Genomic DNA, 40530 nt, shown 5'->3' with positions numbered 1-40530 from the left:
GCTCAAAGTAAAACAGAAAGGGGAGGGCTGACGCCTCCCATGTCATTGCAATAAATGACTATAGTTTTACCAGCTATAATACAGGGCGAGTTAAGACTGTGGGTCGCAAAAATGGTGTCAACAGCCCTAGAGATCAAAAGGGATGCCCCGCACAAAAGTTAGACAAATGTCACAATCGACTCTAGAACAAGAGATTTTACTGAATCGAATTACCAATCGCATCCGCAACTCTTTAGAATTGCAAGAGATTTTGACGACAACCACCCGAGAAATCCGCAGTTTTTTAGGGAGCGATCGGGTAAAAGTTTATCGCTTTGAGGCCGACGGTAGCGGCGAGGTCATTGCTGAGTCCATCAACGGCGACAACTTGTCATCTTTGCTCGGTTTGCGCTTTCCACCAGGCGACATTCCCAATAGTGCCCGGGAAATGTTTCTCAAAGCGCGGCAGCGAGTGATTGTAGATGTGGAATTGAAGCATCAAACAATTAATCGCTTAGATTGTGTCGAAACCGGCAAAACTTTACCAGTTGAAGATATTAGCTATGGTCCTGTAGACCCCTGTCACGCTGAATATCTGAAGGCTATGGGGGCCCGTTCTTCTCTGACAATGCCGATTTTGCATCAAAATCAGCTTTGGGGGCTGTTGGCCTGTCACCACAGCCAACCGAAACGGTTTAGCGCTAGAGAATTGAAAATGGTGCAGTTGCTTGTGGATCAACTTTCAATTGCGATCGCCCAATCCTTTCTGCTGAGTCAAGCTCGACAGCAAGCGCGCGACGAAGCCGTTGTCAACCAAATTACCAGTTTGCTGCATTCTCCTCTGGAAGTAAACGAAATTCGGCAAGCAGTTCTCCAACAAACAGTCAAGCATTTGGATGGTTCGGGAGGGCGACTGTACATTGCAGCCGAGTTTGGCGATATGCCGGCTTTACTTTATACCTGCGGTCAGCAGCCCGCGGATCTCAACCTTGAACTCAGCCCGTTTTGGCAGCAAATCATGGGGTTGGCAAACCAAGACGATCGAGCAAAAACTCCTGATACCAGCCAATTAGGTGTTTATGAAAATGTATATTCCCAGCATTACACTTCAATTGACAAAAATATTTCCAGTTTAATCGTACCCCACTTGTACGCGATTTCCGATATTTCTAAAGAACCTCAACTCAAATCTTTATCTGCAAATTTTCTGGATGCTTCCATTCGCTCGTTTTTGGCAATACCGCTGCAATACGGCCAACAGTGCATCGGCTGTCTCACCATTTTTCGCAGCCCTATAGAAACCGAAATTGTGTGGGCGGGCCGTTGCAGTGACGACACCCGGAGCGATCGTCCCCGACAGTCCTTTGCCGCTTGGAAAGAAATCAAAACCGGCGAGACAAAAAAGTGGAGCAGCGAGGAACAGAAGCTAGCAAAATCTTTAGGAACTCACCTGTACATGGCTGCAATGCAGAGGCGCGTCGAGGCGATGATCCGACATCAAGCTTCTCACGACCAATTAACGGGTTTAGCTAATAAATTGCTATTTAATGAAAGGCTGTCTTTAGCTTTAGCTAGCGCTCACCAAAACGCAGAAATGCTGGCGGTGATTTTTCTAGATTTGGATAGATTTAAAAATGTTAACGATACTCTCGGACACCCAGTGGGCGACTTGTTGCTGCAAGGTGTCTCTCGGCGTTTGACTAAGTGTTTGCGCGCGGGGGATTCGATTGCCCGTTGGGGCGGGGATGAATTTACGGTACTGCTGTACAATATCAACAGCCCTGAGGAAGCAGCTAAGATTTGCCAGCAAATTATCCAGAGTTTAAGCGCTCCTTTTGATTTTGATGGTCGAGAACTTTATACTAAGGCGAGCTTGGGAATTGCTTTGGCTCCTTACGACGGAGAAGATGCAGAAACTTTGCTGAAAAATGCTGATGCTGCGATGTACAAAGCTAAACAGAAAGGTCGGAATAATTATCAGTTTTATACGCGGGCGATCGGCAGTAAAGTCTCCGAGGATCTTAACTTAGAAAATCATCTTTACAAAGCTCTGAAAAAATCCGAGTTTGTGCTGCACTATCAACCGCAAATAAACTTAAATACCAGCCAAATAGTCGGCATGGAAGCTCTGATTCGCTGGCAGCATCCCGAACGCGGTTTGATTTCTCCCGATCGATTTATTCCCTTAGCTGAGGAAACAGGATTAATCTGCCAAATGGACGAATGGGTGATGCGGACAGCTTGCTTGCAAAATCGAGCGTGGCAGTTACTGGGATTGCCGCCGATGCGGATATCTGTGAATCTATCAGCCCGGCAGTTTCTGCAACCTAACATGGTACAAACCATCGCTGAAATTTTATCAGAGACCAAGTTAAATCCCGAGTATTTAGAAATAGAAATTACCGAGAGCCTGGCGATGACCGATGTGAGTTTTACGGTGTCGGTATTGCAGCAGTTGCAGGAAATGGGAATTAAAATTTCTCTGGACGATTTTGGCACCGGTTATTCTTCGCTGTGGTCTCTGAAAAGCTTTCCGCTCAATAATTTAAAAATAGACAAATCCTTCGTGGCCGATTTAGTGAACGGCAGCAGCGGTGCTACTATTGTGAAACTGGCGATCTCCTTGGGACAGGGCCTGAATTTACAAGTGATTGCTGAGGGAGTGGAAACAGCAGAACAGTTGGCATTTTTGCAGTCGCATCAGTGCGATATGGGTCAGGGTTACTTGTTTAGCAAACCAATACCGGCGGCGGCTATAACCCAATTGTGTCGGGAAAATCAACCAGGGAAAATAAGTAGTTTAAATTAACAATCAGGAAGCGGAACACACAAGACTTTTTGTTTTGAGTTGTAAATTATAGCGGAAGGAAGAAGGAAGAAGGAAGAAGGAAGAAGGAAGAAGGAAGAAGGAAGAAGGAAGAAGGAAGAAGGAAAAAGCAGTAATAGCAAGGGTTTCAGCGATTAAGAATGTCCTAACCATCTTGGCGGTTGCTATAGATAAAAACCTGTCAAATAACCCTTATAACTTTGTAGTGAGGACATCCGGTCTCGAAGTTTAGGCGAATTCAGAAAAACCTAAAGTCCTTACTACAAACTGTTTTTTTTGTAGCGAGGACTTAAGTCCTCATATTTTTGAATTGCAAATCAGTGCTTTCGAGACCCGATATCAATTCCGGCTGCGCCGGAATGATATCAAATCCTTGCTTCAAAAGTCGGAAGTAAATTCGAATCAAGCTGCCAACCAATAATTCGCGCAATTTTCATTGTTTTGACTCACAGTCAACAGTCAATCGATTTTAGATTTTAGATTTTAGATTTGAGATTGAACTTCGAGGTCGAGCCTCGCTATGCGATATAAGCGAGGAAGAGCCTCAATTGCGGACGAAAATTGGAGGCACAGCCTCCTTTCTCTGCCTTATCAGGTAGAGCCTGGATGTCAAACAACACAGTCAACAGTCAACTCTCAACAGTCATCAGTCATCAGTCAACAGTCAACAGCCATCAGTCAACAGTCAACAATGCGGACGGTGTAGCCGGAATTGATAGGACAGCTTACTGCCAAACAAACACTTTTGCTTCGTATTCGGGCAAGTCGATCATAATATTGTTATCGCCGGATTCAATATCATAATTCCCGGTCCATTCGTGCCAAGTTCCGTTTTCGGGGAAGTGGGGAACGCTGTAACCAGCTAGATAATTTTCCGACCAATTCGCCACTACTACAACTCTCGAACCTTCATCGTTCCAGCGAGTGTAAGCAAAAACTTTCGACTCGGGGTCTTCGTGGAAAAACTCGATGTTTTCTGTGTAAAGTGCTTGGTTATTTTTTCGCAGGTGAATCAAGCCTTTGTAGTATTCCCACAAACCTTTATTCATGTCATTTCCTAGCAGCGTCCAGTCAATTTTAGCTTGCTCGATTGTTTTGGCTTTGTATTCGCCAAATTCTTCGCCCATCCAAATCAGCGGCACGCCAACTGCTGTCATTAACACCACCGCGCCCAACTTCGCTCGCTTGAATGCTGCTTCATCCAAAATCCCGCACGAACCCAATTCGGCAAAAAGACGATCGTGGTCGTGATTGGTCAGATAATTCACTACATTCGTAGCACCCAAGTAACCTTGCCGCTTGCAGTCAATCACATCTTTTAGCTGTTCTAAATCAAAAAAGTCGCCGCACAGTTGTGGAACGATGCAGTGATAGAAACTGTCGTGCCAGCAGCCGTCCATCGGCCCGTCTAGATTCGTGATGCTGGGATTGTCGGGAATGTATTCGGCAACGGTATAAAACGGTTTGGGGCCGGCGGCATTTTTGGCTTCTTGAACTACCCAGTGCATAAAATCGTAGTTGGCAATTTGTCGCGCCGCGTCGAAACGAATGCCGTCGAGATGATATTCTTGAATCCAGAAGCGGACTGTATCGCCAGCAAATCTGCGTGCGGGGAAAGTTCCTAAGTTTTCGTCGTAGAATTCGTAGTTAAATTCTGGACCCCAATTGTTGTCTGGATCGCGGGGTTCGTGGTGATACCAATAATCGTGATCGATTTGAGTGAGGGGGCTCGATGCTTCCGAGTGGTTGTAAATCCCGTCGATGATGACGCGAATGCCGCGGCCGTGACACTCGTCTATCAGGTTTTTGAGTTCTTCTGTGGTTCCGTAGCTGGACTCGGCAGCGAAGAAATAGCGGGGGTTGTAGCCCCAACTGTAGTCGCCTGGGTATTCTTTGAGGGGCATGAGTTCGATCGCGTTGATGCCGAGTTCGACTAGGTAATCGAGTTTTTCGACGACGTGCTTGTATTTGCCGCGGGCCAGGGGATCGGCTTCGCCGCCGGAAAAGTCGGCAACGTGCATTTCATAAATCACTAATTCCCGATCGGCCGGCAGCGGTTTGTCGTCGTGTTTCCAGACGTAGGTATCGATAATGCGCGAGCCGTCTTTGATCCGAACAAGGCCGTTTTGAGTGGGATCGTCGATGTCAGTCGCGTAGGGATCGACCACATCTACCCACTGATCCGGTTCCACAAACCAGCTTTTCGACTGAACGCGAAATTTGTATTGATAAACGCCATCCTCCAACTCAACTTGCGTGCGAAAATAACCTTCTTCGTCTTTTTCCATCGGGATGTCTTCCCAATTAGAAAAAGAGCCAATCAAGGCAGCTCCTTTGTTGTAGGGAGCAAATAACTTGAATTCAATTGGAGCGGCCATAGTACCTCTTTCTAGGATATTTCAGTAGCAGTTGATGCTTTTAATCTCGCAAATTTAAGCGAACTCAGGCATCACTCTGCAGATATAATTTCTTTAAGGCTTAACTATTCCTACAAGAATGGTAATCTTGCCCAGCCGCTGTATTTTATGAAGTGAAATGGCGCAATATCGGCAGTGCGATCGGAATTTCTCTAACTTGTTATTGCTCAACCATAACTTTTAGTAACAGGACAAGTATTTGGCATCTATCTTAAGGTTGATTTGTTTATAAAAAAGTTATTTAAAATATCTGCACTGGGATAGATGCAAGCTTAAACTATAGCATTTTTTTAAATAAAACAATTCGCCTGCGGGTGCTTATGGCGCACCCTACATGAGCGGCGGTAAGGTGCGCACTGCGCACCCTACTTTTAACTTGATTTTGCCTGATGATAAGGCTTCATCCAACCAAGCCAGAACGCAGGGCGAGAACGGCCGCTTGAGTGCGGTCATCAGCGCACAGCTTGTTGAGAATATTGCGGACGTGAGTCTTGACTGTACCGACAGTAATGTAGAGCTTTTCGGCGATTGCAGCATTGCTGTAACCCTGCACGATGAGTTCCAAAACCTCTAATTCCCGCTCGGTTAAAGGGTAAGTCTCTATGATGTGACTGAACTCGGGTTCGGCAGCCTTAATTGTGACTCTTTTGCCCTCAGCCTTCGGTTCTTCCGGTGCCGACTCTTTAGTGCGAGCTTGTTTGAGGACGATGCGGGCGATCGCCGGATCGATCCAAGAGTTACCTTCGTGAGTTACTTTTACTACATCCAACAACTGATCGAAGCTGATATCTTTCATACAGTAAGAGTCAGCTCCGGCGGCAAAAGCTGCTAGAACTTCTTCTTCATTGTCCTGAAAAGTCAAAATCAAAATTTTCGTATCCGGATCGGACTCCGGTACCACTGATTTTTTGAACTTTTGTGTCAGTTCAATGCCGTCAAAATCCGGCAAGCCAATGTCTACAATTGCCACGTCAGGTTTTGAAGACTGAAGCAGTTTCAATCCGTCTGTAGCGTTAGCGGCATCGCCGACAACTTCTATGGTGTCACGCTGTTGTAAAGCTGTGCGGATGCCGACTCTTGTCAGATCGTGGTCTTCTATCAAAGCAACGCGAATTTTACTCATCTTTTTTCCAATAGTCCAGTAAACTTTAAAAATATCGTCAATTGACTCAGCCTAACTGAGTAAATTTGAGAATGTCTCCTGATTTAGGGTTTGACAGCCCGCACATCATTTTTAAGCATACTCATGCAGCCGCCAAGAAAGCAAGTTAATTTTCAAGTTATTTGGCGGCGATCGCCTGCACGAGTCGGAACGGGACAGGTAAGCTCTCAATGTTTCAACAGTTTAACTGAATTATGCCATTGTCCGCCCCTTGATAGAGGTAAAGATACCACTACCCCGATAGATTTAAAGTATAAAAAATTTTGATGCACTTGGGTCGTCAAAATCAATAAAGCTAGCAGCACGAGTCTTTAGCCGGTGTTAGGGCTCAAGTTCAATGCTTATTGATAAAACCTGTTATGACTCACTACCACGGCAATAACTCTTTTCGCTCGGAGTTTTCCGACGCGGAAATATTACACAAAGTATGTGAAATAACACCCCCCCTACAGCAAGTTGGCGACGGCGAAACTCAGGACGATCGCGTGTGGTCGGTAATTCCTGACATAGTTTGGAAAGCAAATGCCGACGGCTGGGCGACTTATTTATGTAAGCGCTGGGAGGAGTATACGGGGGTAGCAGCAACAGCAGGTTTGGGTTTCGGCTATTTGGCGCGCGTCCACCCTGAAGACCGCGCTCGTCTTTTGGCGCCACCGCGCACTTCAGAGTTCCCGCCGGAAAGTTACGAAATTCTATTTCGTCTGCAGACGCGAGAGGGCTCTTACCGCTGGAACCTGGCAAGAGGAGCGCCCGCTAACCCCGACAGTCACGAAGTTTTGGAGTGGGTGGGAACCTACATAGATATGGAAACGATCAAACAAACTCAAACCTCGCCCCAAGCAGAACCAGAATTTGGGCGCCATCAAGGGCGCTCGGAAGCTAACTTGAGAGCAGAAAATTTGTGCCAAGCCCGGACGGTAATGCACGCTGGGCAGGATTTGCAGGCGCTCGATCGATTTATAAATGTGTTGAGCCAGCGCGCGGGTAACTTGTGCGAGGTGTTGCAAGCGATCGCGGACGCGACTGTGGAGGCGATCGCAGGAGCTGAATTTTGTCTAGTTGCTCTCCAGGAGTACGATTGCAGGGGCCTGAAACTCAGCGCTGTCGGGGGCGCGGAAAACTTTGCCGGCCAAACCCCGCACGTGCAAAACAAGCTGCTGTGGAAAGCATTTGCGACGGGAGAGTCTGTACTGTGGCGGTCGAACTGCGGTGACGGCTGGCTGCCGGCGGCGGCCTGTGCTGCGGCGATCGAGTCGGGGGAAAGCGGGCGTTTGGGCGTGTTGGCGATAGGCAACGGGAAAGACAGCACTGCTATTGACGCCCAAACTCAGCAACTGCTGGCGGTGATGGGAAAACAAGCTGCGATCGCGATTAACAGCGCGCGGGCGATCGAAAAATTAAAAAAGCAGGAACAGCTTTTAGAGTTGCAAAACGAGCTGCTAATTCGCCAGCAGGAAGAACTGGAAAAGCAGGGCCGGCGCATTCAACAGCAAAAATTGCAACTGCTAGAAGCAGCAAAGTTAAAATCGCACTTTTTGGACACCATGTCCCACGAATTGCTAACTCCCATGAATGGGATTATCGGCTTTTCCCAATTGCTGCTGCGCCAGCACAAACAACTGCTGACCGGCCAGCAAACAGAGATGGTGGGGCGCATTTTACGTAACGGCAAAAACCTGCTAGTGCTGATTAAGGATATCCTCGACCTCTCCAAAATCGAGAACGGCCGCACAGAATTAGAAACTGAAGAATTTGATTTAGGGCATTTAGTAATGGATGTCGCCCTCGAATTCACAAATCAAGCCACCGACAAGAATGTGGCAATGCTTGTCAGCGTGTGCTTGGAGAATCAGCTTATAGTTAATGACAAATTGCGCCTGCGGCAAGTGTTGGTCAATCTCATTTCCAACGCGGTTAAATTCACGCATCGGGGCAGCATTTCCATTGAGGCGCGGGAATTAAATGGCGATCGGCTAATTATCACCGTTCGGGATACAGGAATCGGCATCTGTCCAACCGAACAACACCACATTTTCGACAAATTCCATCAAGCCGACCAAAGCATAACCCGGCAATATCCAGGCACCGGTTTAGGGCTAGCGATTAGTGCCTCTTTAGTCAAAATGATGAACGGCACAATTACGGTCGAAAGTCAACCCAAAAAAGGTTCGACATTTCGGATAGACTTGCCGCGAAAAATTAACCCTGAAAAACTGCAGTCCTGACTGCAAATATTTTTATATATTTATTTATCAGAAGGGGCGGTTAAAACCGCTCCTACAAAAACTTTCGTCCCTCTCGCTTGACACGCTCAGCAGTTTGCGATCGCACTCGGAATCAAGAAACCGGGTTTTTTACCTTGGGTGCGGGCTGTAACCAGGTCTTTTTGTTAAAAAACCTGGTTTCTGGTCACCCGTGAGTCCAGGACCACAAAGCATAAACAGGACTAAGGCTAAAAAATGGTTTGATATCGTTTCCGGTTGCATCGGAATAATAAAATCGAGTCAACAGTTAACACTCAACCATTCAGTTTTTCGACCCGCCCGTCAACAGTCAACAGTCAACAGTCAACATCATTCCGGTGTAACCGGAAATGATATGACGTGTTACTTATAGCGGTAAGGCGATCTGGGGTAGTGCACCCTACATATAGAGGTTTTGCGTAAGTCCTTTATTCTTGAGTCCCTCTCTGCTAGGACGAAAGTTTGACTCTCATCAGCGGTTTGAACCGCCGAGTCTTATCTAAAGACTAGAAGTTTTCCCTACTTCGTCCTGAGTAGCAATTGGTTTAACATCGGTGTAGCCCATATTATTAGCTACGTCGCGCAGCACCGAAATTTGCTGTTCAAACTCAAGACCTTCAATTTGACCCAACACGCCATTGACAGCCTCTGTTGCCTCATATCCTTCGGGGATATCGACAATTCTTTCCCCCATACCAATAGCCCAAGCATACCAAACGAGCAACTGATTGTTAGCAGTTAAAGCTCCGTAAGCGTGAGAATAGGGCGTGTCGTCGCGGTTGACAATACCTCGCATTATATTCAGTTGTTGGTCATGGGAAAGCTTGTAAAAATCATCGAGCAGCATGGGAGCTAATTGTGGTTCGGCGGCGGCGGGAGCGGCTGGTGTAATTGAATCTCCCATTTTTTCATAAACAAAGTAGAGCAGCGCCAGTTTTTCATCTGTACCCAACCCGTTGATTGTCTGAAGGATGTTTTGAGTCTCATTGGAGAGAGAGTGAGGATTAGTGGCGGCGGGTGAGTTCATAAATCAAATTCCTTAAAAATGTTTCCAGAATATATAAATATCAAGATTTGTAAGTGCAAGTCACCATCCCCGAGAGGTAATACGATTTGAGATTTGAGATTTGAGATTTGAGATTCAACAATAGGGAATGGCTGAATATGTATGGGTTGGGAGCTTGCCTAAAGTTGCATTATTTTCAGAAAATGGTGTAATCTTGAGCCGCTATCCTAGAATAAATCATCCTTAAGATAGAAGCCAAAGATACATCTGCGGGTAGATGAAAAGGTGTGGAATTTAAGTAAAGATTGAGAAAGTGAATTGTTAAATAAAACTAGCAAGGAGTCGGCTATGTCGGAAATAAATACAGAACCAAAAGACACTCAAAGCTTTGATGCGGATCAGATCGTTGAAAGCGCGGAAGCTGGAGAACAAAAGTTGCCGACCGTTGATGTATCAGCAGACTACGAAGCTTCAAAAGAATTCAGCGTTAGTGATATCGATCGCACGGGTGCCGGCGCGGAAGCTGCCGCCGCTGCAACTGCACCTAAATTTGATATTCCCGCTCCTACAGATATCCCAATGCCTGCAGATTCAAGCGGCAATCCCGATGCTTTTCGTTCGATGGCTCAGGATCTTAACCCCGCAGGTACACCGGGCGAAGTTACCGACGATTTGATCCAGAAAGCGATCGATCTTGGTACTCCCGGCACTTAATTTAGAAATTCTCCCTCATCGATACAAAACCTCTGTATTGTAGGGTGTTTGTGGCGAACCTTACCCCTATAATTCGCGCGTCAAACCACTTTTTGCATAAGTCCTGAATTCTCAATTGATATCATGTCCGATCGATTGATCGTAATATCCCGGCCGGGCGGGTTTTTGAGATTGGAGATTGTTGGCCGATCTTGTTGGTGAACCCGTCCCTACCTGAGGTCGGGTAATCGACCGGACATGATATGAGTACAGGATAAGCTGCCATACCGTAGGGACACAACATTGTTGTGTCCTTAAAGCGTTAATTGTTGTGTCCTTAAAGCGTTAATTTTAACACTCCCTAATCGCTTAATTTTAAGTCGATCGCCCGACAAATTTTGCCGACAGTGCGATCGCTCATAATTTCAATTACTAAATCCACCCGATCGCCCTCCACCATCGACTTAATAAATAACTCGGGATGCAGCGCTTTCCAGAAATATTCGACAAACCGATTAATTTCGGCTTCTGACATTCCCGACTTCCCCGCCGCCATCATTTCCTGTTCCGCCTGATTGCGCCAGACTTGAGAAATGCGATAATCTTGGGGATACAAAACCATCAACCGATCTAATCGGTTCCACAGCGGCAGATAGTCGTGCAGCTTCGCATTCATATCGCGCGCAAACTGACAGTCGGCCTCTGTGGAAATCGGAAACGGTGCACCCGCCAAAAACTCGTTCAATTTGGCATCAACCACCGGATTGACGCCGACAAACCAACCTTCAAAAAGTACAATATCCGCACCGGAAACAATTTCGGGTTGACTTCTATCTCCTGCACCTCCGCAGGCAGATTTGTCAAACCTGGGAATTTCTATATTATTAATTATATCCGGTTTTAGGGCATCAGATTTGGGACTGTCAACTGCTGCTAATTCGCGAGTTTGAGAAAGGCGCAACTTGTCTAAAACGGAGATTCCCAAGTCAATATCGTGAGTGCCGGGGGGGCCGCGCCAAATTAAACGCGGGTCGGCTTTTTGGAGTTGTTGGCGATCGGCATAAGTTTTGTAAAGATCGTCTAAAGAAAGGCTGACAGTAGAATATCCCAATTTTCCCAGGATCAGCCTTAAAACTTGGCATAAAGTAGTTTTTCCCGTTCCTTGCCCTCCTAAAATTCCTTGAATTAAAGGACGGTTTAAACTTTGTTTTTCAGTCGATAATTGCATGGCCAGCGGCAGCCAAAGATTCCACAAAGTTTCGAGAAAAATATTTGACTTTAGCGGCAAAGTAGGCAGGTCGTCAAGAAGAGAAAAGAATAAATCGGTTTTGCAGCGGACAACATCGGCTGCATTGTCGGGAGTAATGCCAAAAGCGCGCGATCGCACATCCGAGGCAAGTTCCCAAAAAGCCAGGTGCTCGAGGTCGCGAGCGATCGGGCGATCGCCCGCTTGCCACCGGTGTAAAATGTCAACAGGGGTTACAGTCGATCGAGCCATATCCTAAAAACTCTATAAGCGGGGGCGGGTTTTGTACAAATACTATCCGCAACTGACAAATATTTCATCCTAAACCCGCCCCGATTCAAAAAGTTTTTAACTAACAGCCGGGAAGTCCCCGGCGTGTATTTAGAGGGGAGTATCGGAGCGCTAGCGGGAAGTACCCCGAATAAATCACCGCAGGGATGAAAGGCGCGTCGGTCGGAGGTTGGCGAACCCGACAATTAGACTTCGGGAGCATCCTGATTTTTAATGTACTTTCTAAGCGTTGAAATAGTAACACCTCCACAAGATGCAATGAAATAGGAACTACTCCATAGAACATATGAGCGATAAAACTCATTCACTCTTTCAGGAAATTCGCTTCGCTCGTCGGCGGCTTGCCACAGACTTGATATTATTTACGAAATTTGACAAATCCATCTGCGGATAATACTGAAATAGTAAGTGGATATGGTCTTCTTCACCATTAAACTCTATGAGGCGAACCCGACCATTTTTCACGCCCGATCGGCGAATATTTCCTTGAGGAAAGGCCAGCATCTGGGCATTGAACACCTTACGTCTATATTTGGTACACAAAACTAGATGAGCCTTGAGGTCTGAAACGATCGAGCGCTTAATACAAAATCCTTTTTCATATTTCTTTTTATCGGTGTTGCATTTTTGGCATACACCAACTAAACTGTGCAAAGGTCGAAAAAAGAAAGTTTCTGATGCAACTCACATACAAATACCGCCTCACACCCACAAAAGCCCAACTGACAACGATTGCGGCTCATCTAGAACTCTGTCGCCGACAATATAACTACCGACTAGGTGAAAGATTTAGATGGTGGGAATCCACAAGAACACCTATCAACGCCTGCCCTTTAACTGTTTCTATAGTTCCTGTTGAGGAAATCTATCAAAACATTCCCTTAACCAGAACGCAAACTAGGGATGGCAGGAAAAAGGATGACTCAGGCAATCCTTTAACTAGGAAAGGTGATGTTTTCTCAAATATTGAAGGTGGTTATGTACAATGGCAAACTCTACAGTTAGCTGACCTAAAAAACACCAAAAAACTATTTCCTGATTACCAAGTTTTGGATTCCCAAGTTTTGCAGGATGTAGTTAACAGAGTGGAAACTTCCTTTTCAAACTTTACTACGCCCGATAAAAACGGTAATCGTAGAGGTAAACCCAAGTTCAAAGGGTTTCACTACTACAAATCTTTCACTTATCCTCAATTAAATAATCTTGATATTATTAAGAATGAGCAAAATAGAATTTGCATTAACCTCACAAAAATAGGTCAAGTGCCGATGGTTTTCCATCGCCCAATACCGACAGGATTCAAGGTTAAGACTGGAACAGTTATCAGAGAAGCAGATGGGTGGTATATTTCCCTAACGCTAGAAGATAAAACGGTTCCCGTAACGGTTGCAGAAATTCAACCGACTGACGAAAATACTCTTGGTATTGATTTGGGAATCACTAATTACGTTTACCTTTCTAATGGTGAAAGGGTTGAGAATCCTAGATTCTTGAGGAAGTCTGCTGACAAATTAGCAAGACTTCAAGCGAAACTCGCTAATAGAGCTAAGGGTTCTAAACCTTGGAAAATTATCAAGGGCAAGATTTCTAAACTTCACCAATTCGTAGCTAGAGCTAGACTTGATTTTCAGTTTAAAACGGCACATGAGCTATTTGGCAAATGTGCCGTTTTAGTTGTTGAAGATTTGAGTATCAAGAATCTGACCAGACGTGCCAACGTCAAGAGCGATATTGACAATGGCAACTTGGTTTATTTACCAAATGGTCAATCAGCTAAAAGTGGTTTGAATAAATCAATGCTTGATGCTGCTCACGGTCAATTCGCTACTGTCCTCAAATACGTTGCTTGGAAATTGGGTAAAAGCGTTTTATTTGTTGAGCCGAAAGGGACTTCTCAACATTGCTGGAATTGCCTCAATAAAGTATCGAAAGAATTGTCGGATCGATGGCATTATTGTCAATGTGGAGAATCTTTGGATAGAGATGAAAATTCAGCCAAACTTATAAAGAAGATTGGTCTAAATCATGAAAGTGGCGGGGGAACTTCGTCACTCAACAAAGCCTTTGCAAAAAAGGAAAAAGAAGCCTGCGGTCTAACGGTACGACCTTGACCGTCAGGTTCGTTCACGAGCCTAGTTTGAAGGCCTCCACAAATAAATTGTAAGTCAGGCCAATTTTCAGAGCATTGAGCATCTCCACCCAAAAAGAACGGGCTACAGGCCGCGGGGCGCCGTAAACCAGCCAGCTCACGAACTCCGTCAACAACACCAACAGCCCAGCGGCTACAATATCCCAATCAGCAGATTGTCCGGCGATCGTCGAAATAGCTGTTCCTAAAAAAGTGCCGAATAGCAGACTAATTAGCAGGAGGGAAATCCGCCGCCAAGGATTGCTCAGCCAGCCTCGGAATCGATCGCCCAGAACATCAATCAATCTGTTAATTCGGGTATTCTGCATAAAAGTTATACAATTTGAGATTCTAGATTTGAGATTTGAGATTGGGAATGAGTAATGAGTGTTGGGGTTTGGATCGTCTGCCTATAGTTGCATTCTTTTTTTAAACGGGTATTAAAAGTTATACCGATGAGTCAAAAAATGCCGGTTCAGACAAACTCCAAATCTTTACCGGGCTCAGTATGTAGCAATCTAAAATCTAAAATTTAACATCTAAAATGGTATGGAACGATCGCCGACTTATCGCCGAGAACGGTCAAGTAATTAAGTGTAACTGTATCTTGTGGCACAGCAGCCCCGGGTTCTACATTAAAAATAGTTAAGACTAATTGGGCGTGCAGTCTATCCTTTAAGCGTAAAATTTATGAAACTTAACATTTACCAGCTCGTAATTGGAGTGTCGATCGTCCTAATTACAGGAATGTTTCTAGGACGTTTTGAAATCACTATCTCCAACGGTTCAAATTTGCCGAGCGATTTGCCCTCCCCAGCCACCGCACTCCCCCCAACACCCCCCGTTTCCCCAGTCGCGACAGCTTCGGCAGACACCGCTAACGAGCCCAAACCCGACTCAACACCAACCCTCCCAGAATCAGAGGAGGAATTGCTTTCCTCAATCCCTGCAAATACTAAAGCCACCGGCAGTCTGCGCGTCAGCAACCGCAGCGAACACCCAGTGCGAGTGGCCCTGCTGTCGAAACGGCAGGCCGAGAAATCCTACGGCAAACCGGCACACTGGGATTTTGCGCCGGGGGAAGGCGGCGGCAAGGGACTGATGCTATCGCTGCCGGAGGGCAAGTTACAAGTCAAAAAGGGAGATATTTTGGTTGTTTTTGCTCAGGATGGTTCTCGCCGCTACTGGGGACCTTACGTGGCCGGGGAGACAGCCTCGCCCGCTTGGAACAGCACAGCCAGAGAATGGCAATTAATTTTGCAGCCTTGAACCCTTAGCAGGAGGTTCCGAGATTTTGGTCGAGAAAGCCGATCGATCCGGTCTTGTTGAGAATGGTGCCGCTGTGGGAGGTTAAACTCACATAGCGGCACCATTATAAAGAAAAGGCAAGATGCCTGTTCCACAAAGAGTGAATTTTCTTCTGGGATGGGCAGGAGATCCCGCCCATGAAAGCCTTGTTGAGAAGGGTGGAACATCTCAGTTGAACCGGATTCGATCGAATTGGGAGTTTCGAGAATGCGAATCTTTCGGTAGACTCTCTATGCGCGCTAAAATTTAAAATCTAAAATCGCAGGAAGTTTGGGTGAAGGAAGTTATTAAAAATTTGTCAGAGTTTAGGAAGGGCCCGTTAGCGAAAGCGTTGCGATCCGAAGGAAAGCCCTCCAAGAGGATCGCGCCAAAGCTGCTGTCGCTGTTGTGGCTGTTCGCGATCGCCTGGGTAGGTTTCTTGTGGAATCTCGGCAATATCGGTTTAGTTGACGAAACCGAACCGTTGTTTGCCGAAGCGGCCCGTCAAATGACGGTGACAGGGGATTGGATCACTCCTTATTTCAACGGCGAAACCAGGTTTGACAAACCGCCGTTGATTTACTGGCTGATGGCGGTGGCTTACCGCACTCTGGGCGTTAACGAATGGGCCGTGCGTCTTCCCTCGGCTTTGTGCGCGATAGGTCTGACTTGCCTGGGATTTTATACCCTCTCGAAGGAAGAAGGAAGAAGGAAGGAGGAAGAAGGAAGAGGGGATGAAGAAGAAGGAAAATTCTTCCCCACTCAAAACTCAAAACTCAAAACTCCCCGTCTTCCGCTCTTTTTTTCTACTCCTTGGATTGGTGCGGCCCTAATAGCTTTAAATCCCCAAACTATTGCCTGGGGACGGACTGGCGTTTCAGATATGCTATTAGTCGGCTGTATGTGTTCGGCACTGCTGGCATTTTTCCTCGGTTACACTCTAGATGAACAGAGAGAACAAGCAGAATTTTCCACTGTTTCCGCTTCCAGATTTCCTAATAAGTGGTATCTGACTTTTTACGTACTAATTGCCTTAGCAATTCTGGCTAAGGGGCCTGTGGGAATTGTCGTGCCAGCGCTGATTGTTGGCAGCTTCGGGCTTTATTTGGGAAATTTTCGGCAACTTTGGCGCGAAATGCGTCCGGTGTCGGGAATCTTGATTATTCTGGCGATCGCCCTGCCTTGGTACATTTTGGTTATTTTAGCCAACGGTCAAACTTATATTGACAGTTTTTTCGGCTATCACAATTTCCAGCGTTTTACTGGAGTAGTCAACAAGCACTCGGCGCCTTGGTATTTTTACTTTTTTGTAGTGCTAGTTGGTTTTGCACCTTGGTCGATTTATTTGCCGGTGGCGATCGCCCGCACCCGTTTTTGGCAGCGCAGTTACTGGCGCCGTCAACCGCGAGCGGCTCAGTTGAGTTTATTTGCCCTATTTTGGTTCGGCTGCATCTTTGGCTTTTTTACGATCGCCGTGACCAAATTGCCCAGTTATGTATTGCCTTTAATCCCCGCCGCTGCGATTTTGGTAACGCTGCTGTGGAGCGATATTATTGCAGGCAACGAACCCGAAAACAGGCGGGCAAAGTTAGAAAAAAAACTGAATTCTTTACCGCGAGGGCTGTTAGTTACATACATTTTTAATGTGATATTTTTATTAATTGTAGCCGGAGCAACTTTCTACTGCTACAACTGGCTGGGAGATGACCCGGCAATGCCCAATTTTCCCCAAGCAATTCAGCAGTCGGGATTGCTGATTGTCGGCGGTGCGATTTGGATAACTGCAGCGGTGGCGATCGCACTTTTACTTTGGAAGCGGCAACAGCGCTGGATTTTGGTTGCTAACTTCATCGGGTTAGTAGCATTTATCATCTTTGGTCTTACTCCAGCCTACAAAGTGGTCGATATCAACCGCCAGTTACCTCTGAGACAGTTAGCGCAGGTTGCCGTTCAACAAAAACTGCCGGGGGAAGAGTTTATTATGGTTGGTTTCTGGAAACCAAGTCTGGTTTTTTATACCCAAGGACCGGTGACTTACTACCGAGCTGTCACCAAGGCGATCGACTACATTAAGCAATCTAAAAACCCAACTTCTCCCTCTATTTTGGTACTGGGATATCCAGACAAATTTGTGGAATTAGGATTGCAGCCAAATCAATATCAATTGTTGGACAGTCGGGGCGCTTACCAACTCGCCAGGGTTCCGAGACAAGCGTTTCGATAGTGCATTGTAGTGCGGCTGCGGTGAGCCGACCTATTAGGAAGAATTCATGGAATTCACTGGAAAATTTGAAACTCACATTACCGTTTGCCTCAAGGACTTGGACAGAGTAGAGGCGCTTGAACAATGGGGCATTAATCATGGTCTAAAACTTCTCCATATAGTTCTAGACCGTGGGGTTACTGTATCTCAACTAATGTTGACGCGGCATGGGCAAGGTAGCCTGACAAACGAGTTAAAGACTGCATTTGATTCAAGCCAATCTCTAAATGCTGAAGGCTTCACGGTGACACGCATCAAAATTGAGGTGCCACAGTGGAACCAGAGTGTTCCGCAGTCTAATGCCGAAGCACTAAACCATCCATGCGATCGCTACTTTGAGCATCATATCAAACTGTTGCTTGAACCTTCTGCTGATATTCTGCCTCTGATTGACCTGGCCCAAAGACATTGTGCTCATCTCTCTCGTAATCTCTTCCAGACTCGGAGTGACCAATATCACGAGCGATTTGTCACTCAGCGTTGTATCTCTGTTGGTCGTGTTGAAGCTCAACAACAACTTCAAAGTCTCTTAAAAGCGATTGCTACTTTGAGATATTTAGCGATCGATGTCGAAGCAGAATTTGTTGTCTATGATAGTAATCTTGACCTTGACGCAGGTTGGATTCAAGGGAAAAAATCACCAATTTTACACCTATAATTATCAAGCAGAATATAAAATCGGAGGAGAGGATGTATAATAGGGAAAAAACCACCAATTTCACAGGGATAACTATCAAGCATAATATAAAGGAGGATTAATGAAATACGATCCGAAGACATACATTATTGTTTCAGAACAAGGTCAGAAAATTGAACGGCCAACAGTTTTCGAGCCTGCACTAATTCCCCAGAAGCATCTTCGGGGAGCATTTCGTCTGGGAGAGCCAATATTTGAAGATCCAGAAATTAGAACTCAATGGCTGAATATTCGTCGGCAAGTTATGGATTATCTGCTGCAAATTATTAGTTGTTCAATCTGGAAAGATCGCCTTGTTTTACGAGGTAGTTTATTACTGAAAGCATGGTTGGGAGATGTGGCGAGAGAACCCGGTGATATAGATTGGGTTTTTAGACCTCACGATATTAGCGTCAATTCCCCTTTATCTAGAGAATTGTTCAATGGATTAATTCAGATAGTTTCAGATCATCCTCATGTAGGTAATGCGATTATTGACGTTGACAAAATCTCCATAACTGAGATTTGGACTTATGAACGTGCATCAGGTAGGCGCATTATTTTTCCTTGGAAAGCAGACGGTTTTCCTTCAGGAGATTTGCATATGGATGTGGTTTTTAATGAAGAACTGTTGTGCCAGCCAATTCAGGTATATATCCCTTCCTCAATTGCTGAAAATAGTTTAGTGTGGGCAGCTTCTAAAGAACTGTCATTGGCATGGAAATTGCTTTGGTTAGAAACCGATACTTATCCACAAGGCAAAGATTTGTATGATGCAACACTCTTAGCGGAGCAAACTTCATTGTCCTTTGACATTCTTTATAAAGTTCTTCATTCAAGTGAAGATTGGAAGAATCAGGCTGCAGGGCAACCAAACTTTTCTTGGAAATCTGGATTTCCTTGGACAGAATCACCGGGTTCAGCATATCTAGATTGGGACAATTTTAAGCTAGAGTATCCTGGGGTTGAAGGGGAGGCAAAGGATTGGCAAGCTCGGCTTTCACGGGCCTTAGCACCGACATTTGCCAACCTTGATGATTGAACCTTTAGATAACTGGTTAGAGAATCAAGGAATTAGATAGATATCATAGAAGTCAGAAAGGGAGCGATCGCTCATAATTAAGGGAGTGTCTACAGCCACCCAACATCATCGAGAAAAGCGTATTTAGAAAAGGGGAAGATTAGGATTCCAATCAATGAAGCCCAAAAGCAGTTGCAGCAGTCGATCGCTCCCATGAGTCAGTCACTTCAACCGATCGCGATCGCAGGACAGACTAGCAATGCAGTGTTATTATCTGAATCTGACGGGGCATCTGTGCAGGAGACACTGTTTCTTCTATCAGTCCCAGGGATGCGATAATCGATTCGGTTCGGAATGGCAACGCCGATCGAGGATTGCGATCGCCCTTTGGAGTGGTGAGGAGGGCCGACCATACGTGCCATAATCAGCCATATTATCTGGTACGCCATCGCCTAAATATATGGATGCGCTAATCGGCAAAACTTTACAGGGTGGAAAGTACACCCTCGAACAAGAATTGGGAAGAGGCGGCTTTGGAATAACTTTCAGGGCAAATCACCGCTATTTAGGACAGCCTGTAGTCATAAAAACCCTCAACGAATCTCTGCGACAGCAACCCAATTTTGCTGAGTTCGATCGCAAATTTCAAGACGAAGCGAGGCGGTTGGCTTCCTGCGTCCATCCGAATATTGTCCGCGTCAGCGATTTCTTTGTGGAAGACGGACAGCCTTACATGGTGATGGACTACATAGCCGGTCAGAATTTGGGCGATGTAGTCGGTTCAAATAATCCGCTGCCAGAAAATCTCGCAATTCTCTACATCACGCAAATAGGGGCTGCTTTAAAAGTGGTGCATCAAAAGGGTTTGCTGCACCGAGATGTCAAGCCGCAAAACATTATTTTGCGCCAAGGTACTCACGAAGTTGTGCTGATTGATTTTGGCATAGCCCGCGAGTTTACTCCTGGTGCAACCCAAAGTCACACTAATATGGTGTCCGACGGCTACGCGCCCCCCGAACAGTATTTTGCCCAAGGAAAATATACGCCCGCAACAGATGTTTACGGTCTGGCGGCGACGCTTTACACTTTACTGACAGCACAGGTGCCGGTGGCTGCAATTTTGCGCACCAGCCAGCCGATGCCTTCACCCCGGGACTTGCAGCCTCAGCTAAGTGCCGCGGTCAGTTCGGGGGTGATGCGGGGGATGACGGTAGAGGCTCAAAATCGCCCTGCTAGCGTGGATGAGTGGCTGTCGCTGCTGCGGGGGCAGCCTCACGGTGCAGCGTCGCCGAGCACCGGGCCGACGGTGGCGGTGATTCCGGGACACGGGCCTCAGTCGCCTGCGGGTTCCAGAACAGCGCCTGCTGTGGTGCCTTCTGGGTCCGGCAACCGCAAGGTTTGGTCGATTTTGGGGCTCGCGGCGATCGCACTTATTGTGGCAGGTTTGGTCGGGATTGCGAGGGTTTTCCTCAACAGGCCGTCTTCGGAACCCGCACCGGTAGCCCAGGACGATCGCACATCAGCCCCAGCAGATCCAGAGGCGCGATCGATCCCCGCACCAATTCCCGCGCCCGCACCAACGCCTTTCTCGCCGACTCGCAGAGAAACTCCGCCGCCTGCTGCGGAAACTCCAACCCCAACACCGGCTCCAACCCCAACCCCAACACCGGCCCCAACCCCAACACCAGCCCCAACGGGGGCGGACAGGGGGGCACCGCCCCTAGAACAGCCGACGGAAAAACTTGTTGACAAAGAGTTGCCGCCCGATCGATCGCCCGCACCCAGCGAACAACCGGGAACCAACGATCGGAAGACTCCCACAATCCCTGGGTTTGCCGTTGGTACGGCGGAAAGTCAGATTTTATCCGAATTGGGAGAACCCACTGACTCTAAAGCCCGGGGCTATTGGCCAAATACTCGCACCGCACTTTACGAAATATTGCCAAATCGGATTACTCTCGGCTACATTTACGATCGCGATTCGGGCCAGCTAGTACAAACAGAGGGTTCTTTTGCCCAGTCGGTGGACGATTTGGTAGTGCGAACCGCGTTAAACGGGATGGTGGGCGGCGCCAGCCGGGAGATTTTGCAAGGCTTCCGAGACGTGCAGCAGCGCCGAACTAATCGGTTTACGTTTAAGAAGGGTTCGCTGGAAGGGACGATCGAACGGAATGAGCGCGATCGGATTTACATCGGCGTCTGGGACGAAAATTTGCATTAATTAGGAATTACGCACGGGAGGTCAGAAACCGGTTTTTTTTGCCAGATACTTCGTTACAGCCCGCCTTAACCGCAAAAAACCCGGTTTCTTTAATCCCCAATCCCCAATCCCAAATCCCAAATCTCAAATCGCTACAGCCCGCCTTAACCGCAAAAAAACCGGTTTCTTTAATCCCCAATCCCAAATCCCAAATCTAAAATCTAAAATCTAAAATCCCTTGACGCAACACGAAATATTGTCTATGATCAAAGAACACACGAGGGGCTGTAATGGTTTCGACAGGGTGGCGAAAGCTGCTCCGTGATGCAGGTCGAGAGGGAGTCTACTCTCGTTAATATCGGCTCAAACAAAAAAGTAAATGCGAACAACATCGTTCCTTTCGCTCGTGTAAACAAAACTGTTGCTGTAGCCTAAAAACTTCTTAAGCCCAGTTTAGAGCGTCTGCCACCTAACTCCGTTAACGGTAGCAGAACAACCCCCAACGGATGCCCTAGCTAAACGTTTCTAGTCGGCTAGCTAGGAAAGCAATCACTAGAAAATCCCCCCATTTGGGATAAAGATGGTTCCCGCCCTGAGGATGAGAAGGGATAAACCTGTGAACGATCGGAAGGTAAATACCCGCTTTGGACGGCAGTTCGATTCTGCCCAGTTCCATAAAAAAAGTAACGTAAAATCAATGGTTTAAACCATTTGAAAGTTACTTTAAAGCATTAAAAGGGCCCAGAGTTAACTCTGGGTCCTTTTGTTTGAGCTATATCTCGCTTATAGCTGAGTCTATATCCCCCTAAATCGCCCTTAAAAAGGGGAGTAGGGGTTGACTTTGAGTTCTCTTGTCCCCCCCCGGACGCGGTGGGCGCCAGGGGGATCGAGGTTTGAGACACGAGAGTGCGTAAATCCTGATTGATTGCTGGCTCAAAATCGATCGACCAATGAACACTCAACAGTCAACAAGCAACATAAATTACCAACCCATTAGCGAGGCTGCGGGTTCATATAATTATAACTTCACCCTGTCTGTACGTTCTTAGAGCCTGTCGGGCGATATACTATTAGGCGGTAAAGCCTTAAAAATCTTTACAAAGACCCCGATTTTTAAGCCTACTCCTACGAAGGACGGGTGAAAAATTATATGCTGAGCGCTCAAAAGCTGGAAAAATGAACCCAGGAATTGACTTACAAGGAAGTTTCGTAGAAGCCCTAATCAATTGGGGCTTGCCGGCGGAGATCGCCAAAGTGCTTTGGCTACCGCTGCCAATGTTGCTGATGATTGTCGGTGCTGTATTCGGGGTACTTACTAGTGTCTGGCTAGAGCGGAAAATTTCCGCCGCCGCTCAACAGCGGGTAGGCCCGGAATTTATTGGCCCTCTGGGAACGCTAGCACCCGTTGCCGACGGTCTGAAGTTGGTATTCAAAGAAGACATTGTACCGGCAAAAGCTGACGCCCTGCTGTTCACGCTGGGCCCGGTAATTGTGGTGATTCCAGTTTTTCTCTCCTACTTAATCGTGCCCTTCGGAGAGCATATGCTGATCGCCGATATCGGGACAGCGATATTTCTGTGGATTGCTCTTTCTAGCATTCAGCCGATCGGCTTGCTGATGTCCGGCTATGCTTCCAACAACAAATACGCCCTCCTAGGCGGACTCAGAGCAGCCGCTCAATCCCTCAGCTACGAAATTCCCCTAGCTTTGGCAGTATTGGCAGTTGTGATGATGTCCAACAGCCTCAGTACGATCGACATCGTACACCAGCAAGCCGGCTACGGCATTCTCGGCTGGAATATCTGGCGGCAACCCGCAGGTTTCCTGATTTTCTGGATCGCAGCACTAGCAGAATGCGAACGGTTGCCCTTTGACCTCCCGGAAGCAGAAGAAGAATTGGTAGCAGGATATCAGACTGAGTACTCGGGCATGAAATTTGCTTTGTACTACATCGCTTCCTACGTTAACCTAGTCCTTTCTTGCCTGCTAGTAGCAGTTTTGTACCTCGGCGGCTGGGAAAGTCCGATTCCGGTCGGAGTCATCACAAATGCCCTGGGATTGAGCGAGACGACTCCTTGGTTGCAGGTAATTACCGGCACGCTGGGCATTACGATGACCATGCTGAAAGCCTACTTTTTCCTGTTTCTGGCAGTTCTGCTCCGCTGGACTCTGCCGCGAGTTCGGATCGACCAATTGCTAGATTTGGGATGGAAGTTTTTGCTGCCCGTTGCTTTAGTTAATTTGCTATTGACCGCAGCTTTGAAGCTTGCCTTTCCTTTTGCTTTTGGCGGTTAATTGATAATAGGTAAATGGCAACAGGTAAAAAAAAAAGCTGTTAACCAATTACCTATTATCAATTAGCAATGACCAAAAACTCAAGTACAGAGAGAGAACACCATGCTAAAATTCCTCAATCAAGTAGGCGAATACGCCAAAGAAAGTTTTCAAGCTGCTAAGTATATCGGTCAAGGTCTAGCTGTTACTTTTGACCACATGAGACGCCGCCCGATTACGGTGCAGTATCCTTACGAGAAATTAATTCCTTCCGAACGTTTTCGGGGCAGAATTCACTTTGAATTTGACAAGTGCATCTCCTGCGAAGTTTGCGTTCGGGTGTGTCCGATCAACTTACCTGTAGTGGATTGGGAATTTAACAAAGAAACCAAGAAGAAACAACTCAAGCACTACAGTATCGATTTCGGTGTTTGTATCTTCTGCGGCAACTGCGTAGAATATTGTCCGACTAATTGTTTGTCCATGACAGAAGAATACGAGTTAGGCGTTTACGAGCGCCACGAATTGAATTTTGACAACGTGGCTCTCGGACGTTTGCCCTACAAGGTTACAGATGACCCGATGGTAACACCGCTGCGGGAATTCGCTTATTTGCCGAAAGGTCCGATCAACCCTCATGAAGTTCCCAGCAGCGATCGGCGCGCTGGTCTCCCTTCAGAGTAAATTCTCGAAAAATAGGTAATTAGTCATTAGTCAGCAGTCATCAGTTATTAGTGAAATAATCATTATCAATGACTGCTAACTAATAAGTAAAAACGAACCATAGAAAACTAAGGATTGAGGATTAAAAATTGTGAATCTAGCCGAAGGGGTTCAAATTGTTTCGTTTGGCATACTGTCCGTAATGATGATTGCAGGAGCATTAGGAGTAGTGCTGTTCTCCAACATCGTTTACTCAGCTTTTTTGCTGTGCGGCGTATTTACGAGCATTGCCGGGTTGTACCTGTTGCTGAATGCCGACTTTGTAGCAGCAGCGCAGGTATTGATTTATGTTGGCGCTGTTAACGTCTTGATTTTGTTTGCGATTATGTTGGTGAACAAGCGAGAAGATTTCCGCACTATTCCCAACGCTTGGGTGCGTCAAGTAGCCACAGCAGTGGTTTGTGCTGGTTTATTTGCGCTTTTGGGTACGATGGTGGTTTCTAGTCCTTGGGCTATTGTGGCGACGACAGGAGCACCTGCACAAAGTTCGATCGTCACGATCGCCAAACATTTCTTCACTGACTATTTGCTACCTTTCGAGTTAGCATCAGTGTTTTTGTTGATGGCAATGGTAGGAGCAATTGTGCTAGCACGCCGCGATTTCTTGCCCGATCAATTGTCGTCGAACAAGCTATCTGAAACACCAGCTTTTAGTTTGCAAGAAAGACCTCGCGAATTAGTTTCTGCCGGAGATGTTTCTTCGCCGGAATCTAAGTAACACTAGGGTGCGCGCTGCGCACCTATCTGTCTGTTTGGTAGTAATATTGATTGAGAGAAAATCGCAAAATTTATGCAACTGCAACTCCAGTATTTTCTGTTATTAGCCGCCGCACTTTTCTGCATTGGTGTTTATGGTTTGATTACTAGCCGAAATGCGGTGCGGGTGTTAATGTCAATCGAGTTGATGCTGAATGCTGTCAATCTTAATTTGATGGCTTTCTCCAATTATCTTGACCCCGTACAGATTAAAGGTCAAGTATTTACGGTGTTTGTAGTTACCGTAGCCGCTGCTGAGGCTGCCGTAGGTTTGGCAATTGTTTTGGCGATTTATCGCAACCGCAATACAGTAGACATGGAAGAGTTTAATTTGCTGAAGTGGTAATTAGTCAATAGTCATCAGTCATCAGTCATCAGTCATTAGTGACAAACTAATGCAGATTAAAGACTGATGACTAAGGACTAAGGACTAATGACTTCTAGTAATTTCTAGAGTAATTCTGCCACCGAAATCAGGGATGGGGGCAGCAGGTTTCGAGAGTTGTAGTTTAACTTTTTCGACTAAGGGTAGTTGTAAAAGCGCTTGGGCAATAGTATCTGCTAGGCGTTCGATTAATAAAAACTTCGAGTCTTTGACTAGCTTTTGAATCAGAGTAATTGCGCTGCGGTAATCAAGAGTGTGTTGAATATCATCACTTTTTCCAGCTTGCGATAAATCCAGCCAGAGAGTAACATCCACTTCAAACCACTGGCCCAAAACTTGCTCTTCCGGCAGATAGCCCGTATATCCGTAGCAGCGAATTCCTGTAAGTTGAATAGAATCCATTTTGTAATAAACTAAAAGTGCGTTGCCTATACCAATTTGTATTAAACCAGATAAAGTTATCTTTCTCTTCCCTCTCTTTTTGCGATCCCTTTACCACTTCCCTCTGCGCCCTCTGCGACCTCTGCGGTTAAATCAGTCTTATTTTATCTTAAATTTCACAACTGTCCTCCTTTCTCCAACTTGTCCAGTAAATCCTCAGCAACTTCATACCATTTCCGCCTAATTTCTGCATCTTCTGGCTTTTCTGTCAAGATACGACCTTGGAATTCGGGATATTTATTGTAATATAATTCATCAACTTTTTGATAGAAGATATCTTGATTTATATTGAGATTTTTGCGCCGTTTACCAATCTTTTCTTGACGAATTATTTCAGCTTGCTGTAAGGATGTATCGGCAGGTTGCTGGCGCGAAGAAAATTTAGGTAAATCCGGCAACTTGGGCAACGTGAAACCAGATTTGACTACACTAAAAGCTAACATTCCGGGCAACAAAACCACGCTTAAACTCCCTAGGGTTTTCCAAGGTATTAACTTAAAAATGTTGTGGTTTTTAACAATTTGAGGGTTGGGGTTAACAGGAGTATGATTGCTGGTAGCAGTTTGAGTGGCGTTTTTGAAAGGGCGGCCGACAAAGTTCATTGTCACCATTTGGGAAATTATACTGCTAATTTGAGATAGTTTTGGATCTTTGAGTGCTTCGCGGACTGCTTTTGCAGACTGGTAGCGATCGCCCGGTTGTTCTGCTAGCATCTTATCCAATACCGCGGCTAAATTTGGGCTGACACTGACGTGCGATCGCCAATCCCAAGTTTTGCCGTTAATATCGTACAATTTTTGAGGCTTTTTGCCCGTTAGCAAGACTAAAGCCGTGACTGCTAAAGCATATAAATCGCTAGCCGGAGACACTTTACCCTGCCGCATTTGTTCCGGGGGCGAATAACCCTGTTTGCCGATCGCCGTATCGGATTGTCGGTTAAACTGATGTACGGCATTAGCTGCGATTTGTTTGACTGAACCGAAATCAATTAAAAATGGTAGTTTGTCAGCATCATGCTGAATAATATTATCCGGGGAAATATCGCGGTGAATTAAATTTTTTGAGTGGATGTATTCTAAAACTGGTAAAAGCTGAAATAGCAGTTGAGTAATTTCGGATTCTGTAAAATTTTTACCTTGTTGCTGACGCGATATCAGTATTTGTTCGTAGGTTTGACCCGGGATATAATCTTGCACTAAAAATAAAGATTGATTGCCGCCGATATCGGTTCGCAGGAGTTCTCGAAAGCGGGGGATTTGCGGGTGTTGGAGGTTGTAAAGCATACTCGATTCGCGATCGAACAATTCGGCAGCTTTCGGGCTGTGAACAACCGGAGAAAACTCTTTGAGCACGCAATGTTCGTTGTAGCGGTTGATGTCTTCGGCGAGGTAAGTGCGGCCGAAGCCACCGCGGCCTAATTCGCGGAGGATGCGGTAGCGTTTTTCGAGAGTTGAACCGGGGGCGAGGAGGGAGGAGTTAGACATAAACAACGGAAAATTGTTCGAGTTGGGGAGTCGCCGAGCACAGTATAGCTTATTGTAGCTAAGTTTGTTTACCAGGGAGTCAGATGGGTTAATCCGAAACACTGCTTAGCCACTCACAAAACTCATCCGGTGTCAATGCAGGACGATCGCCTGATTTAGCCAAAGATTCCTGCACAACTTCAGCCATTGTTTGTACGTAATTTGGGTGTTCTTTTTCTATTGCTCCCAGTACAGCGTTTTTCAGACTAACTGATTGTACGCGCTTGCGAGATTTGCTGAACTTCATGAGGGTTAATTGTGATGCTAGCGGGCATCTGTTTCACCTCTCAATACTATCAAAGCTTCTAACTACTTTCTGATTCTTTCCCGGTCGCGAGCGTAAAGCGGCTATTTTGTAAATCGATTTCTGCTAGAGCCTGAGCCTGCGCCAATTTCATATTCAAATCTTCCAAAAACCAAAGGCTACGGGGAAACCAGAGCAACTCGAAAACCGGAGAGCTGAAGCAAGCTGCGCTCGGCCGAACAACCGTAAGTACGAAAGTCGCTTCTGCAACAAAACGGCTCGTCGTTCGAGGAGCCACCACGCAGCACTCGGTAATTATCCGTGCCAGCTTCCCAGGAGCTTCCGTTAGTTGGTGCGCTATCGTAGTTTCCGTGCCACCTATCGCTGCACCACTCCTGAACATTTCCGTGCATATCGTATAGTCCAAAGGCATTGGGGGGAAATCTCCCGACATCAGTTGTTTCTTTGGACGGATATTGCAGGGGTACCAAGTAACGCACTGATTCATATTGACAGTTGACTAAATCGGAGGCAATGGTTTCCCCAAAATGAAATGGGGTTGTTGTTCGGGCACGACAGGCGTATTCCCATTCTGCTTCACTCAAAAGGCGATATTTTCTCTCGGTTGTTTGCGAGAGTTTGGCACAAAATTCGACGGCATCATCCCAGGATACATTTTCAACAGGACGTTTTTCACCTTGGAAATAGGATGGGTTGTTTCCCATCACCGCTTGCCACTGTGCTTGGGTGATGGCATATTTTCCTGCATAAAAAGCGGGTACTTTTACTTGATGCTCGGGGCTTTGTTCATCAATTATAGGATGTTTCCGTGTTCTTGGTGAACCCATCATAAAAATGCCACCTGGAATATAAACCATTTCCAGCACAATTCCGTTCCCTAAGTCTTCGGGGAAGAAGTGAGCATAATTATGGGTGGGATTTTTTTTATACGAATCAATTTTTATCACATCAAAGTCAAAAGTAGGCAAATAGTTTTGGAACTGCTGTTTGAGACTTAGTTGATTTATGCCTCTCAGCAGCCAATATGCAGCCAGTTTCACGGCCATTGATTTATCATCTTGCAGTGCGCCCATGATTAAATCTAAGCCCGTTTTCCCATATTTGAGTGCTTCAGACAGTGCGGCGATTCGGACTTCGGCAGCGGCTGAAGCTAAACGACTTTTAACGCCGGGAATCCCGCCTAAGACGGCCGCACCTAATGGCACTGGAGATTCACCGCCCTTGACGGCATCGTATTCTCTGGGTTGATTTTGAGTTTCTGTCATAATTTTATTTCTTGCTCTCCAAACTAGATCGGCACTTACACACTGTAACCAAAGAAACCGGGTTTTTTAGCTTATCTACGCACTCTAACAAAGTATTTTCGTAAAAAAACCCGGTTTCTGACCACTCGTGGGTAAGTCCTATACTACAAATCTCGATGCGTAAACTCCTTAGCATCTTTCCCTACATAACTCGCGGCAACATGGCCATCTCCAACAACTCGATACTTATAGGTAATCAACCCCTCTAAACCAACAGGGCCGCGAGGCGGCATTTGCTGCGTGCTAATCCCCACTTCTGCACCGAAACCGTAGCGGAAACCGTCGGCAAATCGAGTCGAACAATTGTGATAAACTCCGGCCGCATCGACTCCATTTAAAAATGTTTCGGCGGTTTCGCTATCTTCGGTAACAATGACATCTGTATGTCGGGAACCGTAAGTATTGATATGGTTAATTGCCTCTTCCACAGAATCTACTATTTTGATTGACAAAATTAAATCGCTGTATTCTGTAGACCAATCTGCATCATTTGCTTCGGCAATATTTTCTAGGATGGCGCGAGTTTTTTCGTCTCCCCGCAATTCGACTTTTTTCTGCTGCAAAGCTTCGGCAACTGCGGGCAGGAATTTGGGGGCGATCGCACTGTGAACTAACAAGGTTTCAATGGCATTGCAGGCGGCTGGATACTGAGTTTTTGCATCGACAGAAATCTCTACTGCTTTCTGAATATCCGCCGCTTTGTCGGCGTACAGATGACAAATTCCGTCGGCGTGTCCCAAGACGGGAATCCGCGTGTTTTCCTGCACGAACCGCACGAAGGAATTAGAACCTCTGGGAATAATCAAATCTACATATTCATCCATTTTGAGCAGTTCGATTGTTTCTTCCCGCGTGGTGAGCAACTGCACGGCTTCTGGATTAACCGGTGTTTCTGCTAATGCTTGATGTATCACTTTTGTCAAGATTTCGCAGGAACGGACTGCTTCTTTGCCGCCTTTGAGAATGACGCCGTTTCCGGATTTGATTGCCAAGGATACTATCTGAATTAAAGCTTCTGGGCGCGCTTCAAAAATAATGCCTAAAACGCCCAAAGGACAGGTGATGCGCTTCAGAATTAATCCTGTATCCAATTCACGGTGGATTTGCACGACACCGATCGGGTCAGGGAGTTTCGCAACGTCGCGCACGCCTGCGATCGCACTTTTCAACTTGCTCTCATCCAACTTGAGGCGATCGTACAGCGGTTTGGCAATTCTCTCCGCCTCGGCCGCCTTGCAGTCAGCCGCATTCGCCGCCACAATATCCGCCGCAGCAGCTTCTAAAGCTTTCGCCACAGCCTCAATAGCTTGATTTTTGGCATCAGCGGACAAAACTGCCAACTTTCTAGCAGATACGCGCGTTTTTTGGGCAATTTCAATAATAGACATAGCAGTAAATTTTAAATAGTTTTGGGTTTTGGGTTTTGGGTTTTGGGTTTTGAGTGTTGAATTGAATCCCTAGAAATAAATTTAGGGGCGGTTTTCTGTTTTAACAATTCTCAAAGAAATTCTATATTTTTGTTGAGATCCCTTACAGCCATTCGCCTTTACACGTTAAAACAGGGAAGTATAGACAAAATCCCACGATCATTTCCATTTGTCAATAACCTTCGGAGAGTATTATGTCATCTCAGGCCCCCTTACGCAAGGCAGGGCGATCGCCCAAAGCCGGCGTTAAACTGATACAAAAAACTCGCCCAAATCTCGTTTTAGCTTCCGGCGTCACTATTACCATGCTATTTGGTATGGTGTTAGCGCTATCCTTAGCCTCAGTTTTGATTCTCAACAGTCCCGATCCAGTCGTCGGATTGTCGATCGCACTTCCCATAACTCTGATTTTTAACATCGCTGCTTTTTTCCTATCGCCTTACTTGATGGACTTAACCCAAAATTGGCTCTACCATACTCGCTGGGTTTCCCTAGCAGAAATTGAAAGCCTAAGTCCCGAAACAGCGAAAGTTATTAAGAAGGTTTGCCAGCAGAAAAAACTTCAGCAGCCGCGTTTAGGAATTATCGACGACCAAAACCCTACTGCTTTTACTTACGGTTCATTTCCCAACAGCGCTCGCTTAGTCGTCAGTCAAGGTCTTTTCACCTATTTAGACGACGATGAAATTGCCACTGTTTACGCCCACGAACTCGGTCACATCGTCCACTGGGACTTTGCAGTAATGACTTTAGCTTCGACTTTGGTGCAGATTACTTATTTAATTTACACTACCGCTCAAAGAATGGGTCGAAGTGGTGGCAACAAAGCTAAAGATGCGGCGGGTACTGTAGCTGCTGTTGCTTATTTGTTTTACCTCGCTGGCACTTATTTGCTGCTGTATTTGTCGCGGACGCGAGAATATTTTGCCGACCGTTTTGCAGCCGAAACTACTGGCAACCCCAATGCTTTGTCTCGCGCTTTGGTAAAAATTGCTTACGGTATTTTGGAAGAAGGACAAACAGCAACAGAACCCAGCCGTTTATTAGAAGGAACTCGCGCTTTAGGCATTTACGATGCTAAAGCTGCCACATCTACTGGCACTGCTTACAGGATTTCTTCGGAACCAGAAAAGATTGGGCGAGTGTTTTTGTGGGATATGTTTAATCCCTGGGGTTGGTGGATGGAGTTGAACTCTACTCACCCGCTGACTGGTAAACGAGTTCGCGCTTTGAGCACTTATGCCGAACAATTAGGCTTGGATGTTGAGTTTGACATGGGCCGGATTGTCGGCGAAGGCAACCATTTGAGCAAGGGGAGATTGTACGGAAATTTTGTGTTCGATTTGCTGCTGTACAGTGCAGAAACTCTGGGCTTAGCCGTGGGTTTGGCGATCGGCATTGCGCTGTATGCTGTAAATCCGATGATGATGGTTGCTTGTCCTTTAATCGCTTTGGGCGTGGGAATTTTGCTCAAGACTTTGGTGATGTTCCCGAATTACGAACAAGCCAAACCTTTGGATGTTTTAACTTTAATGTCTGACCCTTATGCAAGTCCTTTGCGAGGTCAACCTGCGAAACTGCAAGGCGAATTAATTGGTCGCGGCGATGCGGGTTATACCTTCGGTTCTGATTTGAAATTGCAAGACACAACGGGAATGATTTATCTGCGCTATGCTTCTCGTTTTGGGCCAATTGGTAATTTTCTGTTTGGCATGAAACGGGTTAAAAGTTTGATGGGAATGGATGTTAGCGCTTTGGGTTGGTTCCGCCGGGGTGTGGCACCTTGGATGGATTTGATTCAGCTTGAAAGCCATAGCGGTACGGTGGTTAGTAGCTATCACCGCTTCTGGTCTTTTGTCATGGGTATAGGTGCGATCGCGATCGGGACTGCATCTCTATTTGTGTCATTTCCAGCTTAAGATTTGATTGATTGCTTGGCCAAGGATAAAATGGTGTATTTGCAGATACCCGATTTTTTGAAGAAGTGGGGTATCTGCCGATCGCCGAAGGAGAATTTTGCTATAATATCCAGTATAATTGGTTATTCATGGACTGTTCGATTGGTATCTGAAGGGGGAGTAATTTTTCTGATGAGTTTAGCGGGAACCCCACCGAAAAGAGTATAAGGTGGTACATCTTTATTGACAACAGAACCAGCCGCTACGACTGAATGTTCTCCAATTATACAAGGCCCAATCACAGTAACGTTACTAGCGAGCCAAGCTCCCTTTTTAATGATTACGTCTCTTCCAACACCCGGAACTGTTGTCTGTCTTTCACGGTCGAATGTGTTATAATCATGGGTGCCAGTTAACACTGTCACGTGCAGTCCAAAAAACGCATATTCTTCTATTTTAATGAAACCAGAAATTGTGTTAAATGTAGCATTGTTTACAACTGCGGTTCGATCAATTTGCAAGCGATCTTCATTCCCATAAAGCAAGTATTTATGAAGAATGTTTCTTTCCATATACCTGTCAATTGCGAAGTTAAATATTTTTGCCAATAACAATGTATCGTAAATTTTAATGGCAAGTAGCTTAAGTTTTTTGTTCATGATTGCAAAACTATTTTTTTTCTATGTAAGTCAGGTTTAACATTTCCCGCACTACCAATCTTGTGTTGATTTGGCACAGTTGATATGCTGAATTTTCTAATCCTTGAAAGGGTTCCAGTCTTAAGTTGACACCAATAGGCAAGCGCCTAAGTCCCTACTATACTGGAATACGCTGTCTAACCAAACATAATATCAGCTCTTGGTTAATGAAATTACGATCGCCAACATGACACTCAAAATTGCTACAATTAGTTTGTTGTTGATAGTATTAAGTTTAGCAGTCAGCAACCCCAGCAAAAAAGTTAAGGAAGACTTAACAAATTTGACCGCCCAAACGAAAAATAGGGATAAAAAAAACACCGTGCAAGATTTTCTTGATGCCAGTGCGAAATTAGAAAAAGTAGCTGGCGATTTCCAATTTATAGAAGGCCCGATCTGGCATCCAGACGGCTTTTTGCTGTTCAGCGATATTCCCGCCGATATTATCTATAAATTCGCCTCAAATCAGGAAGTTGAGGTATTTCGCCGCCCTTCGGGAAAAGCCAACGGGAATACTTTAGACAAAGAAAACCGCTTACTTACTGCCGAACACGAAAATCGCCGCGTATCCCGCACTGAAAAAGACGGCAAAGTGATCGCATTGGCGGATAGATACGAGGGCAAGCGGCTTAACAGTCCGAACGATTTGGTTGTTAAATCCGACGGCAGCATTTATTTTACCGATCCGTCCTACGGTGTTACTAAAGAGCAGGAAGAATTGGGTTTTTACGGTGTTTACAGGCTGGCACCCGACGGAAAATTAACTCTGCTGGTTAAGGATTTGGTGCTGCCGAACGGCATCGCTTTTTCACCAGACGAGCAAAAACTTTATGTCAACAATTCGGAAGCGAAATACATTGCTGTTTACGATGTAAAACCGGACGGAACTGTTACAAATGAGCGGCTTTTTGCTGATTTAAAAGATGCCAGTCAAGGCGGAGTTCCCGACGGTCTAAAAGTTGATTTAGAGGGGAATGTTTACAGCACCGGGCCGGGGGGAGTGTGGATTTTATCGCCGGATGGCAAGCTTTTGGGGAAGATTTCTGTGCCTGAGACGGCGACTAATTTGGCTTGGGGAGAAAGCGATCGCAAAACGCTTTACATTACGGCAAATACAAGTCTGTATCGGATTCGACTTAAAATTGCGGGTGTGCGGCCTGGAAAATAATCTAAAATAGGGCGAATTTGAAAGTAAAGCGGTTTGTCGTGAGGACTAAAGTTCTCACGACAAACACTTTTTATTAGGGGTAATTGAGCGGGCATGATATAATCATACTTTTGAAAATTAGTCATTCTCAAATCTCAAATCTCAAATCTCAAACCTCAAATGGTATTAATAGCTCGGTTGCACAAATTTCTGACTGCTAAAGTCGATCGCACATCGCGATCGCACACAATATTTTGGTTAACTCTGAGCTTGACATTTGCCACAGTTTATGGTATTTTAGGACTCAAGCAAGTCTTTAGCGCCGAGTATATGGTGCAAGACGATGCGAGGCAGCACGTTTTCTGGATGATGCGGTTTGTCGATCCTGAATTATTCCCCAAGGATTTCATTGCTAATTATTTTCAATCAGTCGCCCCTGCAGGATACAGCACGCTCTACAAATTAGCAGCAACAATTGGGATTCACCCGCTATTTTTTCACAAAATATTGCCGCTATTTCTCGGCTTAATCTCCACTTATTACTGTTTTGGTCTTTGCCTAGAAATGCTGCCAGTGCCGATGAGTGGATTTATTGCATCTTTGCTGCTAAATCAGCATATGTGGATGACCGACGATTTGGCTTCCACAACGCCAAGAGCTTTTATCTATCCGATATTTCTGGCTTTTTTATATTATTTGTCGCGAAGTTCCTTGCTGCCTTGTTTGGGAGCGATCGCCCTGATCGGACTATTCTATCCTCCTTACGCCTTGGTTGCTGCTGGAATTTTAGTTTTGCGGCTGCTAGGCTGGGAAAATGGCGGCTTGCGCTTGTCGGGCGATCGAACTAATTACCTATTTTGCACTACAGGTTTGGGAGTAATCTTTTTAGTAATGCTGCCCTATGCCTTAGATAACTCTGAATTTGGCCCAACTTATACCGCAGCAGAAGCGAAGCAAATGGGCGAATTTGCACCAGACGGCAGAAATGCTTTTTTTCGTCCAAACCCGGTAGATTATTGGCTGACAGGGCGGGGCAGCGGGATGTTTCCCAAGTCGCTGTTTACGCCTGTAACTCACTGTGTCGGGCTGTTATTTCCGCTGCTGCTGTTTTTGCGATCGGCTTTTCCCTTAGCAAATCAGATTCAAAGCAAAATCTGGCTTTTGCTTCAGCTATTTTTAGCATCCTCGGCGATATTTTTTGCGGCTCACGCCACCATTTTTAAGCTGTATCAACCAGGTCGCTATACGGCCTACAGTTTGCGATTTATTATTGTTTTGATAAGTGCGATCGCCCTAACTTTAATTATCGATGGAGTCGGTCATTGGGCATCAAAAACGGCAACAACATTTCATTTTAAAAACCTAGTTGCACTAATTACGACAGCGACAATCGCTGTCACAGTCCTGCTTTATCCCTGCTTGGTTGAAAAATTTCCCACAGTCGGGTATGTAGAAGGTAAAATGCCGGATTTGTACAAATTTTTTCAGGAACAACCTAAAGATATCTTGATTGCTTCGATCGCGGCAGAGACGGATTATTTGCCAACATTTAGTCAGCGTTCGGTTTTGGTGGCAAAGGAATATGCAGTGCCTTATCAGAAAGGCTACTACAGCCAATATCTGCAGCGAGTTAACGATTTAATTCGCGCTCAGTACACTCCCGAGCGAGCTGTATTGCAAAGTTTTATAGATAACTATGGAGTGGATTTTTGGATGCTCGATCGCAAGGCTTTGACTCTTGATTATGTAGAGAATTACGGCTGGATCGATGACTTTGATTCTACACCGCAGGCGATGCTTTCTCTCAAACAAGGGAAAATTCCCGCCTTAGCTTCAGCAATGACAAGTTGTGCTGTTTTTGAGAATGAAATTGTAGTGGTTTTGGAGGCGTCTTGTATTGTGAAATCGGCGGGAAATTAAGGCATCGCAGGCGATCGCATTATCATTGATAGCAAGATGGTCAAAGCTGTAAACTGTAGGTCTATCTGAAACTGCCTCAGCTAATTTTGCTTCACCGGAACCAAAATCACCAATAGTGTAGTCGCTACGTGGTTGACACCAGCGAATCATCTCCTCCTAGGGAATAACTGCCCAATTTTTTCTTGATTCTTGATACAAAGTATGGTGATGCGCCCACTCTTGAGGGTTTTCCTGTAATAGAAGCTGGCCATTCGTGGTCAGGCCCATTAGAACATTGCCACCAAGCTTTTTTTGCTGAGCCTGCTGCCACTTGTTCTGGAGTGAGCCACCATTCTTTGTGGGATGCCACTGCGCGGCTAGTTGAGGGTCTATAATTGATAAAGGGTTTTTCATCGAAAATACCTGTTGTAAATTGTTAATTTTTGTAAAAAAATGACAGATCAACTAAAACAATTTTTAGAGCTTTCGGAATCGGAAATAGAAAATATAAGAAATACTACCATCAAAGATAGGTGTCACCCTGTCAAGAGACTATTATATCCCAAAGATAGAGGCGAAAGAGACTTTCAAGTTATAAGAAATACTGAAAGAGCATTGAGGCATCTCAAGCAACATCATACTCAATGGCTTAGGAATTTAAAGCCAAGGCTTCTTAATATTGATGATTATTCAACTTCTTCTGGAGCTTTAGGAGAAATCAGAGCTTTGGGAGCCATACTAGAGGCTGGTATTTCAGTAGAACCAATAAACGAAAACGGAGCGGATTTTTGGGTTGAAGATAACCAAGAAAAAGTTTTTATAGAAGTACACTCAAAGCAGTTGCATGATAAAGAATCTGAATCGTTAGAAAAATTCTACAATGATTTAAGGAATGAAAGGACTGAGAGTGACAGAAACACAGGATCGGTTATTGCTGAGCATAGAACTGTTCCTTATGGAAAACCCGAAAAAAAAGATGAAAATGTAACTGCAAATGCTATAAGCAAACTATGCGCTATAAAACAAAGAGAGCATCAAATGAGTACAAACTCTACGTCTATCCTATGGTTAGATTTTCAAGATGAGGTATGGAAATTATTAGATAAAGTCGAGAGAGTATTACCTGTAAGAACTAGGAATGGGGCTTTTGACTCGGGAGAATTATGGTATGCCTTTTATGGCTGGAAAGATGCTCCTATTTTTCAAGACTTTAGCTTGGATAGGCTTCTTAATGATGAAAAAAAAATGGGTCATCCGGGACGATTTAGAAATTCTACTAAACCTACTAAATTAGATGCTGTCATAATATCTTTTTCCAGAAATACGGTAATTTTAGAAAACCCTTTCAGTAAAAAAGCAATTAAACCATCTTTATGGAAAAAATTAACTTTGCTGCCTTGGTTTAATTTTGAGTATTCATATACAAACTGGCCTGCGATGAATTTAAGACACAGAATAGAGCTAGAGGAAGAAAAGTTAAAAAAGTTAATAGAGTTATCATCTATAGATTTATAAGCAAGCGTAAGCTTCCATCCCTGCTGCTTTCCAATCTTCATTTGGTTATTTGATGTTAAAAAGGCGATATTACTTTATATAGTGTGCCTGGGTAAGTCCTGTCTCGTAAACCCACCCAAGCTTGCTCAAATATTGCGCTCGAGCGACCGGACATAATACAATTGTGATTCGTACTGGCTCTGATAAAACGAGAAAAACTGTTCGGATTCCTCAGCTACAATTGCTGCATGGATATTCTGTAGGATCGATCGCCCAATACGTTATAATTCCCATAAGAGATAATGGTGCGGGTCAATGACACAAGTTCTCGATCGGGAAACTCTCGATGGGCGAGTGGTGCTCAACGGCACTTGGGAGCAATTCAAGTTAATCCAGAAGGTTTCGGAAGCTTCCCCTGGCATAAAGTTGTCTTTTTTTGCAGGGGCGATCGAGATTCTGATGCCGGGATTCCAACACGAAAATTTTTCTGAAATTATTGCTTACTTGGTGACCACTTTTCTGCTGCAACAAGCTATTAAGTTTTACCCTTCTGGTTCAATGACGCAGGAGAAGACGCCAGAAGTTTCAACTCAAGCAGACAAATCGTTTTGTTTGGGAGAACCTAAGTTGATTCCCGATTTGTCGATCGAGGTGGTTTATACTAGCGGTGGACTCAGCAAGTTGCCAAAATATCGAGCTTTGGGCGTGCCTGAAATCTGGTTTTGGGAAGATGGCACGCTGCGGCTGTATCATCTGGGCGAAGATGGCTACGAGCAAGTAATTCAGAGTCAACTGTCAGGATTGGAAACGCTGGATATCGATTTGCTAAGACGCTGCATTTTAATGGGTGAAACTGATTTTGCTGAAGCGGTTAAGGTTTTTGGGCAGGGAATCTCGATCGATCGTACATGACAGCAAGACCTTCGATTTTCCTAATCAGCACGCACGCTGGCCACGGATTTTATCTCGCGCTTGGCAAAGATGAATATTGTTAGCGGGTTTCCCAACGGCTCTTTTAAACCTGACGAGAGTTTAACTAGGGCTGAGTATGCGGCTTTGCTGGCGAAGGCGTTTGAATTGCTGCCGCGCCGTGAGGCGGCGGATTTTTGGGCGCCCGGGAACCCCGGGCTAATCTAGCTGGGTTTTTGGCTGGATATCCAGACAGCACGTTTCGCCCGCAGCAGAATTTGACTATAGCTGAGACGCATCGAATCTTTGGTAAACGGCTTGCAGTTTGTCGGTGGCAATCCGAATTCTTTGAGCGTTTGTGTCTATCGAGCTCAGATTCCCAGTTTTGGAACCGACTCCATAGCAACCGCCACAGAGGGCAAAATCCCGGTCAACTATCCCGCGCCCGAAAAGCTTTCCCCCGCCCGCGACATCACCTGCGGCGAGATATCCGCCCTCATTTACCAAACTCTGGTAGCCACAAACCGGGCCTAGCCAATTAACTCTCCCTACATCGTCTCAGGGAATAGGGAGACAAGGGAGAGGAGAACTTGGGCTACCAACAACCAACCCATCTCTCCTCGCCCTTGTCTGCGATTCCCTCACTCTGGCCCACACTCACCGACTCTTGCCCGCTTCCACTCTTCCAAGTATTGATTTGCGAGTACCCGAATCGTTTTATGATTGAACATTAAGAAATTAAGCAATCTTTAAGGTTCGACTGTCAGATTATGGCTAAAATTCAATTCTCTCGGGGTATAGACGAAGATGCTGTGCCCGAAGTGCGCCTAACCCGTTCTAAAAGCGGAGAGCAAGGCACTGCCACGTTTATCTTTGTAAAGCCCACAGCTCTCAGCAACACCAGTACCGAAGACATTACTGGAATGTACATGATCGACGACGAAGGCGAAATCATCACTCGCGATGTTAACGCTAAGTTCATCAACGGTAAGCCTGAGGGTTTGGAAGCTCTTTATATAATGAAAAGTTCCGCAGAATGGGATCGATTTATGCGTTTCATGGAACGCTACTCGGAAGCAAACGGCTTAGGATTTAGCAAGGCATAATGGGTAGTTGGTAATTGGTAATTGGCAATGGGTAATTAGCCGATCGCCCGTTGCCGGTTGCCGATTACTTAGAAGAAGAAACTATGAAGCAAATTCCTCACCCCGACTTATCTAAAATAAACGTAAATTGCGCTATCATTACTGTTAGCGACACGCGCTCGCGTGACACAGACAATAGCGGCTTGTTAACTAATAACCTGCTAAAAGATGCCGGTCACTATGTGGTAGCTTACACTGTTATTAAAGATGATGCGGCAAAAATTTTATTGCAAATGCAGGCGTTTTCCCAGCGTGAAGATGTGGATGCAATCATTGTTAACGGCGGGACGGGCATCGCTCCCCGAGATACGACTTACGATGTCCTGGAAAGTTTGCTAGACAGGATTTTACCGGGATTTGGGGAGATATTTCGGTTTTTGAGCTATCAAGAAATTGGTTCGAGGGCGATCGCCTCTCGCGCCGTTGCAGGCGTGTATAAAGGCAAGTTAGTCTTTTCTCTTCCTGGCTCTAGCAATGCCGTGAAACTAGCTGTGGAAAAGCTAATTTTACCGGAATTAGTTCACTTGGTGACGCAGTTGCGCCGTGGGTGATATCAATTCCGGTAACACCGGAATGATGGTCCGTTGGGAGTGGTCCGTGGGGGAATGTGGAATTATGAACCTTGACTTTCTCATTCCCATCCAACCGGAAACGATATGAGGTCGCTTTCTTCAATCTCTTCAATTTCTTCAATCTAAAATCTAAAATCTAAAATCTAAAATCGACTGGTGACGCAGTTGCGCCGTGGGTGATATCAATTCCGGTAACACCGGAATGATGGTCCGTTGGGAGTGGTCCGTGGG

General features: G+C 45.6%; 38 protein-coding genes, 1 other RNA gene and 1 pseudogene. 25 read left to right on the top strand and 15 right to left on the bottom strand.

What is annotated here, in order from left to right; genetic code table 11:
• The first annotated feature begins 142 nt into the window (after nucleotides 1-142).
• Together QUB56_RS18265 and QUB56_RS18260 are read left to right on the top strand one after the other, a co-directional pair.
• Nucleotides 143-2788, top strand: a complete 2646-nt coding sequence (locus QUB56_RS18265) for an EAL domain-containing protein (RefSeq protein ID WP_332957044.1) — start codon at nucleotides 143-145, stop codon at nucleotides 2786-2788.
• Nucleotides 2789-3326: 538 nt separating this feature from the next.
• On the top strand, nucleotides 3327-3512 hold the full coding sequence (locus QUB56_RS18260) for a hypothetical protein (RefSeq protein WP_332957043.1): 186 nt from the start codon (nucleotides 3327-3329) through the stop codon (nucleotides 3510-3512).
• A gap of 19 nt (nucleotides 3513-3531) precedes the next feature.
• On the opposite strand, the gene QUB56_RS18255 is transcribed toward QUB56_RS18260, so the two are convergent.
• Nucleotides 3532-5184: an alpha-amylase family glycosyl hydrolase gene (locus tag QUB56_RS18255; RefSeq protein ID WP_332957040.1), complete on the bottom strand. Its 1653-nt coding sequence runs from the start codon at nucleotides 5182-5184 to the stop codon at nucleotides 3532-3534.
• 439 nt (nucleotides 5185-5623) lie between these two features.
• Nucleotides 5624-6346, bottom strand: coding sequence for a response regulator transcription factor (locus QUB56_RS18250; protein ID WP_332957038.1), 723 nt, complete (start codon nucleotides 6344-6346; stop codon nucleotides 5624-5626).
• A gap of 398 nt (nucleotides 6347-6744) precedes the next feature.
• Here QUB56_RS18250 and QUB56_RS18245 point away from each other — a divergent pair, with 398 nt between their 5' ends.
• Nucleotides 6745-8610, top strand: a complete 1866-nt coding sequence (locus QUB56_RS18245; protein WP_332957037.1) for an ATP-binding protein — start codon at nucleotides 6745-6747, stop codon at nucleotides 8608-8610.
• Nucleotides 8611-9127: 517 nt separating this feature from the next.
• Here QUB56_RS18245 and QUB56_RS18240 read toward each other — a convergent pair.
• The gene (locus QUB56_RS18240; RefSeq protein WP_332957036.1) at nucleotides 9128-9655 is read right to left on the bottom strand and encodes an orange carotenoid protein N-terminal domain-containing protein; all 528 of its coding nucleotides are present in this window, start codon (nucleotides 9653-9655) and stop codon (nucleotides 9128-9130) included.
• Between the two features lie 327 nt (nucleotides 9656-9982).
• Here QUB56_RS18240 and QUB56_RS18235 point away from each other — a divergent pair, with 327 nt between their 5' ends.
• Nucleotides 9983-10348, top strand: a complete 366-nt coding sequence (locus QUB56_RS18235; RefSeq protein WP_332957035.1) for a hypothetical protein — start codon at nucleotides 9983-9985, stop codon at nucleotides 10346-10348.
• Nucleotides 10349-10688: 340 nt separating this feature from the next.
• Here QUB56_RS18235 and QUB56_RS18230 read toward each other — a convergent pair whose 3' ends face one another.
• Together QUB56_RS18230 and tnpA are read right to left on the bottom strand one after the other, a co-directional pair.
• Nucleotides 10689-11825 (bottom strand): glycerate kinase, encoded by a 1137-nt coding sequence (locus QUB56_RS18230; protein ID WP_332957034.1) that lies wholly within the window; start codon nucleotides 11823-11825, stop codon nucleotides 10689-10691.
• 224 nt (nucleotides 11826-12049) lie between these two features.
• Nucleotides 12050-12466, bottom strand: a pseudogene (tnpA, locus tag QUB56_RS18225) (IS200/IS605 family transposase).
• A 75-nt stretch (nucleotides 12467-12541) separates the two neighbouring features.
• On the opposite strand from tnpA, the gene QUB56_RS18220 reads away from it, so the two are divergent.
• Nucleotides 12542-13975, top strand: coding sequence for a transposase (locus QUB56_RS18220; protein WP_332957033.1), 1434 nt, complete (start codon nucleotides 12542-12544; stop codon nucleotides 13973-13975).
• 13 nt (nucleotides 13976-13988) lie between these two features.
• Here QUB56_RS18220 and QUB56_RS18215 read toward each other — a convergent pair whose 3' ends face one another.
• A complete protein-coding gene (locus QUB56_RS18215) occupies nucleotides 13989-14321 on the bottom strand; it encodes a DUF565 domain-containing protein (protein ID WP_332957032.1) in 333 nt (110 codons plus the stop codon).
• 361 nt (nucleotides 14322-14682) lie between these two features.
• Between QUB56_RS18215 and QUB56_RS18210 the strand changes: the two genes are divergently transcribed.
• The 5 genes from QUB56_RS18210 to QUB56_RS18190 all read left to right on the top strand — a co-directional run bounded on the left by QUB56_RS18210 (nucleotide 14683) and on the right by QUB56_RS18190 (nucleotide 19260).
• Entirely contained in the window at nucleotides 14683-15261 is a 579-nt protein-coding gene (locus QUB56_RS18210) for a hypothetical protein (RefSeq protein ID WP_332957031.1), read from the top strand.
• A 121-nt stretch (nucleotides 15262-15382) separates the two neighbouring features.
• On the top strand, nucleotides 15383-15550 hold the full coding sequence (locus QUB56_RS18205; RefSeq protein ID WP_332957030.1) for a hypothetical protein: 168 nt from the start codon (nucleotides 15383-15385) through the stop codon (nucleotides 15548-15550).
• Between the two features lie 24 nt (nucleotides 15551-15574).
• Nucleotides 15575-17503: a glycosyltransferase family 39 protein gene (locus QUB56_RS18200; RefSeq protein ID WP_332957029.1), complete on the top strand. Its 1929-nt coding sequence runs from the start codon at nucleotides 15575-15577 to the stop codon at nucleotides 17501-17503.
• A gap of 46 nt (nucleotides 17504-17549) precedes the next feature.
• Nucleotides 17550-18200 carry a hypothetical protein gene (locus tag QUB56_RS18195; RefSeq protein WP_332957028.1) on the top strand — a complete coding sequence of 217 codons (651 nt, stop codon included), beginning with the start codon at nucleotides 17550-17552 and terminating at the stop codon, nucleotides 18198-18200.
• 100 nt (nucleotides 18201-18300) lie between these two features.
• Nucleotides 18301-19260: a nucleotidyl transferase AbiEii/AbiGii toxin family protein gene (locus QUB56_RS18190; RefSeq protein WP_332957027.1), complete on the top strand. Its 960-nt coding sequence runs from the start codon at nucleotides 18301-18303 to the stop codon at nucleotides 19258-19260.
• 206 nt (nucleotides 19261-19466) lie between these two features.
• Here QUB56_RS18190 and QUB56_RS18185 read toward each other — a convergent pair whose 3' ends face one another.
• Nucleotides 19467-19688 (bottom strand): hypothetical protein, encoded by a 222-nt coding sequence (locus QUB56_RS18185; protein WP_332957026.1) that lies wholly within the window; start codon nucleotides 19686-19688, stop codon nucleotides 19467-19469.
• Nucleotides 19689-19699: 11 nt separating this feature from the next.
• Between QUB56_RS18185 and QUB56_RS18180 the strand changes: the two genes are divergently transcribed.
• The 6 genes from QUB56_RS18180 to nuoK all read left to right on the top strand — a co-directional run bounded on the left by QUB56_RS18180 (nucleotide 19700) and on the right by nuoK (nucleotide 25538).
• Entirely contained in the window at nucleotides 19700-21460 is a 1761-nt protein-coding gene (locus QUB56_RS18180) for a serine/threonine-protein kinase (protein WP_332957025.1), read from the top strand.
• 260 nt (nucleotides 21461-21720) lie between these two features.
• Nucleotides 21721-22117: a transfer-messenger RNA gene (ssrA, locus tag QUB56_RS18175) on the top strand.
• Nucleotides 22118-22615: 498 nt separating this feature from the next.
• On the top strand, nucleotides 22616-23734 hold the full coding sequence (gene nuoH / locus QUB56_RS18170; protein WP_332957023.1) for an NADH-quinone oxidoreductase subunit NuoH: 1119 nt from the start codon (nucleotides 22616-22618) through the stop codon (nucleotides 23732-23734).
• A gap of 102 nt (nucleotides 23735-23836) precedes the next feature.
• Entirely contained in the window at nucleotides 23837-24397 is a 561-nt protein-coding gene (gene ndhI / locus QUB56_RS18165) for an NAD(P)H-quinone oxidoreductase subunit I (protein WP_332957022.1), read from the top strand.
• 130 nt (nucleotides 24398-24527) lie between these two features.
• On the top strand, nucleotides 24528-25154 hold the full coding sequence (locus QUB56_RS18160) for an NADH-quinone oxidoreductase subunit J (RefSeq protein ID WP_332957020.1): 627 nt from the start codon (nucleotides 24528-24530) through the stop codon (nucleotides 25152-25154).
• Between the two features lie 78 nt (nucleotides 25155-25232).
• Nucleotides 25233-25538, top strand: coding sequence for an NADH-quinone oxidoreductase subunit NuoK (gene nuoK, locus QUB56_RS18155; RefSeq protein WP_190743676.1), 306 nt, complete (start codon nucleotides 25233-25235; stop codon nucleotides 25536-25538).
• A gap of 84 nt (nucleotides 25539-25622) precedes the next feature.
• On the opposite strand, the gene folB is transcribed toward nuoK, so the two are convergent.
• The 5 genes from folB to QUB56_RS18130 all read right to left on the bottom strand — a co-directional run bounded on the left by folB (nucleotide 25623) and on the right by QUB56_RS18130 (nucleotide 30498).
• On the bottom strand, nucleotides 25623-25979 hold the full coding sequence (gene folB, locus QUB56_RS18150) for a dihydroneopterin aldolase (protein ID WP_172190257.1): 357 nt from the start codon (nucleotides 25977-25979) through the stop codon (nucleotides 25623-25625).
• 155 nt (nucleotides 25980-26134) lie between these two features.
• Nucleotides 26135-27502, bottom strand: coding sequence for a serine/threonine-protein kinase (locus QUB56_RS18145; protein ID WP_332957019.1), 1368 nt, complete (start codon nucleotides 27500-27502; stop codon nucleotides 26135-26137).
• A gap of 88 nt (nucleotides 27503-27590) precedes the next feature.
• On the bottom strand, nucleotides 27591-27788 hold the full coding sequence (locus QUB56_RS18140) for a hypothetical protein (RefSeq protein ID WP_332957017.1): 198 nt from the start codon (nucleotides 27786-27788) through the stop codon (nucleotides 27591-27593).
• A 176-nt stretch (nucleotides 27789-27964) separates the two neighbouring features.
• Nucleotides 27965-29071: a formylglycine-generating enzyme family protein gene (locus tag QUB56_RS18135; RefSeq protein WP_332957016.1), complete on the bottom strand. Its 1107-nt coding sequence runs from the start codon at nucleotides 29069-29071 to the stop codon at nucleotides 27965-27967.
• 143 nt (nucleotides 29072-29214) lie between these two features.
• Nucleotides 29215-30498 carry a glutamate-5-semialdehyde dehydrogenase gene (locus tag QUB56_RS18130; protein WP_332957015.1) on the bottom strand — a complete coding sequence of 428 codons (1284 nt, stop codon included), beginning with the start codon at nucleotides 30496-30498 and terminating at the stop codon, nucleotides 29215-29217.
• A 233-nt stretch (nucleotides 30499-30731) separates the two neighbouring features.
• Here QUB56_RS18130 and QUB56_RS18125 point away from each other — a divergent pair, with 233 nt between their 5' ends.
• Nucleotides 30732-32456 (top strand): zinc metalloprotease HtpX, encoded by a 1725-nt coding sequence (locus QUB56_RS18125; protein ID WP_332957013.1) that lies wholly within the window; start codon nucleotides 30732-30734, stop codon nucleotides 32454-32456.
• Nucleotides 32457-32578: 122 nt separating this feature from the next.
• Here the strand turns inward: QUB56_RS18125 and QUB56_RS18120 are convergent, their stop codons facing one another.
• Nucleotides 32579-33094, bottom strand: coding sequence for an acyltransferase (locus QUB56_RS18120; RefSeq protein WP_332957012.1), 516 nt, complete (start codon nucleotides 33092-33094; stop codon nucleotides 32579-32581).
• A 199-nt stretch (nucleotides 33095-33293) separates the two neighbouring features.
• Between QUB56_RS18120 and QUB56_RS18115 the strand changes: the two genes are divergently transcribed.
• Nucleotides 33294-34301, top strand: a complete 1008-nt coding sequence (locus QUB56_RS18115) for an SMP-30/gluconolactonase/LRE family protein (protein ID WP_332957011.1) — start codon at nucleotides 33294-33296, stop codon at nucleotides 34299-34301.
• Between the two features lie 159 nt (nucleotides 34302-34460).
• Complete coding sequence (locus QUB56_RS18110; protein WP_332957010.1) at nucleotides 34461-36200, top strand: hypothetical protein; 1740 nt, start codon at nucleotides 34461-34463, stop codon at nucleotides 36198-36200.
• On the opposite strand, the gene QUB56_RS37310 is transcribed toward QUB56_RS18110, so the two are convergent.
• Entirely contained in the window at nucleotides 36114-36350 is a 237-nt protein-coding gene (locus tag QUB56_RS37310; protein WP_445243369.1) for a hypothetical protein, read from the bottom strand. The genes QUB56_RS18110 and QUB56_RS37310 overlap by 87 nt on opposite strands.
• Nucleotides 36325-36510: a zinc-ribbon domain-containing protein gene (locus QUB56_RS37305; RefSeq protein ID WP_445243370.1), complete on the bottom strand. Its 186-nt coding sequence runs from the start codon at nucleotides 36508-36510 to the stop codon at nucleotides 36325-36327. The genes QUB56_RS37310 and QUB56_RS37305 overlap by 26 nt, the downstream gene beginning before the upstream one ends.
• Before the next feature lie 122 nt (nucleotides 36511-36632).
• Between QUB56_RS37305 and QUB56_RS18100 the strand changes: the two genes are divergently transcribed.
• The 6 genes from QUB56_RS18100 (at nucleotide 36633) to QUB56_RS18075 (ending at nucleotide 40278) form a co-directional block, all read left to right on the top strand.
• On the top strand, nucleotides 36633-37694 hold the full coding sequence (locus tag QUB56_RS18100; RefSeq protein ID WP_332957006.1) for a hypothetical protein: 1062 nt from the start codon (nucleotides 36633-36635) through the stop codon (nucleotides 37692-37694).
• 294 nt (nucleotides 37695-37988) lie between these two features.
• Nucleotides 37989-38585 carry a Uma2 family endonuclease gene (locus tag QUB56_RS18095; protein ID WP_332957004.1) on the top strand — a complete coding sequence of 199 codons (597 nt, stop codon included), beginning with the start codon at nucleotides 37989-37991 and terminating at the stop codon, nucleotides 38583-38585.
• A gap of 36 nt (nucleotides 38586-38621) precedes the next feature.
• On the top strand, nucleotides 38622-38810 hold the full coding sequence (locus QUB56_RS18090) for an S-layer homology domain-containing protein (RefSeq protein WP_332957049.1): 189 nt from the start codon (nucleotides 38622-38624) through the stop codon (nucleotides 38808-38810).
• Nucleotides 38811-38888: 78 nt separating this feature from the next.
• Nucleotides 38889-39116: a hypothetical protein gene (locus QUB56_RS18085; protein ID WP_332957003.1), complete on the top strand. Its 228-nt coding sequence runs from the start codon at nucleotides 38889-38891 to the stop codon at nucleotides 39114-39116.
• 236 nt (nucleotides 39117-39352) lie between these two features.
• Entirely contained in the window at nucleotides 39353-39688 is a 336-nt protein-coding gene (gene psb28 / locus QUB56_RS18080; RefSeq protein WP_332957000.1) for a photosystem II reaction center protein Psb28, read from the top strand.
• An 83-nt stretch (nucleotides 39689-39771) separates the two neighbouring features.
• Nucleotides 39772-40278 carry a molybdenum cofactor biosynthesis protein B gene (locus QUB56_RS18075; protein ID WP_332956998.1) on the top strand — a complete coding sequence of 169 codons (507 nt, stop codon included), beginning with the start codon at nucleotides 39772-39774 and terminating at the stop codon, nucleotides 40276-40278.
• Nucleotides 40279-40530: the final 252 nt, after the last annotated feature.

Source organism: Microcoleus sp. AR_TQ3_B6 (assembly GCF_036702785.1).
Taxonomy (GTDB): domain Bacteria; phylum Cyanobacteriota; class Cyanobacteriia; order Cyanobacteriales; family Microcoleaceae; genus Microcoleus.
Note: the sequence above shows the minus strand (reverse complement) of the source record. Positions and strands in the feature narration are given on the sequence as shown.

What these genes read in the sequence shown, in the direction of transcription:
- QUB56_RS18265 (WP_332957044.1), top strand. Translation starts at nt 143, where the DNA reads ATGCCCCGCACAAAAGTTAGACAAATGTCACAATCGACTCTAGAACAA.
- QUB56_RS18260 (WP_332957043.1), top strand. Translation starts at nt 3,327, where the DNA reads ATGCGATATAAGCGAGGAAGAGCCTCAATTGCGGACGAAAATTGGAGG.
- QUB56_RS18255 (WP_332957040.1), bottom strand. Translation starts at nt 5,184, where the DNA reads ATGGCCGCTCCAATTGAATTCAAGTTATTTGCTCCCTACAACAAAGGA.
- QUB56_RS18250 (WP_332957038.1), bottom strand. Translation starts at nt 6,346, where the DNA reads ATGAGTAAAATTCGCGTTGCTTTGATAGAAGACCACGATCTGACAAGA.
- QUB56_RS18245 (WP_332957037.1), top strand. Translation starts at nt 6,745, where the DNA reads ATGACTCACTACCACGGCAATAACTCTTTTCGCTCGGAGTTTTCCGAC.
- QUB56_RS18240 (WP_332957036.1), bottom strand. Translation starts at nt 9,655, where the DNA reads ATGAACTCACCCGCCGCCACTAATCCTCACTCTCTCTCCAATGAGACT.
- QUB56_RS18235 (WP_332957035.1), top strand. Translation starts at nt 9,983, where the DNA reads ATGTCGGAAATAAATACAGAACCAAAAGACACTCAAAGCTTTGATGCG.
- QUB56_RS18230 (WP_332957034.1), bottom strand. Translation starts at nt 11,825, where the DNA reads ATGGCTCGATCGACTGTAACCCCTGTTGACATTTTACACCGGTGGCAA.
- QUB56_RS18220 (WP_332957033.1), top strand. Translation starts at nt 12,542, where the DNA reads ATGCAACTCACATACAAATACCGCCTCACACCCACAAAAGCCCAACTG.
- QUB56_RS18215 (WP_332957032.1), bottom strand. Translation starts at nt 14,321, where the DNA reads ATGCAGAATACCCGAATTAACAGATTGATTGATGTTCTGGGCGATCGA.
- QUB56_RS18210 (WP_332957031.1), top strand. Translation starts at nt 14,683, where the DNA reads ATGAAACTTAACATTTACCAGCTCGTAATTGGAGTGTCGATCGTCCTA.
- QUB56_RS18205 (WP_332957030.1), top strand. Translation starts at nt 15,383, where the DNA reads ATGCCTGTTCCACAAAGAGTGAATTTTCTTCTGGGATGGGCAGGAGAT.
- QUB56_RS18195 (WP_332957028.1), top strand. Translation starts at nt 17,550, where the DNA reads ATGGAATTCACTGGAAAATTTGAAACTCACATTACCGTTTGCCTCAAG.
- QUB56_RS18190 (WP_332957027.1), top strand. Translation starts at nt 18,301, where the DNA reads ATGAAATACGATCCGAAGACATACATTATTGTTTCAGAACAAGGTCAG.
- QUB56_RS18185 (WP_332957026.1), bottom strand. Translation starts at nt 19,688, where the DNA reads ATGGCGTACCAGATAATATGGCTGATTATGGCACGTATGGTCGGCCCT.
- QUB56_RS18180 (WP_332957025.1), top strand. Translation starts at nt 19,700, where the DNA reads ATGGATGCGCTAATCGGCAAAACTTTACAGGGTGGAAAGTACACCCTC.
- nuoH (WP_332957023.1), top strand. Translation starts at nt 22,616, where the DNA reads ATGAACCCAGGAATTGACTTACAAGGAAGTTTCGTAGAAGCCCTAATC.
- ndhI (WP_332957022.1), top strand. Translation starts at nt 23,837, where the DNA reads ATGCTAAAATTCCTCAATCAAGTAGGCGAATACGCCAAAGAAAGTTTT.
- folB (WP_172190257.1), bottom strand. Translation starts at nt 25,979, where the DNA reads ATGGATTCTATTCAACTTACAGGAATTCGCTGCTACGGATATACGGGC.
- QUB56_RS18145 (WP_332957019.1), bottom strand. Translation starts at nt 27,502, where the DNA reads ATGTCTAACTCCTCCCTCCTCGCCCCCGGTTCAACTCTCGAAAAACGC.
- QUB56_RS18140 (WP_332957017.1), bottom strand. Translation starts at nt 27,788, where the DNA reads ATGAAGTTCAGCAAATCTCGCAAGCGCGTACAATCAGTTAGTCTGAAA.
- QUB56_RS18135 (WP_332957016.1), bottom strand. Translation starts at nt 29,071, where the DNA reads ATGACAGAAACTCAAAATCAACCCAGAGAATACGATGCCGTCAAGGGC.
- QUB56_RS18130 (WP_332957015.1), bottom strand. Translation starts at nt 30,498, where the DNA reads ATGTCTATTATTGAAATTGCCCAAAAAACGCGCGTATCTGCTAGAAAG.
- QUB56_RS18125 (WP_332957013.1), top strand. Translation starts at nt 30,732, where the DNA reads ATGTCATCTCAGGCCCCCTTACGCAAGGCAGGGCGATCGCCCAAAGCC.
- QUB56_RS18120 (WP_332957012.1), bottom strand. Translation starts at nt 33,094, where the DNA reads ATGAACAAAAAACTTAAGCTACTTGCCATTAAAATTTACGATACATTG.
- QUB56_RS18110 (WP_332957010.1), top strand. Translation starts at nt 34,461, where the DNA reads ATGGTATTAATAGCTCGGTTGCACAAATTTCTGACTGCTAAAGTCGAT.
- QUB56_RS37310 (WP_445243369.1), bottom strand. Translation starts at nt 36,350, where the DNA reads ATGATTCGCTGGTGTCAACCACGTAGCGACTACACTATTGGTGATTTT.
- QUB56_RS18100 (WP_332957006.1), top strand. Translation starts at nt 36,633, where the DNA reads ATGACAGATCAACTAAAACAATTTTTAGAGCTTTCGGAATCGGAAATA.
- QUB56_RS18095 (WP_332957004.1), top strand. Translation starts at nt 37,989, where the DNA reads ATGACACAAGTTCTCGATCGGGAAACTCTCGATGGGCGAGTGGTGCTC.
- psb28 (WP_332957000.1), top strand. Translation starts at nt 39,353, where the DNA reads ATGGCTAAAATTCAATTCTCTCGGGGTATAGACGAAGATGCTGTGCCC.
- QUB56_RS18075 (WP_332956998.1), top strand. Translation starts at nt 39,772, where the DNA reads ATGAAGCAAATTCCTCACCCCGACTTATCTAAAATAAACGTAAATTGC.